Origin of the sequence: Leucobacter sp. CX169, assembly GCF_017161405.1 — a bacterium.
Lineage (GTDB): Bacteria > Actinomycetota > Actinomycetes > Actinomycetales > Microbacteriaceae > Cx-87.
In genome coordinates this window covers 1664909-1722579 of record NZ_CP071051.1, presented here as the reverse complement: position 1 = coordinate 1722579, position 57671 = coordinate 1664909, and the positions used below count along the sequence as shown (strand labels likewise).

At 67.6% G+C, this 57671-nt stretch carries 50 protein-coding genes and 2 tRNA genes (2 of these 52 running past the window's edge); 38 read left to right on the top strand and 14 right to left on the bottom strand.

The annotated features are described in order from the left end of the window. Both nudC and JW030_RS07820 read left to right on the top strand, forming a co-directional pair. On the top strand, positions 1-804 hold the 3' portion of the coding sequence (gene nudC / locus JW030_RS07825) for an NAD(+) diphosphatase (RefSeq protein ID WP_188046107.1). It extends 189 nt beyond the left edge of the window; the window shows 804 of its 993 coding nt (coding positions 190-993); its start codon lies off the left edge, out of view; it ends in the stop codon at positions 802-804. Beyond that, positions 794-2476 (top strand): ATP-dependent helicase, encoded by a 1683-nt coding sequence (locus JW030_RS07820; RefSeq protein WP_241095371.1) that lies wholly within the window; start codon positions 794-796, stop codon positions 2474-2476. The genes nudC and JW030_RS07820 overlap by 11 nt, the downstream gene beginning before the upstream one ends. Before the next feature lie 1012 nt (positions 2477-3488). Here JW030_RS07820 and JW030_RS07815 read toward each other — a convergent pair. Further along, positions 3489-4952, bottom strand: a complete 1464-nt coding sequence (locus JW030_RS07815; protein ID WP_188046108.1) for a zinc-dependent metalloprotease — start codon at positions 4950-4952, stop codon at positions 3489-3491. Positions 4953-5146: 194 nt separating this feature from the next. On the opposite strand from JW030_RS07815, the gene JW030_RS07810 reads away from it, so the two are divergent. Both JW030_RS07810 and JW030_RS07805 read left to right on the top strand, forming a co-directional pair. Next, positions 5147-6271, top strand: coding sequence for a PDZ domain-containing protein (locus JW030_RS07810; protein WP_188046109.1), 1125 nt, complete (start codon positions 5147-5149; stop codon positions 6269-6271). A 35-nt stretch (positions 6272-6306) separates the two neighbouring features. Next, positions 6307-9216, top strand: a complete 2910-nt coding sequence (locus JW030_RS07805; protein ID WP_188046110.1) for a UPF0182 family protein — start codon at positions 6307-6309, stop codon at positions 9214-9216. A gap of 211 nt (positions 9217-9427) precedes the next feature. On the opposite strand, the gene JW030_RS07800 is transcribed toward JW030_RS07805, so the two are convergent. Beyond that, positions 9428-9501 (bottom strand) — tRNA-Met (locus JW030_RS07800). A gap of 146 nt (positions 9502-9647) precedes the next feature. After that, positions 9648-9721, bottom strand: a tRNA-Met gene (locus JW030_RS07795). Between the two features lie 170 nt (positions 9722-9891). Here JW030_RS07795 and JW030_RS07790 point away from each other — a divergent pair. The 5 genes from JW030_RS07790 (at position 9892) to JW030_RS07770 (ending at position 17793) form a co-directional block, all read left to right on the top strand. After that, positions 9892-11862 (top strand): hypothetical protein, encoded by a 1971-nt coding sequence (locus tag JW030_RS07790; protein WP_188046111.1) that lies wholly within the window; start codon positions 9892-9894, stop codon positions 11860-11862. A 50-nt stretch (positions 11863-11912) separates the two neighbouring features. Next, the gene (locus JW030_RS07785; RefSeq protein ID WP_188046112.1) at positions 11913-12533 is read left to right on the top strand and encodes a DUF308 domain-containing protein; all 621 of its coding nucleotides are present in this window, start codon (positions 11913-11915) and stop codon (positions 12531-12533) included. Between the two features lie 105 nt (positions 12534-12638). After that, positions 12639-13808: an ATP-binding protein gene (locus JW030_RS07780; RefSeq protein WP_188046113.1), complete on the top strand. Its 1170-nt coding sequence runs from the start codon at positions 12639-12641 to the stop codon at positions 13806-13808. A gap of 117 nt (positions 13809-13925) precedes the next feature. After that, positions 13926-15344, top strand: coding sequence for a S1C family serine protease (locus JW030_RS07775; protein ID WP_241095370.1), 1419 nt, complete (start codon positions 13926-13928; stop codon positions 15342-15344). 25 nt (positions 15345-15369) lie between these two features. Continuing rightward, positions 15370-17793, top strand: a complete 2424-nt coding sequence (locus JW030_RS07770; protein ID WP_188046114.1) for a CDP-glycerol glycerophosphotransferase family protein — start codon at positions 15370-15372, stop codon at positions 17791-17793. Between the two features lie 34 nt (positions 17794-17827). Here the strand turns inward: JW030_RS07770 and JW030_RS07765 are convergent, their stop codons facing one another. After that, positions 17828-18865: a glycosyltransferase family 2 protein gene (locus JW030_RS07765; RefSeq protein ID WP_256434422.1), complete on the bottom strand. Its 1038-nt coding sequence runs from the start codon at positions 18863-18865 to the stop codon at positions 17828-17830. 97 nt (positions 18866-18962) lie between these two features. Here JW030_RS07765 and JW030_RS07760 point away from each other — a divergent pair, with 97 nt between their 5' ends. Continuing rightward, a complete protein-coding gene (locus JW030_RS07760; protein WP_188046115.1) occupies positions 18963-20198 on the top strand; it encodes a CDP-glycerol glycerophosphotransferase family protein in 1236 nt (411 codons plus the stop codon). 42 nt (positions 20199-20240) lie between these two features. Here the strand turns inward: JW030_RS07760 and JW030_RS07755 are convergent, their stop codons facing one another. Both JW030_RS07755 and JW030_RS07750 read right to left on the bottom strand, forming a co-directional pair. Then, positions 20241-20978 (bottom strand): ABC transporter ATP-binding protein, encoded by a 738-nt coding sequence (locus JW030_RS07755; protein ID WP_188046116.1) that lies wholly within the window; start codon positions 20976-20978, stop codon positions 20241-20243. 2 nt (positions 20979-20980) lie between these two features. Beyond that, entirely contained in the window at positions 20981-21778 is a 798-nt protein-coding gene (locus tag JW030_RS07750) for an ABC transporter permease (protein WP_188046117.1), read from the bottom strand. A 72-nt stretch (positions 21779-21850) separates the two neighbouring features. Between JW030_RS07750 and JW030_RS07745 the strand changes: the two genes are divergently transcribed. The 7 genes from JW030_RS07745 (at position 21851) to JW030_RS07715 (ending at position 29143) form a co-directional block, all read left to right on the top strand. Beyond that, on the top strand, positions 21851-23086 hold the full coding sequence (locus JW030_RS07745; RefSeq protein ID WP_241095369.1) for an ABC transporter ATP-binding protein: 1236 nt from the start codon (positions 21851-21853) through the stop codon (positions 23084-23086). After that, on the top strand, positions 23056-24633 hold the full coding sequence (locus JW030_RS07740) for a hypothetical protein (protein WP_188046118.1): 1578 nt from the start codon (positions 23056-23058) through the stop codon (positions 24631-24633). The genes JW030_RS07745 and JW030_RS07740 overlap by 31 nt, the downstream gene beginning before the upstream one ends. A gap of 61 nt (positions 24634-24694) precedes the next feature. After that, positions 24695-24970: a DUF3039 domain-containing protein gene (locus tag JW030_RS07735; RefSeq protein ID WP_188046119.1), complete on the top strand. Its 276-nt coding sequence runs from the start codon at positions 24695-24697 to the stop codon at positions 24968-24970. Between the two features lie 197 nt (positions 24971-25167). Next, the gene (locus tag JW030_RS07730; RefSeq protein ID WP_188046120.1) at positions 25168-26310 is read left to right on the top strand and encodes an ABC transporter substrate-binding protein; all 1143 of its coding nucleotides are present in this window, start codon (positions 25168-25170) and stop codon (positions 26308-26310) included. 54 nt (positions 26311-26364) lie between these two features. Beyond that, the gene (locus tag JW030_RS07725; protein WP_188046121.1) at positions 26365-27210 is read left to right on the top strand and encodes an ABC transporter permease subunit; all 846 of its coding nucleotides are present in this window, start codon (positions 26365-26367) and stop codon (positions 27208-27210) included. Further along, positions 27207-28046 (top strand): ABC transporter permease, encoded by an 840-nt coding sequence (locus JW030_RS07720; protein ID WP_188046122.1) that lies wholly within the window; start codon positions 27207-27209, stop codon positions 28044-28046. Before JW030_RS07725 ends, JW030_RS07720 begins: the two co-directional genes overlap by 4 nt. Continuing rightward, the gene (locus JW030_RS07715) at positions 28043-29143 is read left to right on the top strand and encodes an ABC transporter ATP-binding protein (protein ID WP_188046123.1); all 1101 of its coding nucleotides are present in this window, start codon (positions 28043-28045) and stop codon (positions 29141-29143) included. Before JW030_RS07720 ends, JW030_RS07715 begins: the two co-directional genes overlap by 4 nt. Before the next feature lie 18 nt (positions 29144-29161). Here JW030_RS07715 and JW030_RS07710 read toward each other — a convergent pair whose 3' ends face one another. The 4 genes from JW030_RS07710 to JW030_RS07695 all read right to left on the bottom strand — a co-directional run bounded on the left by JW030_RS07710 (position 29162) and on the right by JW030_RS07695 (position 36456). Beyond that, positions 29162-30502, bottom strand: coding sequence for a nicotinate phosphoribosyltransferase (locus tag JW030_RS07710; RefSeq protein ID WP_188046124.1), 1341 nt, complete (start codon positions 30500-30502; stop codon positions 29162-29164). Between the two features lie 138 nt (positions 30503-30640). After that, the gene (locus tag JW030_RS07705; RefSeq protein WP_188046125.1) at positions 30641-34057 is read right to left on the bottom strand and encodes an error-prone DNA polymerase; all 3417 of its coding nucleotides are present in this window, start codon (positions 34055-34057) and stop codon (positions 30641-30643) included. A gap of 90 nt (positions 34058-34147) precedes the next feature. Then, positions 34148-35794 (bottom strand): DNA polymerase Y family protein, encoded by a 1647-nt coding sequence (locus JW030_RS07700; RefSeq protein ID WP_188046126.1) that lies wholly within the window; start codon positions 35792-35794, stop codon positions 34148-34150. Then, positions 35791-36456, bottom strand: a complete 666-nt coding sequence (locus JW030_RS07695; protein WP_188046127.1) for a hypothetical protein — start codon at positions 36454-36456, stop codon at positions 35791-35793. Before JW030_RS07695 ends, JW030_RS07700 begins: the two co-directional genes overlap by 4 nt. A 76-nt stretch (positions 36457-36532) precedes the next feature. Here JW030_RS07695 and JW030_RS07690 point away from each other — a divergent pair, with 76 nt between their 5' ends. From JW030_RS07690 to JW030_RS07665, 6 genes are all read left to right on the top strand, one after another. Continuing rightward, positions 36533-36856 (top strand): DUF2469 domain-containing protein, encoded by a 324-nt coding sequence (locus tag JW030_RS07690; protein ID WP_188046128.1) that lies wholly within the window; start codon positions 36533-36535, stop codon positions 36854-36856. Between the two features lie 136 nt (positions 36857-36992). Continuing rightward, a complete protein-coding gene (locus JW030_RS07685; RefSeq protein ID WP_188046129.1) occupies positions 36993-37391 on the top strand; it encodes a YraN family protein in 399 nt (132 codons plus the stop codon). Next, complete coding sequence (locus JW030_RS07680) at positions 37388-38974, top strand: YifB family Mg chelatase-like AAA ATPase (protein ID WP_188046130.1); 1587 nt, start codon at positions 37388-37390, stop codon at positions 38972-38974. Before JW030_RS07685 ends, JW030_RS07680 begins: the two co-directional genes overlap by 4 nt. Continuing rightward, entirely contained in the window at positions 38971-40242 is a 1272-nt protein-coding gene (dprA, locus tag JW030_RS07675; protein WP_188046131.1) for a DNA-processing protein DprA, read from the top strand. The genes JW030_RS07680 and dprA overlap by 4 nt, the downstream gene beginning before the upstream one ends. A gap of 100 nt (positions 40243-40342) precedes the next feature. Next, positions 40343-41314, top strand: coding sequence for a Fic family protein (locus JW030_RS07670; RefSeq protein ID WP_241095368.1), 972 nt, complete (start codon positions 40343-40345; stop codon positions 41312-41314). 1208 nt (positions 41315-42522) lie between these two features. Continuing rightward, positions 42523-42834, top strand: a complete 312-nt coding sequence (locus JW030_RS07665) for a thiamine-binding protein (RefSeq protein WP_188046132.1) — start codon at positions 42523-42525, stop codon at positions 42832-42834. An 86-nt stretch (positions 42835-42920) separates the two neighbouring features. Here JW030_RS07665 and JW030_RS07660 read toward each other — a convergent pair whose 3' ends face one another. Then, positions 42921-43838, bottom strand: coding sequence for a S9 family peptidase (locus JW030_RS07660; RefSeq protein WP_241095367.1), 918 nt, complete (start codon positions 43836-43838; stop codon positions 42921-42923). Between the two features lie 134 nt (positions 43839-43972). Here JW030_RS07660 and JW030_RS07655 point away from each other — a divergent pair, with 134 nt between their 5' ends. Then, positions 43973-44563: an N-acetyltransferase gene (locus JW030_RS07655; RefSeq protein WP_188046133.1), complete on the top strand. Its 591-nt coding sequence runs from the start codon at positions 43973-43975 to the stop codon at positions 44561-44563. Further along, positions 44560-45348, top strand: coding sequence for a PaaX family transcriptional regulator (locus JW030_RS07650; protein WP_188046134.1), 789 nt, complete (start codon positions 44560-44562; stop codon positions 45346-45348). The genes JW030_RS07655 and JW030_RS07650 overlap by 4 nt, the downstream gene beginning before the upstream one ends. A gap of 48 nt (positions 45349-45396) precedes the next feature. Here JW030_RS07650 and JW030_RS07645 read toward each other — a convergent pair whose 3' ends face one another. After that, a complete protein-coding gene (locus JW030_RS07645; RefSeq protein WP_188046135.1) occupies positions 45397-46095 on the bottom strand; it encodes an SDR family oxidoreductase in 699 nt (232 codons plus the stop codon). Between the two features lie 73 nt (positions 46096-46168). On the opposite strand from JW030_RS07645, the gene JW030_RS07640 reads away from it, so the two are divergent. Continuing rightward, positions 46169-47098 carry a tyrosine recombinase XerC gene (locus tag JW030_RS07640; RefSeq protein WP_188046136.1) on the top strand — a complete coding sequence of 310 codons (930 nt, stop codon included), beginning with the start codon at positions 46169-46171 and terminating at the stop codon, positions 47096-47098. Positions 47099-47110: 12 nt separating this feature from the next. Here JW030_RS07640 and JW030_RS07635 read toward each other — a convergent pair whose 3' ends face one another. Beyond that, positions 47111-47602: a M23 family metallopeptidase gene (locus tag JW030_RS07635; protein ID WP_188046137.1), complete on the bottom strand. Its 492-nt coding sequence runs from the start codon at positions 47600-47602 to the stop codon at positions 47111-47113. 336 nt (positions 47603-47938) lie between these two features. On the opposite strand from JW030_RS07635, the gene rpsB reads away from it, so the two are divergent. From rpsB to JW030_RS07595, 8 genes are all read left to right on the top strand, one after another. Continuing rightward, positions 47939-48805, top strand: coding sequence for a 30S ribosomal protein S2 (gene rpsB / locus JW030_RS07630; protein WP_188046138.1), 867 nt, complete (start codon positions 47939-47941; stop codon positions 48803-48805). A gap of 39 nt (positions 48806-48844) precedes the next feature. Beyond that, complete coding sequence (gene tsf / locus JW030_RS07625; RefSeq protein WP_188046139.1) at positions 48845-49672, top strand: translation elongation factor Ts; 828 nt, start codon at positions 48845-48847, stop codon at positions 49670-49672. 131 nt (positions 49673-49803) lie between these two features. Beyond that, the gene (gene pyrH, locus JW030_RS07620) at positions 49804-50523 is read left to right on the top strand and encodes a UMP kinase (protein WP_188046140.1); all 720 of its coding nucleotides are present in this window, start codon (positions 49804-49806) and stop codon (positions 50521-50523) included. Positions 50524-50597: 74 nt separating this feature from the next. Then, the gene (frr, locus tag JW030_RS07615; RefSeq protein WP_188046141.1) at positions 50598-51152 is read left to right on the top strand and encodes a ribosome recycling factor; all 555 of its coding nucleotides are present in this window, start codon (positions 50598-50600) and stop codon (positions 51150-51152) included. Positions 51153-51157: 5 nt separating this feature from the next. Beyond that, the gene (locus JW030_RS07610) at positions 51158-52078 is read left to right on the top strand and encodes a phosphatidate cytidylyltransferase (protein ID WP_188046142.1); all 921 of its coding nucleotides are present in this window, start codon (positions 51158-51160) and stop codon (positions 52076-52078) included. Next, positions 52075-52659 carry a DivIVA domain-containing protein gene (locus JW030_RS07605; protein WP_188046143.1) on the top strand — a complete coding sequence of 195 codons (585 nt, stop codon included), beginning with the start codon at positions 52075-52077 and terminating at the stop codon, positions 52657-52659. The genes JW030_RS07610 and JW030_RS07605 overlap by 4 nt, the downstream gene beginning before the upstream one ends. A gap of 66 nt (positions 52660-52725) precedes the next feature. Beyond that, a complete protein-coding gene (locus tag JW030_RS07600) occupies positions 52726-53325 on the top strand; it encodes a transglycosylase SLT domain-containing protein (protein ID WP_241095366.1) in 600 nt (199 codons plus the stop codon). A 12-nt stretch (positions 53326-53337) separates the two neighbouring features. Continuing rightward, a complete protein-coding gene (locus tag JW030_RS07595) occupies positions 53338-53619 on the top strand; it encodes an ATP/GTP-binding protein (RefSeq protein ID WP_188046144.1) in 282 nt (93 codons plus the stop codon). A 38-nt stretch (positions 53620-53657) separates the two neighbouring features. Here the strand turns inward: JW030_RS07595 and JW030_RS07590 are convergent, their stop codons facing one another. Continuing rightward, positions 53658-54518 carry a ribonuclease H gene (locus tag JW030_RS07590; RefSeq protein WP_188046145.1) on the bottom strand — a complete coding sequence of 287 codons (861 nt, stop codon included), beginning with the start codon at positions 54516-54518 and terminating at the stop codon, positions 53658-53660. Positions 54519-54640: 122 nt separating this feature from the next. Here JW030_RS07590 and JW030_RS07585 point away from each other — a divergent pair, with 122 nt between their 5' ends. From JW030_RS07585 to JW030_RS07570, 4 genes are all read left to right on the top strand, one after another. Further along, positions 54641-55369 carry an alpha/beta hydrolase gene (locus JW030_RS07585; protein ID WP_188046146.1) on the top strand — a complete coding sequence of 243 codons (729 nt, stop codon included), beginning with the start codon at positions 54641-54643 and terminating at the stop codon, positions 55367-55369. A 203-nt stretch (positions 55370-55572) separates the two neighbouring features. Then, positions 55573-56661: a GGDEF domain-containing protein gene (locus JW030_RS07580; RefSeq protein ID WP_206348536.1), complete on the top strand. Its 1089-nt coding sequence runs from the start codon at positions 55573-55575 to the stop codon at positions 56659-56661. Between the two features lie 284 nt (positions 56662-56945). Continuing rightward, positions 56946-57623 (top strand): GGDEF domain-containing protein, encoded by a 678-nt coding sequence (locus JW030_RS07575; protein WP_188046148.1) that lies wholly within the window; start codon positions 56946-56948, stop codon positions 57621-57623. Further along, positions 57620-57671: the start of a sensor domain-containing diguanylate cyclase gene (locus tag JW030_RS07570; RefSeq protein WP_188046149.1), read on the top strand. It continues 929 nt past the right edge of the window; 52 of the gene's 981 nt are visible here — the first part of the coding sequence; the start codon lies at positions 57620-57622; the stop codon falls past the right edge of the window. The genes JW030_RS07575 and JW030_RS07570 overlap by 4 nt, the downstream gene beginning before the upstream one ends.

The window sequence follows — 57671 nt, the reverse complement described above, 5'->3', positions numbered from 1 at the left end:
AGCACGGCGCACTGGTATCTCGGACGGTTCGCAGGGGCGCCCATCTTCGCCACGGACGTCGACGGGACAGGCGGGACAGACGGCACAGGCGGCTCGGGTGGGACAGGCGACTCGGCTGGGACAGGCGGGACGGCCGACCGCGACGCGACGACCCGCGAGTGGGTCCCCGCGCGGGCCGCGGGGGTGGCGCTGTCTCCCGATGAGGCCGAACTCGTGGCCATGGCGGTCGCGCTGCAGCACTGGCACGCGTCGGCCGCTTTCTCTCCCCGCGACGGCTCGGAAACCCAGACCGCGCAGGGCGGCTGGGCTCGCGTCGAACCCGCGACGGGCGTCGAACACTTTCCGCGGACCGACCCGGCTGTGATCGTCCTGGTCGTGCATGAAAATCGCGCGCTGCTCGGCTCGAACGTGCTCTGGGAAGCGGGCCGCTTCTCGCTCCTCGCGGGGTTTGTCGAGGCCGGCGAGTCCGCGGAACAGGCTGCGCGCCGCGAGGTCGCCGAGGAGTCGGGCGTGCGCATCGACCGGCTGGACTATCTGGGTTCGCAGCCCTGGCCTTTCCCCCGCTCCCTGATGCTCGGCTACCTCGCGGGCTTGGCGGCGGGGCAGGATCCTGCCGCGCTCTCGCCAGACCCGACCGAGATCGCAGAGCTGCGTTGGTTCTCGCGCGACGAGCTGCGAAGCCCGGCGGACGGCCTGAAGCTGCCGCGCGAGGGCTCGATCGCGCGCTGGATTATCGACAGCTGGATCGCCCAGGGCGACGACGCGGAGGTCGGCCGTGCGGGGGGTGCCGAGCGTGGAGTCTGAGCTGCTCGACGCCCTCGACGAGGAACAGCGTGCAGTCGCGGTGACCCTGCGCGGACCGGTCGTCGTACTGGCGGGTGCCGGCACCGGAAAGACTCGCACCATCACCCACCGCATTGCCCACGGCGTCGCCTGTGGCGCGTACGCCCCCGAACGCGTGCTCGCCGTGACGTTCACGCGCAAGGCGGCGGGCGAACTGCAGACCCGGCTGCGTGCGCTCGGCGCGGGCGGCGTGCGGGCGCGGACGTTCCACGGCGCGGCGCTGTCGCAGCTCGGGTTCTTCTGGCCGCAGGTGGTCGGCGGCCTCGCCCCGCGCGTGCTCCCGAGCAAGAGCGCGACGCTCGCGCAAGCTGCCGAGGCGATGCGATTGCGGCTTGACCGCGAGGCGCTGCGCGATGTCGCCGCAGAGATCGAGTGGCGCAAGGTCTCGATGCTGAGCCTCGACAGCTACGCCGGCATGCTGGCCGAGCGACCGCTGCCCGATGCGGTCACACCGGAACAGATGCTCGAAATGCATCGCGCGTACGAGAAGTTCAAAGAGGAGCGGCGCGAGATCGACTTCGAGGACGTGCTGGTGCTCGTCACTGGCATGTTGGAGTCGGAGCCGCGCGTCTCACAGCAAGTGCGCGAGCAGTACCGATTCTTCACCGTGGACGAGTACCAGGACGTTTCGCCGCTCCAGCACGCCCTGTTGTCGGTGTGGCTCGGTGAACGCGACGAGGTCTGCGTGGTCGGCGACGCGAGCCAGACCATTTACTCGTTTGCCGGTGCCTCGAGCCGGTCGCTGCTGCGCTTTGCGAGCGAGCACCCGGGTGCGCACGAGTTTCGGCTGGAACGGAACTACCGCTCCACGGAACCGATCGTGCGCACTGCGAACCGCCTGATGCATGGCCAGCCGGGGGCGCTCACCCTCCGAGCCATGCGGCAGGAAGCGGCGTCCGATCCGAGCTTCGAGTGGTTTCCCGACGAGTCGAGTGAGGCGAACGCGGTTGCGGACGCCATCCGCGCCCGCATTCAGGGCGGCCTGCCGGCATCGGAGATTGCGGTGCTCTCGCGGACCAACGCTCAGTCCGCGCGCATCGAGCAGGCGCTGAACTCGCGTGGCATCAGTAGCCGAGTGCATGGGGCGAAGCGCTACTTCGACCGGGCGGACGTCAAGAGCGCGGTCATGGCGATCCGAGCGCAGTCGTTCGCGCCGGACGGGCGACCGCTCTTTCAGGTGGTCAGCGACGTCATCCGCGAGCTCGGGTGGACGGCGCAGCCTCCGACGGGGCCTGCGCAGCGCGAGCGCTGGGAGGCGCTGGGCGCGCTGCTGACGCTGGTCGATGACGCGCCAGAGGGCATCAGCGTTGCTGACTTCAGCACCGACCTCCTCGAGCGCCAGCGCGCGCATCACGAGCCGACACTCGAGGCCGTCACGCTCAGCGCGATCCACGCCGCGAAGGGTCTCGAGTGGTCGCTCGTGCACGTGATCGGGATGAGCGAGGGGATCCTGCCGATTTCTTACGCCGTCGGCGACGATGCGATTGACGAGGAGCGCCGTCTGGCCTACGTGGCGCTCACGCGCGCCCGCGACGAGCTGCGGCTCTCGGGCTCAGCCGCGGGCGGGCGGGCGCGACGCACCCCATCCCGCTTCCTGGCGGCCGCCGGCATCGGAGTACCCGCCGCGGCGTAGTCCGGTTCAAGCGCCTCGAGCATCGCACACGCGCACTCCGCACGGCGGGGCACCTGGCGGTGTTCGCCGCCGTGACGCGGCAGTCCCTGGTGCACGGGAAGCTCGAGCTGAGCGCCCAGCGTGTCCCAGCCGCCGGCAGAAGTCGGCGCCAACGGCACGCTCGACGGCGCGGCCGCGACGCGCCCCGCTTGGGCTTCCAATAGTGCGGCGACGTGGGCGGCGAGCGCGAGCGCGACACTGGTCGTCTCGCTCGGCGGTCGCGTTCCCGATACCTGGGCGGTGATGACTGCCCAGGCCGGATCCCGCGCGAGCTCCGCCTGATTGCAACAGTCCAGGCAGGGCGCGCCATTCGTCCCGAGAAGCGGGCCGAGGAGCACCGACCGGTCGCGCAGTCGAATGGAGAGTGTCGGGAGGCCGAGGCTCAACCACGGCCCGAGCTGCGCGCGGGGAGCGGCGTAGCGTTCCGGGAGCACGAGGAAGTCCGCGTCCGTCACCGCGTCGACGGTTGCCGCGATCGCACAGTGCGGCCCAGTCGAGCCGAGGGCAGCGGCGAACACGCGAGCCCACGCGGAATCAACCGAGCCTTCGCCCGCCGCGATGCAGACACGCAGCGGAGGTGTGGGCCGCGTCCATGAGCCCGGCGGCGGCGGCCCCAGCGCGTCCGCGATACGTGCGAGCAGCGCGGTGCGTCGTGCGTGGGTCAACCCGCATCGTTTCGTGACCTCAGCGAGGCGGTCTTCGGAAACGCCGGCAGTGAGCACGGAAAGGAATCGTTGCTCGGCGGGCGAGAGCCCGTCCAGGCGCGCGATGGGACGGGCCACCCCGATCCGCAACCGGTCTGGCGACTCCCAGACGAGGGGGAGGTCGGCGGAAAGTGCGAGCGGCATGGGGGTGTTCATTGCCCCAGTGTGCGACCTTCGCGACCCGCGGAGGAGTTATCCACAGAAAGACGGCCGTGTGCGCTCGACGAGACCCCTGTGAGGGAGGCTCCGCCGAGCGCCGCACCGAACCCCTAGGGGCGCGGGGTGTCCGGCTCGCCCGGGAGCTCCGGATCCTCGGTCTCACCAGTGGTCTCCGGAGCGTCCGCGATGATGCCGCCGTCGACGCCCTCGACGGGCCGGGGCGCATCGCCGAGCAGCTCGGCGAGCGCGCGATCGAACTCGTCTTCCTTGGGCTCGGCGGGTGATCCGGCGAGCCCGAGGCGGGCAAACAACAGCGCCGGGTCAGTGATCTCCTCGGCGGTGGGCAGGAGGTCGGGGTGCGCCCAAAGCGAGTCCCGCGCCTCGGCGCCGCCCAGGTTCTCGAGTCCGCGCCACATCGCGGCTGCCTCGCGGAGGCGCCGCGGGCGAAGCTCGAGGCCGACCAAGGTCGAGAAGGCGTGCTCTGCGGGCCCCCCGGCGGCGCGCCGACGGCGCACCATCTCGGCGATGGCGGTCGAGCCGGGAAGGCGCGAAGTGGCGTTCTCGGTGACGACGTCGACCCAGCCCTCGACGAGCGCGAGCATCGTCTCGAGGCGCGAGTGCGCCGCCTCCTGCTGCGGGGACTTCGGCGGGATCAGCGAGCCATTGGAGAGCATCTCCTGGATCTGCTCGGGGTGCTGCGGGTCGAGATCTGCGGCGAGCTCGCCAATGCGCTCGGTGTCGATGCGGATGCCGCGCGCGTAGTCGGTGATGGCCGTGATGAGGTGCAGCCGCAGCCACTTCGCGTGACGGAAGAGGCGGGCGTGGGCGAGTTCGCGGACCGCGAGCGCGAGCCGCACCTCCTCGGCGTCCTGGTCGAGGCCCTCGGCGAACGCGGCGACGTTGACGGGCAAGAGCGCTCCGCCCTCGCGACCCGAGCCGTGCAAGAGTGGGACACCGACGTCGCCCGCGGAGACGACTTCGGTCGCGAGCTTGCCGATGACCGTGCCGAGCTGCATCGCGAAGAGCGCACCACCGACGTTGCGCAACATCGCCTCGGCGCCCTGCATCGCCGCGCGCATCTCCTCGGGCAGCTGCGTCGACATCGCTTCGGTGAGCGCGTTGCTGATGGAGTTGGCGACCGGCTCGGCGAGTTCGGTCCAGGTGTCGATTGACTGCTGCACCCACTCGATGCGCGAGAGCGCGCGGGGGGCGTCGGGGGAGGCGCCCATGTCGGTCACCTCGTCGAGCCACAGTGAGGCGACGGGGAAGGCGCGCAGCACGTCGTTCGTATCCGCGGGGGATGAGGGCGCGGCGCTCACCGTATCGATGGCGGTGCGGCGGGCGACCGACCAATCGATGCCGTCGCCGCTCTGCTGCATGGCCCGCTGCAAGGTAGAGAAGAGACCCTGTAGCGCAGCGGAGTCGCCGGGGAGGCCAGCTGCGCGGGCGAGCTGGGCCGGATCGATCCCGGAGGGCCCGCCACCTGAGAGAAGCTCGCGCAGCATTTTCTGCAGCTCCTCGGCCGCGTCCTCAGGTCCGTCTTCGGGCCGCTCGTCGCGATTGTCGTTCGTCATCTGTGCTTGCCTCCCGCATCGCCACCGAAGCTCGAAGGGCTGAGGCCATCGCTGGTGGTAGAAATTACGCTACCCCGACCTCCTCCAGAATCCGCTGGTAGATTGACCGCCCGAGCACGATTTGGTTGCGCCCAGTGCGAACAGCGAGGCTCCTGCCCGGTCCGGACGCCCCGACGAACCCAGAGAAAGCACCGATGCCGCAGCAACTGCCCGCCATTCAGCCGCCCACGAGCCCCCGCGCATCGCGGGGCATGATCTGGGTAGCGATCCTGTCGATCCTGCTGATACTCGGGTGGACGGTCCCGTCCCAGATGGTGATTGAGCGACCCGGGCCGGTCGTCGACACGCTCGGCGAAATTGAGCTCGACGGCGAGGCCACCCCGGTGATCTCGATCGACGGTGTGCAGACCCACCCGACCGACGGCCAACTCAACCTCCTGACGGTTTCGATCAACGGCAGCCCCGAGAACCAGCTGGGCTGGCTGTCGCTGCTGCCGGTGCTGTTCGACCCGTCCCAGACTGCCAAGCCCATCTCCGAGGTATTCCCCGAGGGCGTGACGTCCGAGGACCGGAACGAGCAGAACAAGCTGATGATGGAGAAGTCCCAAGCGGACGCGACCGCTTCCGCGCTTCGCGCGCTGGGGATCGACTTCACTGCGCGCGTCGTGGTTCAGGACGTCGTGGCGGACCTGCCCGCCGACGGGTTGCTGCAGCCGGGAGACGAGATCCTCAGCGTGGCCGGCGCCCCCATCACCGGGGCCGGGGGGCTGCGCGCCGCGCTCGCCGACGCGGGGGTGGGGACCCCGGTGACCCTCGGGATCCTGCGGGATGGCCAGCAGATGGACGTGACCGCCACGCCCGAGCAGCCGAAGGGCGCGACCGCGCCGATCCTGGGGATCACCGTCAGCGCGGAATACGAATTCCCGGTCGACGTCACGATGCATCTCGACCGGATCGGCGGCCCGAGTGCCGGCCTGATGTTCGCCCTGGGTATCGGGGATGAGCTGACAGAGGAGAGCCTCACCGGCGGACACATCATTAGCGGCACCGGCACCATCGACGACACTGGCCGGGTAGGCGCAATCGGCGGGCTACCGCAAAAGATGTGGGGCGCCTCGCGCGTCGGTACCGAACTCTTCCTCATGCCGCTCGGGAACTGCGCGCAGGTGCCGGCGACGGTGCCCGGCGACATGATCGTGGCCCCGGTCGCTACCCTCGACGAGGCGTTGCAGGCGATCGATGACCTGAACGCCGGCCGTGTGCCCGCAGGTTTGGAGCGCTGCCCCATCGAATCATCAGGGGATGCACGGCTAGGGTAGTAAAACCCCGTTCAAAGACTCAGAAGAGGGCTTCAGTGACCGAAACGACCACCGCCGATTCGACCCCTGTACGGCGTAGACCATCGCCGCTCGCGATCACCATCGTGTTGGTGGTCCTGCTGGTGGGTGGCTTCTTGGCCATCGCTAGCCTCATGAGCGATGTGTTCTGGTACCAGCAGGTCGGCTACCTCGAGGTATTCGCGACGCAATGGATCGCCGCTGTGGTGATGTTCGCCATCGGGTTCCTCGCGATGGCCGTCCCCGTCTTCCTGGCGATCGACATTGCGTACCGCACCCGCCCGGTGTACGCGCGCCTCACGGCCCAGCTTGACCGCTACCAGGAGATGATCGAGCCGCTGCGTCGGGTCGTCAAGTACCTGCTGCCCGCGGCCTTTGGCTTCTTCGCCGGTATCGCGGCCGCGGCCCAGTGGCCCCAGGTGCTGTTGTGGCTGAACCGCGAGGGGACCGGCAAGGTGGACGCCGAGTTCGGTCTCGACCTGTCGTTCTTCCTGTTTGACCTCCCCGTGCTCCAGAGCATCGTGGCGTTCGCGTCTGCGATCCTGCTGATCTCGCTGATTGCGTCGGTCGGCACGAGCTACCTGTACGGCGGTATTTCCTTCAATGGTCGCGACGTCCGCGTCTCCAAGTCCACCAGGATCCAGACCGCCGTCATCGCGGCGCTGTACCTCCTGTTGCAGGCCGGGAGCCTCTGGCTTGACCAGTACCGCACCGTAACGAACCAGGATGGCATCCTCACGGGTGCCGCCTTCACCGAGGTGCACGCGGTCATCCCCGGTAAGGAAATCCTCGCCGGCATCGCGGCGATCGTCGCGATCCTCTTCATTATTACCGCGTTCACCGGCAAGTGGCGCCTGCCCGTCGCCGGCACCGCGCTGCTCATCGTGGCAAGCCTCGTGATCGGCGTCGGGTACCCCTGGGCCGTGCAGCGCTTCCAGGTCGACCCCGACGAGAAGAGCCTCGAGTCCGAGTACATCTCGCGCAATATCGACGCGACGCGCGACGCCTACGGCCTCGCCGACGTCGAGGTTGAGCGCTACGACGCGGTCACCGACGCCACGCCCGGCGCGCTGCGCAACGACGCGGTGGCGACCGCGAACATCCGTATCCTCGACCCCGCGATCGTCTCGCCGACCTTCTCGCAGCTCGAGCAGATTCGCCAGTACTACAAGTTCCCGAGCTCGCTCAACGTCGATCGCTACGAGATCGACGGCAAGATTGAGGACACGGTCTCCGCCGTCCGCGACATTAACATCACGGATCAGACCGGCTGGTACAACCGCACGCTCGTCTACACGCACGGCTACGGCCTCGTCGCCGCCTATGGCAACCAGCGCGCAGTTGACGGTCAGCCGGTGTTCTTGGAAAGCGGGATCCCCACGAGCGGGAAGCTTGGCGAGTTTGAGCCGCGCGTCTACTTCGGCGAGAACTCGCCCGAGTACTCGATCGTCGGCGGCGAGACGAAGAAGCCCATCGAGATCGATTACCCGGCCGATGACACGGGTGACGAGTCGAAGCAGAACATGACGACGTTCACCGGCAACGGCGGACCGGTACTCGAGGGGCTCTTCCACAAGCTCGTGTACGCGCTGAAGTTCCAGTCGATGGAGATCCTGCTCTCGGGCGCCGTGAGCGAGGGCTCCCAGATCCTGTACGACCGCGATCCTGTCGATCGTGTGCAGAAGGTTGCGCCGTATCTGACGATCGACAAGACCCCCTACGCCTCGGTGGTGGACGGGCGCATCGTCTGGATCGTCGACGGGTACACGACGTCGTCCGAGTACCCGTACTCGAAGGTCACCGACATGAACGATTCAATCGTCGACTCGGACAACCCGCGCACCTCGCTGGCCCGCAACGACATCAACTACATCCGCAACTCCGTGAAGGCGACGGTCGATGCCTACGACGGCTCGATCTCGCTGTACGCCTGGGACACCACTGATCCGGTGCTGACGGCCTGGCAGAACGTCTTCCCGACCACGTTGAAGCCGATCTCGGACATGAGCGCCCAGCTCATGAGCCACGTCCGCTACCCGGGTGACCTGTTCAAGGTGCAGCGCGAGATTCTCGGTGAGTACCACGTCACCGATGCCGGCTCGTTCTATTCCCGCGAGGACGCTTGGCGCACGCCGAGCGATCCCGTGTCGGGCAAGACCGCTGGCGAGGCGGCGCTTGCGCAGCCCCCGTACTACCTGACGCTGGCGGCCGGGCTGAAAGCAGACCCGACCTTCTCGATCTACTCGACGTACATTCCGAAGGACGCGAGTGCGGAGTCGCGGGACATCCTCACCGGCTACCTTGCCGCGGACTCGAACGCGGGGAATGTGGCCGGAAAGGTCTCGAAGGATTACGGCACCCTGAAGCTGTTGACGCTGCCGAAGGGCAACACGGTGCCCGGCCCCGGCCAGGTGCAGAACAGCTTCACGACCGACCCGACCGTGTCGAAGGAGCTCAACCTCCTGAGTCAGGGCAGCACCGAGGTCATCAGTGGCAACCTGCTGACCCTGCCAGTCGGTGGCGGACTGCTCTACGTGCAGCCCGTATACGTGAAGGCGAAGACGGGCACGAGCTTCCCGATCCTGCAGAAGGTGCTCGTGTCGTTCGGCGAGAAGATCGCCTTCGAGGACACGCTGGACCTCGCGCTCGACGCGCTGTTCGGCGGCGACTCGGGTGCTGCGGCGGGCGACACGATCGTGCCGGTGACACCGGACGAGCCGACCGATGGCGGGGAGACCCCGGCGACGCCGGACGATACTGCTGCTGGCGGCTCGACCGACTCGCCGGCGCTGCAGGAGGCGCTCGCGCTCATGAAGACCGCCCTGTCGGACCGTGACGCCGCGATGAAGGCGGGGGACTGGACGGCCTTTGGCGAGGCGGACGCTCGCCTCAGAGCAGCCATCACGGCGGCGCTCGCGGCGCAGTAGCGGCCGCGCGGCTCGAACCACAGGCAGGCCCTCACCGACTCGGTGGGGGCCTGCCTGCGTCTGTGGGGGTCCGAGAGTGTCCGTGTCGCTCTGCCGTTCACAGGCTGCGTGGCCGCCCTGGGCGTGGCCGCCTCATCGGTGGTCGCCCGCACGCAAAACAGTACGGCCCCTGTCACTGACAGGGGCCGTACTGTTTTGCCGCGACATCTCGTTGCGGGGGCAGGATTTGAACCTACGACCTCCGGGTTATGAGCCCGGCGAGCTACCGAACTGCTCCACCCCGCGGCACAAGAGAGAGTCTACGGGGCTCTCGGCCGCAAATCCATTTGGCCGCCTGGGTGGGCGTGTTCCTGGTGTCTGCCAGACGCAAACGCAAAAAAGTACGGCCCCTGTCTGTGGCAGGGGCCGTACTGTGTGACCGCGATATCTCGTTGCGGGGGCAGGATTTGAACCTACGACCTCCGGGTTATGAGCCCGGCGAGCTACCGAACTGCTCCACCCCGCGGCACAAGAGAAAATCTACCACGCGATCCCTTCGGCGGTCGAATCGAGGGGTCATTTGCGCGGGAACCGGGCGTGTCGATCCGGATGGCGGCTGTGGATAACGGGGACGGCGACCGCGGAAACGGCGCAATCTTTCGAGTCTGACGGACCTTCCGTCGAGGAAGGATCGACATGACTGCAATCACCCGCTCGCGCCCGCTGCTCTCTGCCGCGGCAATGGTCTGCGCTGTGCTCGCCCTGTGCGGGGCGCTGCTGGTCTCGCCCCTGCCCGGGCTCCAGGGCAACTCGGCTGCCTCGGCGCAGCTTCTCGAGGGTCCCGGCTTTCGGATCCCGCACGACTTCCGGCTCTCGATGGTCGGGGCGTACCGCGCACCCGACGGTTCGCTCGCGTACTGCCTCGAGTGGGGTCAGGAGCCGCCCACGCTTGCGAGTGATCCCGCGCACCAGAGCACAGTGGTCACTCAGTATGCGGGCTGGAGCCCCGAAGAGGTGGCGCGGGTGAACTGGCTCATCGGCGCGCACGGCCAACGGGTCACCAATGAGCAGGCCGCCGCAGTCGGAGTGGCGATCTGGCTGCGTCACCCGGGAGAGGGTGACCCATTTCGGGTGGATCATCGATTCTTCATCGCGGCTATCCCCGACGCCACGGTGCGTGGCCGTGTGGTAGCCGAGGCCCAGCGCATGAGCAGGCTGATGGATGACTACCGATATGTGGCGCCGGCGCCCGCGGGCTCGGTGCAGGTGGTCCCTGACCCTGCGGACGCGATGCGGGGAGAGATCGCCGTCTCGGGCGTCCCGCTCGGCGCAAGCGGCACGATGACGGTGACGGGGGCGCAGTTCGGTGGCGCGGCCAGCCCCGGGGCCAGTCCCAGTCCCGTGACCACGGCCGCCATTGTCGGCGATGTGCGCCTTCCCTATCGTCTGACACCGAGCGACGCGGAAATCGGTTCAGCCGAGGTGACCGTGTCGGCCGAGCTCACGCTCCCCGGAGGTTCCGCCGGGCCGGCGCTGCGGGTCTGGCAGAGCGCCCCTGCGCTGCAAGATGTCGCCGCGGTCGGCCCCGTCGAATCGGATTTCCGGTGGCAGTTGCGCGCGAGCGAGGCGCACTCGCTCGTCTTTTCGCCGCGCTTTTCGACCCAGGTTCCCAGCAGGATCCTGGCCGAGGGTGAGCCGCTCGCCGACACAGTGAGCCTGTCGCTCGCACCCGGCAGTGCGCCCTGGCGTCGATTCACCGACGGGTCCACGCTGCCGATGACGCTGGTGTGTCATGCCTATGGCCCGTTCGAGGCGCCGCCGAAAGAGTCGGCGGATGTTCCGGCAGATGCCCCGCTGGCTACCGCACCGGTGCGTGTGCAGGTGGGCGGGTCCTCGGGCGACCCGCTGGCCGAGGTCGCCTCGTTCGAGTATGCGTTGACGCCCAGTGGTGGCGGCTACTACGTGTCGGTCTGCGGTATCGACGCGAGTGACCAGGACGACGCGCGCAGCGCAACGGGCCTCCCCGCCGGATATCGCTACGCCGACGCCTTCGGGCTCCACTCGGAGACGCAATTCGCTCCGGTGGGGGTGCGCTTCGACACCACCCTCTCGGACGCGCAGGTGCACCCTGGCGCTTCGGTCGTGGACGTCATTGTCGGCGAGCCGACTGATGGGCCGTGGGCCGAATGGGAACGCGCGCGCGTGGCGGTCCCGCTTGTGGGGACGGTGTATTGGAGCGAGACGCGTCCGGTCCGGGCGGCCGAGGCCCCCGGCGGCGCCGCGGCGGTGATGGCGCTCCGCGCGGAGCTGACGGGTCCGGGGGAACGCGCCGAGGTCGTGATTGATCTCCCGGACCGAGCCGGCTGGTACACCGTGCGCTGGTGCACGGATCCGGCAGGAACCGCCGTCGAGGGTGAGCGTCCGCTCGTGCGAGCCTGGTGCGACGACTACGGCATTCCGTCCGAGACGGTCCACGCGGCTCCGCCTGTCCCGCGTGTGAGCCTCGGACTCGCGGTGACGGGCGCAGGGGGAGGGGCCGTGCCGGGCTGGGCGGGGTGGCTGGCGACGCTGGGCGGTGTCCTTGTGCTGTCCGCTGGACTCTCGCTGCCGGCACGGCGGAGGTTCGCCCGTCGCGGCTCGGCGCGCGCCTCAAGCCCGGAGCAGTAGAGTGTGGGGCACCAAGCTGACACGAAGGGGCCATTACATTGAGTCTGCAGATGAGTTCCTCACGTCCGCTCGGCGCCGACCTCGGTCGGCTCTGGGGGCTGCTGCTCATGCGCGGCCTACTGATGATCGTGTTTGGCGTGCTCGCTGTCGGGTTTACGCGCACCGCCGTCGAGGCCCTCATTACCATGCTGGGGCTCTTTCTTATCTTTGACGGCGTCGTGACGGTGATCACTACAGCGATCGAGCGGCGCAAGCTGCAGCGCAGTGGCTGGTTCACTGGCCAGGGCGTGTTCGCCATCATCGTCGGCGCCGTGGCGCTGTTGCTGCCAGGCCTGGTCACCTGGACGGTGTTGAGCCTGTTCGTCATTTGGGGAGCGGTCGTCGTCGGGCTGTTTGCGGGCATCGCCATGTTCCGATTCGCGCTATCCATCAAGCGGGCCGGCGGCGGCTTCGGGGTGCTGGGCGTCGTCGGGGCCGTCATTGCCGGGCTTGCCGCGGCGCTGGCAGTGGCGACTGCGCTGAATCCCTCCGCGGTGGCGCTGGCGCTCCTGTGGCTGATCGGGATCGGCTCGATCCTGCTGGGTATCGGGGTCGTCGTGTGGGCCATTGGGCTGCGCCGCGTGAGTCGCGAGACGATTACGCTCCTCCCGCCGCAGCGCGAACAAGGCTGAGCGGGGCGCTGTCCGAGCCGGCAGATATAAAGCCTATAAATCCCTGTGAACCTATAAAGGGTATAAATAGATCGGTTATGCTGGTGTCACGACGTGAGGAGTGACATGGACAGCCCGTTCCGCCCAGGGTTTGGAAAGAACCCGCCGTATCTCGCCGGGCGTGAGGCTGCCCTCAATCAGCTCGAGGACGGGCTCGAACTCGGCCAGTGGCCACAGGAACGCGGCATGCTGCTGACGGGCCTGCGCGGCGTGGGCAAGACGGTGCTGCTGAATCACGCAGAGGACCTCGCCCGCTCGCGGGGTTGGGTCGTCATCTCTGAAACGGCCACGCAGGACTTCTTTGACCGGATCACCGGCGTGCATCTCCCCAAGATCCTGAATGCACTCGACCCTAAGAACTCATTCCGGGTGACCTCGCTCGGGCTCGCAGGGCTCGGCAGTATCGGTATTGAGTACACAGACGGTCGCACCGAGGCTCCGTCGTTCCGGGCCATGTGCGAACAGGTCTGTGCGCTGCTTGAAGGCACCGGTGGGCTCCTATTCACCCTGGATGAGGTGAACAAGGCGGCGCTGAGCACGATCGAGCGCTTCGCCGCGGAGTACCAGCATCTGGTGCGCGCCGATTGCGAAGTGGCGTTCATCGGGGCCGGGGTGCAGGGCGAGGTGCGGGGGCTCCTGTCCTCGAGCTCGGCGACTTTCTTGCGCCGGTGCGCACCCGTGTCGCTCGGGCTGCTGACGCCGCAAGAAACACTCGAGGCGTTTCGCACGCCCATTCGAGACGCGGGTCGTCAGGTCAGCCCCGAGGTCCTGGACTATATGGTGCGCGCCTCGCAGGGCTATCCGTTCCTCGTGCAGCAGATTGGCGACATTGCCTGGCGCCGCCATCCCGCCGCGCCCGCGGTGCTGATCGAAGACGTCGAACATGCGTATCGCCGTGCCCGACGCTCGATGGGAAGCTTCATTCTTGAGCCGTCGCTTTCAGGGCTGTCGGCAACGGACCGTGGCTTTCTTGCCGCGATGGTGCACGACGACCAGGCCAGCCGGATGCAGGACGTCCGGCGCCGCATGGGAAATGTCGCTTCGGGGTACGCGGCGATGTATCGGCAGCGCCTGATCGAGGCTGGGGTGATTGCCCCGGCGGGCTATGGCAAGGTCACCATCACGCTCCCGTATCTGCGGGAGTTCTTGCGGGAACACGTCGTGGCTGACGCGGCGAGTGACGGCACCCGTGAGCACGAGGGCTTTCCTTCCCCGCCTGAGCTCGGGCTGGACTAGCGGCACCGCTCGGGCGCTCCGGGCATTCGTCAAGGTCTGCAGCGGGTGTCCAGGTACAGCAAATGTGATTCATAGATTCAACGGGCAGACTCATCTGTAACGAGAAAGGGCATACACGTGACTTCACCTTCTGATCCCACGAACATCGATCCGGCACAGGGCGGCGCCCCGGAGCCGGTCGTTCCCGTGCCGCCGGCATACGCGCCGCCCGCGGCCCAGCCTGCGTACGCCCAGCAGGCTCCACAGATTGCGGACCAGCAGCACACGCTTCCGCAGCACACCCTGCCGCAGCAGGCGACGCCTGAGACCAACGCCTTCGGCCTCGGCGCCCCAGTCGCTCCCGCGGAGAAATCGGGTGGCCGCGGCGCGGGCATGCTCGTGGCGGGCCTCGCGATCGGCGCCCTGCTCGGCGGAATCGTGGGTGGCGGCACGGCCGCGCTCATCGCGTCGAACCAGACTCCGGCTCCTGTGAGCAGCGGAAGCGGCACGGTCAAGATCGCCAACCCGGGCAGCGTGACCGAGATCACCGCGGTCGCGGCGAAGGCCATGCCGTCGGTGGTCACGCTCGAGGTGAACTCGGCGAGCGCCTCGGGCACCGGATCTGGCGTCATCATTTCCGAGGACGGCTACATTCTGTCGAATGCGCACGTCGTGACGGTCGATGGCAGCGCCACCGACCAGTCCGTCCGCGTGCAGCTCAGCGACGGACGCCTGCTGCAGGCCGAGGTCGTGGGCGTTGACCCCTACGCCGACCTCGCCGTCGTCAAGGTCGACGCGACCGACCTGCCCGCAATTGAATGGGCAGATTCGGACAAGATCAACATCGGCGATCTTGCCGTCGCGATCGGCGCGCCGCTGAACCTGGCGGATACCGTCACCAGCGGCGTCGTGAGCGCGCTCAACCGCGGCATCTCGGTCGGCAGCCCGCTGGTTCCGCAGAACCCGGGGCAGGCCCCCGAGGAGACGCCGGAAAACCCGTGGGACTTCCGCTTCGACGTGCCGAACCCGAACGAGCAGCCCCAGTCGACGGGCGGCGGCCAGGTGACCCTCGGGGTCATCCAGACCGATGCCTCGATCAACCCGGGTAACTCGGGTGGCGCATTGCTGAACAGCAAGGGCGAGCTCATCGGCATCAACGTCGCGATCGCTTCCCCCTCGTCGAGCTCCGGCGTTGCGGGCAGCGACGGCCTCGGCTTCGCGATTCCGTCGAACCTCGCCAAGCGCGTCTCCGACGCGATCATCGCGGGTGAGGTTCCCTCGCACGGCCTGCTCGGCACGACCGTGATGGACGCTGAGAACGACCCGAACGCGACTGTTGCAGGTGCGCTCCTCGGTGAGATCGTTCCGGGCGGCGCTGCCGAGAAGGCGGGCCTTCGCTCCGGCGACGTGGTCACCTCGGTCGATGGCCGTGCGATCGACGACGGCACCTCGCTGTCGGCGCTCGTGCGCTCGCACGCCGGGGGCAGCAAGATCACGCTCGGCTACGTCCGGGACGGCGTTCCTGCCGAGACGACCGTGACCCTCGGTACGCTGTAGGTCTCACTCGTTCTAAGGAGGCCGCGTGGCCGACGCCGCATTCAGCTTCGCTCAGGGAAACCTGGCGAAGCTGTGTGCGTTGCCGAAGTACGTGCTGTCCATCCCGGTGTCCTGGTTGGTGCCGCGCGCCGCGGACCGCTGGGTGTTTGGCAGCGGTGCGGGCGTCGGCGAGGGCGCGCTCGCGCTCGCGGACGAGCTTCGACGGGAAGACCCGGACGCGCGCATTCGCTGGCTCGTCGCGAACGAGGCGGAGGCGGGGCGCGCCCGGGCCGCCGGCTTCGAGCCGGTGTTCCGGGTCGGCTGGCGCGGGTTTTGGGAGACGCTCCGCGCGCGCACGGTCGTCGTGACGCACGGCTTGGGCGACGCAAACCGATTCGGTCTCTTTGGGGCCCGCGTCGTGCAGCTCTGGCACGGCGCGCCGCTCAAGCGTCTGCACCTCGACTCAGCCGTCACGACCCAGGTGCGAGGGCCCCGGCCGCTGCGCGCACTGCTGCGGCGCATGTACCGCGTGGGTTCCGATCGGATCACGCTGTTTGTCGTCGGCTCGGAAACTGCGGCGGCGCGCATCGTCTCGGCATTCAGGATCTCTCCCGAGCGCGTGCGCGTGCTCGGCGACCCGCGGGACGACGCGCTCGCGATGCAGGCGCAGGATCCTGCCCGGGCGCGCGCGGCTCGTGATGCGGTGCGCGCCTTGCTCGGGCTGCCCGCTGAGCGGTCCGTGACCGCGGACGCGGCCACCGCGCGGGAACGGCTCGTGCTCTACGCGCCAACCTGGCGCGATGGCGACCCCGACCCGGCCGTGCCGAGCGCCACCGAGGCCGCGGCGATCCACGCCTGGGCTGGACGCGCGAACGCGCGCCTCATGCTTCGTTCGCACCCGCTCGGCGCGGGGGCCTATGCCGCGGTGCTCGGCGAGCGCGTGCACGAGTTTGGCTCCGACCTGGCGCGCGACGTCACCCCGCACTTGGGCGCATTCGATGCGGTGATCACCGACTATTCCTCGATCGCGATCGACTTCGCCTTGCTCGAGCGCCCGATCGTCTGGTTCGCGCCGGACCTCGAGCAGTATGAGGCGACACGGGGGCTCTACGAGCCCCTCGAGCTCACGAGCGGCGGCGCCGTCGCCCGGACGTGGGCAGAGACGCTCGCGCGACTCGATGCGGCCCTTCCCGCGGGAGATGCGCACGAGGAGAGCGTGGCGCAGGCGAGCGCGCTCGCGCACCGGTTCCATGCCTTCCCGCAGGGAGGTGCGGCCGCGCGGGTGCTTGCGGCGCTGCGGCAGCCTGGTTCCAACGTCGTATCGCTGGCGGCGGCTCCCTCCACACCCACGGTGTTCTTCGAGAGCTTCTACGGCCGTCAGGTCAGCTGCAACCCGCTCGCGATCGATGGGGAGATCGCGCGTCGTCACCCCGGCGCGCGGCGCTTCTGGAGCGTCACGAGCCCCGATCAGGCGGTCCCCGAGGGTGCGACCGCGGTCGTCGAGGGATCACCCCAGTGGCATCGCGCGCGCGGCGAGGCGAGTCTCTTGGTCGTCAATGATTGGCTGCGTCACGGGTTCTCACGCCGCCGCGGCCAAACCGTCCTGCAGACCTGGCACGGCACCATGCTGAAACACCTGGCACTTGGCCGTCCCGGAGTGTCGCTGCGCACGAATCTCGCGATCCGTCGGGAAAGTCGCCGATGGAGCATCATGCTCTCGCAGAACCCCCATTCCAGCAGCCAGTTCCGAAGTAGCTACGCCTTTCGCGGGACGATCCTTGAAACCGGGTACCCGCGGGACGACCGGCTTGCCCGCTCGCTCCTGAGCGAGGCGCCGGGGGCAGACGCGTACACCGAGTTGCGGCGAGACCCCGCCGTAGTCCGTGCGGCGCGCGAGGCGCTCGGCGTGGATCCTGCCGCGCGGGTGCTCGCCTATGCGCCGACGTGGCGTGATGCGGGCACCGCTCTCGTTGACGTCCTCGACGTCGCACGGCTGGCCGAGGAACTCGGCCCCGACTGGGTCGTCGTGGCGCGAGGGCACACCCGCACGCACGCCTTCGGCAGCTACGCGGGCGTCGTGGACGCGTCGCGGCATCCTGACGTGAACGACGTGATCCTGGCGGCAGACCTGCTCGTCACCGACTATTCGTCGATCATGTTTGACGCGAGCGTCGCCCGGGTACCACTCGTGTTCCTCGTGCCCGACCTCGCGGCGTACCGCGACACCGAACGCGGTTTCACCTTTGACTTCACGGGGACCGCCCCGGGTCCGCTCGTCACCCAGCGCTCCGACGTGGTGCGCCTGGCCACGGAGCTCGCGGCCGATGGTGATCAGGCGCAGTGGGTGCGGGAATCGGCTCCGCGAGCATCGCTCTGGCGCGAGAAATTCAACCCGCACGACGACGGGCACGCCGCGGAACGAGTGGTGCGCGAGCTGGAACGTCGCGGGATCCTGCCGGCCGCACACTAGCCCGTCCGACGCTCGCGCGAACGCCGGGCAAACGCTACGCGCGCGAGCGGTCCACGGTCTTCCCGCCGCCCTTGAGGAGGCCGACGAGGAAGCCGCTGCCCCAGCAGACGTGCATCATGACGAGGCAGAGCGCGCTGAGCAGCCGGTCGCGCGGGCTCTGCTGGCCGGGCATCTTCGCGACGGCGTACGCGATGCCCGCGGTGTAGGTGAGGGGGGCGAGATACAGCAGGCTGAGCCAGGCCGAGAGCGGTCCGTCAACCACGCCCGTGAGCTGCAGCACGGCGAGCAGCACGCAGACGGCGAGGGCCAGCACGAGCGTTCCCGGGACGAAGAAGCGCCACGGGTTCGCCCCGCCGTGCTTCCGCACGAGGACGGCCCGCCAGGTTCCGGTCGCGAAGAACTGCTGGGCGAGATGGCTGAGCTTCGAGCGCGGCCAGTACGTGACTTTCAGTGCCGGATCGAACCAGATCAGCCCGCCGCCGCGCCGAATGCGGAGGTTAAGTTCCCAGTCCTCGCCGCGCCGAATGATGGGATCGTAGCCGCCAGCGGCCTCGACCGCCTCACGTCGAAAGATGCCCAGGTAGGCCGACTCGGCTGGCCCGGGGGTGCCGTCGCCGTGGTACGCGCCGCCGCCGAGGCCGAACGGGCTGTTGTACCCCCGGGCGATCGCGCGTTGCAGGGGGGTGCGCCCGGCGGCCTGCATGATGCCACCGACGTTCGCGGCGCCCTCGCGGAGCAGGGTTTCGACGCCAAGCCGCGTGTAGTCCGGGGTCAGCTCCGAGTGTGCGTCGACGCGCACGATGATGGGGGAGTGGCTCGCCGCGATCGCGAGGTTCAGTCCGATGGGGATGTCGCGCCGGGGGTTGTGCACGATCCGCACTCGAGAATCCTCCGCCGCGAGGTGCTCGGCGATCTCAGTGCTGCGGTCGCGCGACGGGCCGAGTGCCAGCACGATCTCCTTCTCGCCCGGGTAGTCCTGGGCAAGAATGGTGCGCACGGCGGCCTCGAGGTGGCCCTCCTCGTTCAAGACGGGCATCACGAAGCTGACTGCGGGGAGTTCACTGGAGGTCACTGAACGATCCTCCCATGCCCGGGCGGGACCAGCCTGGACCGGCGCGGTGGGCCGACGCCGACCGCCGATCAGGAGCCCACCGGTAGACTTGGCTCTCGTGGGAATCCTGAACGATGGTCGACGTGCTCGCAATCTAGTGAAGAAGGTCTTGCGGGGACGCCGCGCGCGCGCGGACGTGCTCGAGGCGCTTGAGGCGCGCGGCCCACTGCCTGAGCAGCACTTCCGGATCGCCGTCTACTTCTCCGACGGCGAGGTCAACCTCTACCAAATGCGTCAGTGGTACGCGCCGCTGCGCGAGCTGTCGAAGCGGTATCCGGTGCTCTTGCTCGCCCGGTCGGCGGGAGGCGCCCGCGCGCTGCTCAACGAGAGCGGCCTGGACGTTGCGTTCGTGCCGCGCGTCGTCGACCTCGAGACGATCGTCACTGAGCAGCCGCTGCAGATCGTGCTCTACGTGAACCAGAACACCCGCAACTTCCAGATGATGCGCTACGGGCGCCGCTGGCACGTCTTCGTCAACCATGGCGAAAGCGACAAGATGTACATGACGTCGAACCAGTTCAAGACCTACGACTACGCGTTTGTCGCCGGCGACGCTGCGAAGGCTCGGCTCTCGCGGGCGCTCTGGGACTACGACGTCGAGAAGCGCACGATCGAGATCGGCCGTCCACAGGCCGACCACTTCGGCGGCGACGCGCCCTACCCGAGCGATGACCGCATGGTCGTGCTGTACTCGCCGACCTGGGAGGGCGACCGCCCGACGGCAACCTACGGCTCGGTCGCGAGCCACGGCGAGCAGCTCGTGAATGCGCTGCTCGCGAGTGGACGCCACCGGGTGATCTACCGCCCGCACCCGCGCAGCGGCGTGGTCGACGCCGAGTTCGGCGCCGCCAACGAGCGGATCATCGCGGCCATCGGCGCGGCGAATGAGGCCGACCCGTCCGCCCACCACATCTTCGACCAATCGCCGAGCATCGGCTGGCAGCTGGCCCTGTCTGACGTCGCGATCTGCGACATTTCCGCGATGATCTACGACCGGCTCGCGACGGGTCGCCCGCTCATGGTCACGCGCCCCGCAAACCCCGAGGCCGAAGTTGACGAGCAGGGGTACCTCAGTGAATGCGAGTGGTTGACCGTGGACGACGCGAGCAACGCGGTCGCGGTCCTCGACCGAGTCCACGGTGACCCGGACGCGCGGGATCACGTGGCGCAGTGGTCGACACGCTACTTCGGCGACACTACGCCGGGCGCGCCGACGAAGCGATTCCACGCCGCGATCGACACGCTCATGGATCGCTGGGAGGCCTGGAACCGCGGCGAGGGCGTCATCCGCTAGTCGCTGACGGCTGGGACAGGATCCTGCCGAACGCCCTCCTGGCTAGGCCGGGTGGTCTTCGTTGTACGCCGCCAGCACGTCGGTGATCGGGCCGTCGAGCGCGAGCTTGCCGCCGTCGAGGTAGAGTCCCCGTGTGCAAAAGCGCTTGAGGTCGCGCTCGTTGTGTGACACCAGGAACAGGGTCTTGCCCTCGCCGAGGAGTCGCTCGATGCGCTGGTAGCACTTCTCGCGGAACGCGCGGTCGCCGACCGCGAGCACCTCGTCGACGAGGAGGACGGGCTCGTCCAGTTGTGAGATCACCGAGAATGCGACGCGCACCTTCATGCCGCTCGAGAGGTGCTTGTACGGGGTGTCGAGCACGTCGCCCGCGCCCGCGAAGCTGACGATGTCGTCGAAGCGGGCGAGGATCTCCGCCTTACTCAGGCCGTGCAGGCCCGAGGTGAGAAACACGTTGTCGCGGACCGTCAGATCCCCGACGAAACCGCCCGTGATCTCGATGAGCGGGGCAACCCCGCCGTGTACCGACACGGACCCCTCATCGGGCAGGAGCACGCCGGCGACCAGCTTGAGCAGCGTCGACTTACCCTGGCCGTTGCGGCCGACCACGCCGATGGCCTCGCCCGGACTGACCGAGAACGAGACGTTGCGCAGGGCCCAGAACTCGCCCGGGCGCGAGCGGCGCCGCTTCCCAGCGAACAGGTCCTTGAAGCTCCGACGCGAACCGCGGTTGCGTCGAAAGCGCACGCCGAGGCCGTCGGCCACGATGATGGGATCGGCCACGGTCACAGCTCCTTCAGTACTCCGCCGACGGAGCGGCGGAAAACGATGATGCCCAGCACCAGCATGACGGCGGTGATACCCGCCGAGGACGCGACGAGGCCCCAGTCGAGCTGGTCGGGGAAGAACCCAGCGCGGAACAGGGAGAAGATGCCCGAGAGCGGGTTGATCCAGGCGAGCGGCTGCGCGAACGTCGGCAGGTCGGCGGCGCCGTAGATGATGGGGGAGGCGTAGAACAATACGCGCAAGATCAGGCGCGACGCGCGCTCGAAGTCTCGGAAGAACACGACGAGCGGAGCGACCAGAAGGCCGATTCCCAGGATCAGGAGCCCGAGCAGGACGATGCCGAGCGGGAAGAGCACGATCCGCCAGTTGACCGTGGCGCCGGAGAACACCGCGAAGGCCACCAGCACCGGCAGGCTGAGGAGGAACTCGATGCCCTTCGAAAGGACGATGCGGGCGACCCAAATCCACCGCGGCAGCGCGACGGAGCGCACGAGCTTCACATCGCGCAGAAAGGCCTTCGTGGAGTCAAGAACCGCGCCGTTGAACCAGACCCACGGCAGCATGGCGCACAGGAGGAAGACGATGTAGGGCTCTTCTCCGACTGACCGGGAGAACACCTGCGTGAAGATGAACCAGTAGATCAGGCTCATCAGCAGGGGGTCAAGGATCGACCAGACCCACCCGAGGGCGGACGTTGCGTATCGGACCTTGAGGTCACGCAATGTGAGAAGTCGCAGCGATGACCACGAGGTCGCGCGGCGGACGCGTGGTGCGGGGGATTGGCTCACGTCTGCCATTCTGCCGGTAATGCATGCCGGACGGGCAATCGACGCACTTTCGGATGGCTCAAATTTGGTAGGTTAGAGAGCGTGCCGCCCGAATCAAATGCCCCTGACGCCGAACACGTCGTCGGCGAGCCGGAACGCGCGTCCGTGGTGCCCGTGGCCTCCACTCCCCGCACCGTGACCAGGCGATCCGGGGCTGCCCCGCGCGTGCGCCCGAGCCGCGCAAACGGCGGACCGGTGCTCCCCGTCATCGCCGAAACCTCGCCCGACGACGAGACCGAGACTGCGCCCGAAGACGATGGCGTGACATCCCCAGAGCCCGAAACACAGAATGAGGTCCAGGTCGTGCAGCCCGCGCAAGAGTCGCTGACCGTTTCCGAGGAGAGCGCCCCCGCGCAGGATCCTGTTTCGGCCCCCACAGCCTCGCCCGCACCCGAACCGCTGCCCGTCATCGAGACTCGCGCCGAGGCGCGCTCACCGCGGACCGGCCGGATCCAGGTCCCCGTTCCCTCCGTCGTTCGGGCGCGTGAGCGCGGTCGCATTGCCGAATCGCGGCCCGTGGTGCTGCGCACCGAGGGCCTGACGAAGAGCTACGGTTCGGTGCTCGCGGCGAGCGAGGTATCGATTGCGGTGCACGAGAACTCATTCACCGGCATCGTCGGGCCCAACGGCGCCGGTAAGACGACCCTGCTCTCGATGATCACGGGCCTGTTGCGCCCGAGCTCGGGCCGCGTCACGGTGCGCGAGGTCGATGTCTGGACCGACGGTCCCGCGGCCAAGCGCCTCATCGGTGTCCTGCCCGACCGCCTGCGCCTGTTCGACCGGCTCACGGGCGCCCAGATGCTGTACTACGCAGGCGTGCTGCACGGCGTCGAAGAATCCGTAGTGAACGACCGCGCGTCCGAGCTCGCTGAGGCCTTTGGCCTGGGTTCCGCGCTCGATCGCCTGGTGTCGGACTATTCGGCCGGCATGCAGAAGAAGATCGCCCTGGCCTCGGCCATGATCCACTCGCCCGAGGTGCTGGTGCTCGACGAGCCGTTTGAGGCGATCGACCCCGTGTCTGCCGCGAACGTCACCGAGATTCTTGAGAAGTTCGTATCGGGCGGTGGCAGCGTCATCATGTCGAGCCACAGCCTCGATCTCATTCAGCGCGTGTGTGACCATGTCGCGGTCATCACCGACGGTGAGGTCATCGCGCAGGGAACGGTCGACGCGGTTCGCGATGGGGTGAGCCTCGAAGAGCGCTTCACGCACCTCACGCAGGCGTCAGAAGCCGGAAAGGGCTTGGAGTGGTTGCACCGATCCTCAGACTCCGACTAGCGCTGCTGGCGAACACGTTTCGCCACCCCTCCCGCAATCTCGCACTGATCTTCCTGGGGATCGTGCTGGGGGGCGCGGCCGCAGTCGCGATCGCCTGGGCTCCTAGCGCGCTCTCGAACGGGAATGCCGTGCTTCGCGCCGATCTCGACACGGTGACCTCGACGTTCGTGTTGGGTCTGGCGTGCGTGCTGCCGCTCTTTCTCAACCGCTCGCACCTCGAGCCCCGGCAGTTCGCGGGGTTGCCCGCATCGCCTCGTTCGATCGCGTTCGGTCTGCTCATCAGTACGGTCTTGACCTGGCCGTTCCTGTTCGTGTGCACGTGGCTGATCGCACTAACGGTGTTCCGCCCCGATTGGTGGTCGCAGTCCTGGGCAATGGTGCTCGGAATGCTCGGCACGCTCGTCCTCGCGGCGCTGCTCGGACGCACCGCTTCCGGCGCCTCGAAGCTGATCTTCTCGTCGGAGCGCGCGGCGGACGTGCGTGGCGTCTTGGGTGCCATCATCGCGGTCGCGACGCTTCCGCTGCTGTTCTTCGTTGTGAGCAGCGCGATCGGAGACGGGCTTGAGCGCTCGGCCGCCGACACCGCTGCGGTGGCGGGCTGGACCCCCTTCGGCGCCGCGTTGCGCGGTCTCGACCTCGCGGTGGCGGGGGAGCTCGGCGGCGCGCTCGGGCGCTTCGCCGTGACGCTGGTCTCGATCCTCGTGCTGCTGGCGCTCTGGGTGCTCGTGGTGCGCGTCTCGATGCAGCGCATCGACCGCCCCGTGGCCGTCGGGCTCGCGCGCAGCGGGCTCGGGTGGTTCGAACGATTCTCTGCCCGCCCCTCGTCGCTCATCGGCGCGCGTACGGTGACTTACTGGCTCCGTGACCCTCGTTACCGGGTGGCGCTGTTCGCAATACCGTTCGCGCCGTTGGCAATGGTGATTGCCATGATGGTCGCTGGCGCCCCGCACCAGGCGCTCGCCCTGATCCCGCTTCCGGTGATCTGCCTGCTGCTTGCCTGGAGCATCCACAACGACGTCGCGACGGACGCCACGGCGATCTGGATCCACGTGGCCAGCGGCATCAAGGGCCGAGACGATCGATTTGGCCGGGTGGTCCCCGTGCTGCTGCTCGGGATCCCGGTCGTACTCATCGGCTCGAGTGTCACGGTCGCCGTGTTTGGTGACTGGCGCCCGCTGCCCGCCGTGATCGGCATGTCGACGGCGGTCCTGTTGATCGGCTGCGGTGTGTCGAGTGTGACGTCGGCGTTGTCGCCGTATCCGACGACTCGTCCCGGCGACAGCCCCTTTGTGCAGCCCCAGTGGTCCGGGTCAGGCTCCGCGCTCACGCAGACGATTTCGATGGGGGCATCGGTCGTGCTCGCGCTGCCGCCGGTCTGGGTCGCCCTCTCGGCGATCACCGAACCGACCTTCCCCGCCCAGATTGGGGCGTTGGTGTTCGGCGTGGTGTATGGCGCGTTCTTCTTGCTCGTCGGAGTGTTTGTCGGCGGGCGGGTCTTTGACCGCAACGCCCCCGAGCTGCTTGCCGTCGCGCAGATGTTTGACTGACCCGTAGAACTCTCGTCGAGCGTGCAGGCGCCTTGCGCGAGCGACGTCGTAGAATGGCGTCATGGGTATCTTTACGCGCAACGATCCGGGCTCGCCCGCAGGCGGAACTGACGTCCTCGACCGCGAACTTGAGGAGCTCCTGAACCAGGAACACCTGGAGGACGGGGACCACGAGCGGTTCTCGCACTACGTGCCCAAGGACAAGATCCTCGAGTCTGCCCTCACGGGGAAGCCCGTGCGTGCGCTCTGCGGCAAGAAGTGGACCCCGGGTCGCGACCCGGAGAAGTTCCCGGTGTGCCCGGACTGCCAGAAGGTCTACGAAAAGATGAAGAAGTAGGGCGGTTCGCCCCACCGCGAGTGCGAGCCGAGGCGCCAGCGCCAGTTCGGCATCTCATTCGCCCCGTTCATTCACGCGCAGGCTGTCTGCCGTTTACTGAGAAAACCTAGTGTTGGAGCGGACCGGCTCCCGCCAGAAGCGGTGGCCGCAGGCGCCCTGTTGGGCGGTCCGAACACTCCCCACGGAAGGTTTCCTCAGTGACTGTACGTCCTATCTTGCGTACCGCCGTATTTGCCACCACTGCCCTCGTCCTGGGCGGAACGCTGGTGGCCTGTTCATCGTCGTCCGGAGACGCTGCCGGCAGCGTGTCGGCAACACAAGACGCATCGACCGCGAAGAGCGCCGCCGACTTCGGTGGCATGGAGGCCCTGGTACAGGCCGCTCAAGAAGAGGGCCAGCTGAACGTCATCGCCCTCCCCGAGGACTGGGCAAATTACGGTGCGATCATCTCCGGATTCGAGGAGAAGTACGACATTACGGTGAACTCCGCCTCGCCCGACGCCTCGAGCGCGGAGGAGATTCAGGCCGCGGACAACCTGCAGGGTCAGGACACTGCCCCCGACGTGTTCGACCTCGGGACCGCGGTCGCACTCGAAAATACCGCGAAGTTTGCCCCCTACCAGGTGGAGACGTGGGACGACATCCCGGCGGCAAACAAGCACCCCGAGGGCCTCTGGGTCAACAACTATTCCGGCATCATGTCGCTCGGCTACGACTCGGACAAGCTCCCCGAGCCCACGGCGCTCGCCGATCTGCTCGGCGCAGACTACCGTGGATCGGTCGCGCTGAACGGAGACCCGACGCAGGCCGGCGCAGCCTTTGCCGCGGTGGGTTGGCTTGCGGCCCTGAACGGCGGCGGCGTCGATGATTTCGGGCCTGGCATCGACTTCGTCGGCGACCTGCGTGCGGCGGGTAACTTCCTGCCGCTCGATCCGACCCCGGCAACCATCGCCTCGGGCGAAACGCCGGCCGTCCTGGACTGGTCGTTCAACAACGTCGCCGTGGCACAGGACGTGCCGAGCTGGAAGACGGTCGTGCTGCCCGGTGCCGCTTACGTCTCCTTCTATAACGAGGCGATCAATGCGGACGCGCCGAACCCGGCCGCGGCGCGCCTCTGGCAGGAATGGATCTTCTCGGACGAGGCCCAGGCCCTGTTCCTCGAAGGCAACGCGGTGCCAGTGCGCATTGACGCGCTGACCGAGTTGGGCGCCGTTGACGAGAAGCTCATCGACGCGGCGACCTTCGGCACGAGCGGTGCCGACTGGGTCTCGCCCGACGAGGCGCAGACTGCGGCCGCAAACGCGGTGCTCGCCGAGCGCTGGGCCGCAGCGATCAAGTAGCGAACGCGTGGGGTGCCGGTTCGTCGGCGCCCCACGTTTCGCCGTGATCCCGCGATGAAACGACTGCTCCCGGCGCTGGGGCTCACCCCCTTCGTCCTGTACATTTTCCTCTTCCTGTGCGTCCCCACCGTGCTCGCCGTCGGAAGCGGCTTCGTCGGCACCGACGGATTCACCCTCGCGAACCTCTCGGTGCTGCTGTCCCCGAGTGCGCTCGACGCGTTCGGGGCGAGCGTGTGGGTGAGTGCGCTCACGGCACTCATCGGCGCGTGCGTCGGCGCGATCCTGTGCTGGGCGATCGCCGCCCTCCCCGAGCGCGGGCTGCTACGCAAGAGCGTGGACGCGGCGAGCTCAGTGCTCGCTCAGTTCGGCGGCATCATGCTTGCCTTCGCGTTCGTCGCGACGGTCGGGATCCAGGGAATCGTCACCGTGACGCTCCGCGAGCGTGCGGGGATCGATCTCTTCGCCGACGGCGTGTGGCTGTACGAGCTTCCCGGCCTGATCCTGCCGTATCTGTACTTTCAAATTCCCCTGATGGTGATTACCTTCGGCCCGGCATTCTCGGCGCTGCGCCCCGGATGGGCCGAGGCAGTGGCTACGCTGGGCGGCTCGCGCGTGAGCTATTGGACACGGGTCGGCGGACCGCTGCTCGCGCCCAGCTTCTTCGGGTCCCTGCTGTTGCTCTTCGCGAATGCCTTCTCCTCGTATGCCACGGCGGCGGCGCTGATCAGCCAGGGGTCACAGATCGTCCCGCTGCAGATTCGGGCCGCACTGATCGGTGAGACCGGGGGCAGCAATGCCGGCTCCGCCGGCGTACTGGCGCTGGGCATGATCCTGGTGATGGCCGTCGTGATGTGCGCCTACGGATGGCTCATGCGTCGCGCCGGGCGGTGGCAACGATGAGGGCGCCGGTCCCGGGCCGCCCGTCGCGCGGCGTCGCCCACGCGGTAATCGGGGGAGTCGGCGTCGTGTTTCTCATTCCGCTGCTCTCGATGCTCGAGTTCACGTTCCGCCAGATGGGCGGTGGGTACGGCCTCGAGCACTGGGGTGCGCTGTTCGCCCCGGAGAATGCGCGCAGTACCCGGGCGCTGGTGCAGGGAATCGGGAACTCGCTTGTGTTGGCGGCGCTCACTGTCGGGATCGTGCTCGCCCTCTTCTTCCCGACGATCGTGCTCGTGCATCTGCGCTTTCCGCGCCTGGAGCGCGCGCTCGACCTACTCACCGTGCTTCCCATCGCGATTCCCGCTATCGTGCTCGTCGTCGGATTCGCGCCCCTCTTTCGCGTGCTCGGCAACTGGGGCGCGACGGGAACCTGGACGTTGAGTCTGGCCTACGGCGTGCTCGTGCTGCCGTTTGTCTATCGGGCGATCAACGCCGAGCTCACCGGGATGGACGCGCGGGTGCTCGCGGAGGCCGCCCAGTCGCTGGGGGCGGGCTGGGGCACGGTCCTGGTTCGAGTGATCGCGCCAGGTCTGCGCGGAAGCCTCCTGGCGGCCTCGCTCCTCACGATCGCCATCGTGCTGGGCGAGTTCACGGTGTCATCGCTGCTGAACCGAACCACGCTCCAGACCGCGCTCTTACAGGTTTCAAAGTCCGATCCGTTCGTCGCGGTCGCCGTCTCGCTGCTGGCGCTCGTGGGCGCGTTCCTCCTGCTGCTCACGGTAAGTGGCCTGGATCGGCGCGGGCGCGCTCCGTCGGCACCCCCTCGTTCCGTCTCGAAGAAGGACCCAACCCCATGACTACTCGTCCGACGCCATCTCCCGCCGAGCCGATCGGCGGCGGCCTATCCGTGCGGCTCGAAGGCGTCACCAAGGCCTACGGAGCCACGGCCGTGCTGCGAGACTTCGATCTTGCGCTCGCCCCGGGTGAGCTCGTCTGTCTGCTGGGCCCATCCGGGTGCGGGAAGACGACGGCGCTTCGCTGCGTCGCGGGGTTGGAACCGGTGACCAGTGGACGCGTGCGCATCGGAGAGGTCGATGTCACCGACGTGCCGGCGAGCCGTCGCGACATCGGCATGGTCTTTCAGCAGTACTCCCTGTTTCCGCATTTGAGCGTGGCGCGCAACGTCGAGTTCGGCCTCGGGATGCGTCGGGTTCCGCGCGTCGAGCGCGGTGCCCGAGTCGGCGAGATGCTCGATGTTGTGGGACTCGGACACCTCGCGGCGAGGTACCCGCACGAGCTATCCGGCGGCCAACAGCAACGGGTCGCGCTCGCCCGTGCGCTCGTGACTCGGCCGCGCGCCCTATTGCTCGACGAGCCGTTGTCGGCGCTGGACGCCAAAGTGCGGGTGTTGTTGCGGGACCAGATTCGCTCGATCCAGACGGAACTCGGCATCACGACGATCTTCGTGACCCACGACCAGGAGGAGGCGCTCGCGATCTCGGACCGGGTGGCGGTCATGAACCGGGGGAGCATCGCTCAGTTGGGGAGCCCCGAGGAGCTGTACCGGCGGCCAAGCTCGGCGTTTGTTGCCGACTTTGTCGGGCTGTCGAACCGGGTCTCCGGTGTGCTCGACGGTTCGGTGGTCACGGTGCTCGGCGGGGCGCTGCCCGCGCTGCCGGACCCCGGAGGCGCCTCGAGCGGTGTCGACCGTCAGGTCACCGCCTACGTTCGCCCGGAAAATGTCGTGCTGGGCCCGACGCGGGGCGGGGCGGGGGCCGCGGAATCGGTTGTCCTGACGTCCGGCTTTCTCGGGGCGATTCGGCGCACCGTCGTGGAGCTTCCTGACGGGAGCACGCTCGCCTCGCAGCACAGTGCGTCGACGACGTTCCGGCCGGGTGACCGGGTGGGGATCACGCTCATCCCCGAGCCGGTCACGGTCGGTCCGCGTGGTTGACGCGGCCGACGCTCGGCGCTAGCGAATCTCTGTTGGGATCGCCGGGTCACCGCGCGTCAAGCTCATCGCGACGCGCGGTAGCTCGGCGACGCTCTTCGCGTGGCGTTCGCGTGCGGCCTCCATGCCGGCCGCGCCCAGGTGCTGCGTCAGCGGCTCGCCCGCGGCGACCAGTGGCACGAGGATCTCGCGCGCCGAAGCCCCGAGGTCGGTGCCCTCCGGCGCGCCCGCGGGGCCGTCCCCGACGAGGACGACCTCGGCCACCGCGCGCCCACGCGCGCTGAATCGGCGTTTGACGCTCTTGCGTCCACCGACAGATGCCTTGTCCTGGGACTTCTTCGCGACCGATACCCATTCCCCGGCGTCGTCCTTGTGGGCGACGAGCTTGTAGACCATGCCCATCGTGGGTGTTCCCGAGCCGACGACGACCGAGGTGCCGACGCCGAACGAGTCGACGGGGGAGTGCGCGAGGGCCGCGACCGTGTACTCGTCGAGGTCGTTCGTCACCGTGATCTTCGTCTGTAGCGCGCCGAGTTCGTCGAGGAGGTCGCGCACCTCAGCGACGACGACGGGCAGGTCGCCCGAGTCGATGCGGACCGCACCGAGGCCGGGGCCGGCGAGCTCGACGGCGTTGCGCACGCCCTGTTCAATGTCGTACGTGTCCACGAGAAGGGTGGTGCCGACGCCCAGCGCGTCGATCTGTGCCTGGAATGCCTCCCGCTCGCTGTCATGCAGCAGAGTGAACGAGTGCGCGGCGGTGCCCATGGTCGGCACGCCAAAGCGGCGGCCGGCCTCGAGGTTCGACGTGGCGCTGAAGCCGGCGATGTACGCGGCGCGTGCGGCAGTGACGGCGCTGTGCTCGTTGGTGCGGCGCGAGCCCATCTCGGCGAGCGGCTTGCCGTTCGCGGCGTGGGTCATGCGCGAGGCCGCGGTTGCGACAGCCGAGTCGGCGTTGAGCACGCTGAGTGCGAGCGTCTCGAGCAGCACGCCCTCGGCGAAGCTCGACTGCACCACGAGCAGGGGCGAGTTCGGGAAGAACACCTCGCCCTCGGGGTAGCCCCAGATGTCGCCGCTGAAGCGATAGTCCGCGAGCCAGTCGAGGGTCTCGGGGCGGAGGAACCCCTGACTGCGCAGCCACTCGAGCTCGGCGTCGCCGAAGCGGAAGTCCTGGATCGCTTCGAGTAAGCGGCCGGTGCCAGCGACGACGCCGTAGCGCCGCGCGCCGGGGAGGCGGCGAGCGAAGAGTTCGAACACGCTCTCGCGGTGGGCCGTACCCGCCTGCAGGGCCGCGTCGACCATCGTCAACTCGTAGTGATCGGTGAAGAAGGCGGTCGATGCGTGCCGGGCTACGGTGTCGTTCACACGCGCCAGCCTACTCGTTTGCGGCAGCGGGGGTCAGGTGCGGCTCGGCGAAGAGTTCTCCGATTCCCATCGCACTTCGCCTGCTTCGAGCTCCTTCGTGGGGTGCAGGCCCCTGCTGCGCGCGACGGCGCGCGGCCGTCACTGGAAGTCTCGGGACCGGGTCTTGCCGGGCGCCGCGAGCGCCTCGAAATGGTCGGCGACGATGTTCACCACACCCTGGGGCGAGCGCTCGAGGTGGCCCCGCACGACGAGCGCCGGGGACGTGCGGGCGACTCGGCGGTAGCGGGTCCACACCCCGACGCTCGCGATCACGTTCACCATGCCCGCCTCGTCCTCGAGGCTGAGGAAGGTGATGCCGCCGGCGGTTCCCGGGCGCTGTCGGTGGGTCACGAGGCCCGCCACTTCGATGCGGCGCCCGCTCTCTGCGTGCGGCAGCCGGTCCGAGCGCAGCACCCCGCGCCGGTCGAGCGAGCGCCTGAGGAAGCTCACGGGGTGCGCGCCCGGGGCGACGCCGGTGGACCACAAATCAATCTCAGTCTGCTCCGCGGGACTGAGTACCGGAAGGAGGGGTGGCTGCACGCTCGCCGCGGTGCCGGGCAGGTAGCGCTCCCGGTTGTCGGCTGCCGGACCGGCGCCCCAGAGGGCTTCGCGGCGCCCGAGACCCAGTCCCGCGCACGCGTCGGCCGACGCGAGCATCTCGATGCGGGAGCGGTCGAGGTCGGCCCGGCGGGCGAGGTCGGCCAGGTCGAGAAACGGCCCGCCGCGCCGGCGTGCCTCGACGATCCGGGCGGCCACCGCCTGTTCGATTCCCCGAATCTCGGCGAGCCCCAGCCGTACGGCGAAGCCACCGTCGCGCCGGTGCTCCGCGGTCGTGTCGGGCGCCGTGCGGTCGAACGCGCCGACGGGATCCTGTGCGGGGTGCGTGCACGTGTGCAGACCGGTGGGTGCGCCGGCGCCCGTGCTCGTCCCGAGCGGCTCGAGGGCGGCGTGCACGTCCGAGTGCTGCACGTCGGGGCGCAACACGCGTACGCCGTGTCTGCGGGCGTCGTCGGTGAGCGTGCGCGCCGAGTAGAAGCCCATCGGCTGTGCGCGCAAGAGCCCCGCGAGAAACGCCGCGGGGTAGTGCAGCTTGCACCAGGAACTCAGGTAGACGAGCAGGGCGAAGCTGATCGAGTGGCTCTCGGCGAAGCCGAAGCTCGCGAACGCCTCGATCGTGCAGTACAACTGCTCGGCGGCATCGGGCGCGATCCCGTTGTCGGCCATGCCCGCGAGCAGCTTCTCCTTGAGCTCGGAGATGCGCTCTTGGCCTCGCTTGGAGCCCATCGCACGCCGCAGCAGGTCGGCGTCCTCCGCCGAGCAGTTGCCCACGGCCATTGCCATCTGCATGAGTTGTTCTTGGAAGATGGGGATGCCGAGGGTGCGTTTGAGTACCGGTTCGAGCGCGGGGTGCGCGTAGGTGACGGTCTCCTCGCCCGCGCGCCGGCGCAGGTACGGGTGCACGGCGCCGCCCTGTACGGGGCCGGGCCTGATCAGCGCGATCTCGATGACCAGGTCGGTGAACGTTCGCGGCAGCAGGCGCGGCAGGGTGTTCATCTGCGCGCGGCTCTCGACCTGGAACACTCCGATCGAGTCGGCGCGGCAGAGCATGTCGTAGACGCCCCGCTCTTCCTTCGGGATCGAGTCGAAGTCCCACGTTTCGCCGGTGGCGCCGGCGACGAGGTCGAAGGTGAACTGCAGCGCCGACAGCATGCCGAGGCCGAGCAGGTCGAACTTCACGAGCCCCATCCAGGCGCAGTCGTCCTTGTCCCACTGCAACACCGTGCGCTTCTCCATGCGCGCGTGCTCGATGGGGCACACCTCGCCGACGGGGCGGTCGGTGAGCACCATGCCGCCCGAGTGGATGCCGAGGTGTCGCGGGGCCCGCAAAAGGCGGGTCGCGAGCGCGGTCACGGCCGGCGGGATGGGCGAGGACGGGTCCTTCTCGATGCTGCCCCAGCGCTCGATGCCGCGGGTCCAGGCTGCCTGCTGCCCGGCGCTGTACCCGAGCGCCTTCGCCGCGTCGCGCACCGCGGCCTTGGGGCGGTACGTGATGACGTTCGCGACCTGGGCGGCGTTTCTGCGGCCGTAGGTCTCGTAGACGTACTGGATGATCTCTTCGCGCCGACCGGAATCGAAGTCGACGTCGATGTCGGGCTCTTCCTCGCGCATGCTCGACAGGAAGCGCTCGAAGGGCAGCTGGTAGAAGATCGAGTCGACCGAGGTGATGCCGAGCACGTAGCAGACGGCGGAATTCGCGGCCGAGCCCCGGCCCTGGCACAGGATCCCGAGCTGCCTGGCGCGCTGCACGATGTCGTGCACGATGAGGAAGTAGCCCGGGAAGTCCTTCTGTTCGATGACCTCAAGTTCGCGTTGGATGCGGGCGTGCGTCGCTTCGTCCGCTCGCGGGTAGCGCCGCCGGACCCCCTGTGCGACGAGCTCGCGCAGCCAGCTCATCGGACTGTGGCCGTCGGGCACGGGGAGCTTTGGCAGCCGCGGGCGCGCGGCGCGCAGCGGGAAGGCGAGATCCTGTGCAAGGGGGACGGTGCGCGCGACGGCGCCGGGGTAACGGGCGAACCGCCGGGCCATGGCGGCCCCCGAGCGCAGGTGCGCGCTGCCGGTCGCGGGGAGGTAGGGGTCGAGCTCGTCGAGGCTGCGCCTGGCCCGTACGGCGGCGACCGCCTCGGCGATCGATTGGCCGTCGCGCCGGGCGTAGTGCACGGCGTTCGTGGCGAGGGTGGGCAGGCCGGTATCGGCCGCGAGCTCGGCGAGCCGGTCGTTACGGACGTCGTCGCCGGGGTGGCCGTGGTCGGTCAGCTCGACAAAGACGTTGTCCCGCCCGAAGAGGTGCATCAGGCGGTCGAGTTCGCGGCGCGCGGCGGCTGGGCCCTCTCGCTCGAGGGCACCGCGCACCGCGCCCTTGCGGCACCCCGTCAGGATCACCCATTCGCCGTTCGCCTGCGCGGCGAGCTGCTCGAGGTCGTAGACGGGGCGGCCCTTCTCGCCGCCCGCGAGCTGTGCCTCGGTGATCGCGGTCGCGAGGCGGTGGTACCCGGAGGTGCCGCGGGCGAGCGCGAGCAGGTGGCTGCCCATGGGGTCGGCAACGCCCTGCTGCGGGCCATCGAGCCCGAGGGAGAGCTCGGCGCCGTAGACGGTGAGAAGCTCGGGGTGCGCCGCTGCCGCTTCGGCGAAGCGCACCGATCCGTAGAAGCCGTCGTGGTCGGTGACCGCGAGCCCCGAGAGGCCGAGCCGCGCCGCCTCGGCCACGAGATCCTGTGGCTCGCTGGCACCGTCGAGGAAGCTGTAGGAGGAATGGGCGTGCAGCTCGGCGTATGGGGTGACTGGGGTGGTCTGCGGGATTGTCGGTGGGGTCGGAGCGTTGCCCGCGGCGGCCAGCATTGCGGGAGCGGGCAGTTCCTCGCCGGCCGGTTCGGGTACGGGCAGGGGCGTGGGTTTCGCGCGCCCCGAGAGGGTGCGCTCGAACTCGCTCCAGGGGAGTGGCGGGTTGTTCCAGCCCATGGGGGCCTCCGGTGCTGCGGGGTGTGGTGTGGTGTGGTGAGTGTGGCGCCGTGGCAGGTGGTGCCGCGTAGGCGGCTGAGCGGGCCGGCCCTAGTGATACTTCCCCTCAGCGAACCAGCCCTGCTCGGTGTGGGCGAGCAGCCAGGCGTTGCCGTCCGCGAGCACGACCTGCATGCGGTGCAGCTCGCCGCTCGGGGCCTCGCCCTCGTCCCACCAGTGTTGGCGAAGGGGCCAGGGTGCCGACCAAGCCTGCACCGCGGTGGGGCGTTCGTGCGGGGAGACCCGGAACCAGCCCGGAGTGGCGGCGAGCAGGTCCTCGTCGTCGATCGTGATGGGTTGGCCGTCCGCCCCGAGCAGCTCGACCTGTTCTCGTTCGCCGAGCACAATGCTGGGGTACGGGGCGGGAAGGTGCCCGGGCCAGGGGCCGGACACCGCTGACGCGCGGGTGCGCTTCGGCGTCGCGCCAGTCTCTTGCGTGCCCCACGGGACGAGCCGCTGCCGGGTGCGTGCCTCGCGCCCGCCCGCGATGCGCGGCGAGACTACCTCCTCGTGGCCGAGGAGGGTTTGCATGCGGGTGAGGTGGTGATGGATGCGTTCGTCGGGGCCGGTGTTCCAGAGCCCCGGTTCGTGGCGCTCGGCGCGATCGGTGCGCTGCGGCGAGATGCGCACCTGGGCGATGCCTGCCCCACCCCGCTCAAGGGCGCTGTACAGTGCGGTGGTTTGCCATCGAATGCGGTTGATGACGTCGCTCGCGGTGAACTGGCGCGGGTGGGCCCAGCTGCGTTCGTGGACCGCGCCGGTGTCGTCCACCAGCGTGATGGTGAGCTCGGTGCAGACGAGGCGTTCCTCCGCGAGTTGGCGGACGAAGCGCTCGGCCTGCGCGCTGCTGGTGAAGGCGAGCTGGTCGACGAGGGCGATCGGAGGTTCGGCGTCGAGCGAGACCTCAAGCTCTCGCGCACGCTTCCGGGGGCGCACCTCTTCGGCAGCCCCACCTGCCCCGTCGGTGGCGCTCGCCAGCCGGTGCGCGGCGGCGCCCGCCGGACCAAATCGCTCGGCGACGACCGCGGCGGGTAGGGCCGCGAGGCCGCCGAGGGTGCGGATGCCGAGGCCGTGCAGCACGTCCGAGAGCTCGGCGCCGGTCGCTCGCGCCACGGGCAGCGGGGAGAGAAACGCCGGCGCGGATCCTGCGGGAACGACGCGGAGTGCCGGATCGGCGCCGGACGACGCGGTCTCTGCGGGGGAGCCGCCGCCGGGGATGGTCTCGCCCCGGGCCGCCTGTTCGGCCGCAAAGCGTCCGTCGGCGATGCCGATGCACGCCTCGGTGAGGCCGCGCTCGCGCAGTACGGCCAGCAGCGCCGCCCCGGCGGCGGCCTCGCCCCCGTAATAGCGGGCGGGCCCACGGGCCCGAATCGCGCACAGCCCCGGCCTGATCGGTTCGACCGCCGGCACCGTTTCCTCGATCGCCGAGAGCACCGGCTCGAACGCCCGGGTGTCGATCTCGGGGTCGTAGGGGTGCAGCTCAATGCCCGGACAGCGTTGCTGGGCCTCGCGCTCGCGCAGGCCCGCGCGCACGCCCTCGGCGCGGGCCGCGGCCGATGCGGCGACGATGCGGCGGCCCGCGACGAGCGCGGTCGGAGTGTCGCCTGCGAGGCCCAGGCTCTGCCGGTGGGCGAGGATCGGCCAGTCAGGGATCCAGACGACCATGGTGCGCGGCGGGACGGCCGAGTGCGCGTTCATCGGGACGCGCCCAGCGGGGGGACCGCGCGCAGCGGGGCGACGGGGGCGCCCGCGACCAGGCGGCCACCCGAGAAGCGGACGGTGTGCCGCCCCGGGCCGCGCCGATCGTCGGAGCTGATCGTGAGTTCGCGGTCCCCGAGTAGGCCGTGGCCCGCGCCGAGGCCGGACCAGACGGAGCGCTCGACGCGGAGCGTGCTCTCGCTGCGCGGCCAATCGCCGAGGACGAGCAGCACTGCGCCATTTTCGCGCAGCTTCGCCGAGAGTCGCTCCGCCTCGCGCGGTTCAACCCGGGTGGTCGGGCGCAGGATGATCCCGGTGAAGACCTCGCTGAGCGTGCCGGCGATGCCGACGGCGTGCTCGCCGGGGTGGGGGATGCTGATCCAGCGGTCGAGGGCGATGCCGATCGTCGCGGCGGCCTCGGCGCCGAGACCCGGCAGACCCACGGCGCCGCACCACGACCCGGCGGCAGACACCTCCGAGAGCAGGGCCAGGGCGAGCTGGGTCGAGCCGTGTACGGCGTAACTCGAACCGCTGCGGAGCGCCCCGCCGGGCAGTAAATCGCGCGCCGCATCAGCAGTGGGCAGGGCGCGATCGTCGAGACGCAGCGACTGCATCTCGGTGATGCGCTGCTGCAGCTGCTGCACGGTCGCGGAATGGTTCATGCTGCAATATTCGAACATATGTTCGAATAAGTCAATCCGGGTTTCAGGCGGCGCGTCCGGGGCTAGGATGGGGGTGATGAACGATGATGAGTTGGACGATTACGAGCGCGAAGCTGAGCTGTCGCTGTTCCGCGAGTACCGGGACATCGTCGGGCAGTTCCGCTATGTCGTCGAGACCGAACGGCGCTTCTACCTCGCGAATGAGGTCGACCTCAAGCGCCAGGACGCCGGCAGTGATTTCTACTTCGAGCTGAGCATGACGGACGTGTGGGTGTGGGATGTGTACCGCGCCGACCGCTTCGTAAAGTCAGTACGCGTGCTGACGTTCAAGGACGTCAACGTTGAAGAGCTCTCGGCCCGCGAGTTCTCGCTGCCGCAGGAGCTCGCGCTCGACGAATAGGCCACCGGCCCTCGTTATCGAACGCACGGACGGCATTTCCCGTCCACAGCGACTCGCCCGAGCGAGTTCTCCACCGATCCTGATTTCCCGCCCCACCGCGCCCCGCTGCATCGCAGGCTGAGTGCGGAGGTGCGAGATGGCACAGCACAGTATTGGCAGCCCTGCGGTACCGCAGGCGGTGCCCCGATCCCGAGCGTTGGGGGATCACGGCGAGGAACTCGCGGCGAGCTACCTCGAAGAGCGCGGATACCAGATCCTGGCGCGCAACTGGCGGATCGCCCGTGGTGAGCTCGACCTGGTCGCGCTCGACGGTGACACGATCGTCGCGGTTGAGGTGAAGACCCGCAGCGGCACCGGCTACGGCCACCCCCTTGAAGCGATCACCTTGCAGAAGGCGCAGCGGTTGCGCCGGCTATTGCTGAGCTGGGTGCGCGCGGAATACCCCGCCGCGCACGCCCTCAGGATCGACGCGATCGGCATCACGGTCAGGCCGGGAGAGCGCCCGCGCATCGACCATCTCGAGGGCATCTCGTGACTGCCGCGGTCTGCCGGGCCGCAACGATTGCCCTGAACGGCCTTGAGGGTGCCGCGGTGCAGGTCGAGGCGGCCGTGTCGCAGCAGCTCCCCGGCATGGCGATCATCGGCCTGCCCGACGCGGCGCTCGCGGAGGCGAAGCTGCGGGTGCGGCTGGCGACGGCACAGGCCGATCTGCCGCTGACAAACCGCTTCTTGACCGTCAACCTCGCGCCCGCGGCGCTCCCCAAACAGGGCTCCGGTTTCGACCTCGCGATCGCACTCGCATCGCTCGCCGCCTCGGCTCAGCTCCCGGGCAGCGATGACGTACGCGAACGACTTGCCTCGACCGCGCACCTCGGCGAGCTGGGGCTCGACGGCGGTCTGCGGCGCCCTGACGGGCTCCTCGGAACGGTCGTGGCGGCACAGCGGCTCGGGTTTACCCGGGTGATGGTCCCGGCGAGCTGTGCGGCAGAGGCAGGCCTCGTTGCGGGCATGACGGTCGTGGCCCCCGAGACCCTCGCACAGGCGGTCGACTGGTACCGCGGGGTGCCGATGCAGACACACCCTGCGGCGAGCGCCGACGCGCGTTTCCTCGGCGCTCAGAGCGACACACCCGCGCAGGATCCGGGCGATGCGCTCGACATGGTGGACGTGGTGGGCCAGCCCGAAGCGGTGGAGGCGATGCTCGTCGCCGCCGCCGGGCGCCATCACCTGTCGCTCGTCGGCCCGCCCGGGGCGGGGAAGACGCTGCTGGCGACCCGGCTCCCGTCGATTCTGCCGGACCTCTCGGACGCGGCCTCGATCGAGGCCAGCAGCATTGCGTCGCTGGGCAGCGGTGCCGCGCTGACCCGGCTCGTGCGGCGTCCACCCTTCGAGAGCCCGCATCACACCGCCTCGGCAGCCGCGATCATCGGCGGCGGCACCGGGAACGTGATCCGGCCGGGGGCGGTCACCCGCGCCTGCCATGGAGTGTTGTTTCTCGATGAAGCGGCGGAGTTCGCGCCCAAAGTCTTGGACGCGCTGCGGCAACCGCTTGAGTCGGGCGTGATCGAGATACACCGGGCGCGCATGCGGGCGACCCTGCCCGCGAGTGTGCAACTCATCCTGGCGGCGAACCCCTGTCCGTGCGGCAAGCTCGGCTCCGCCGAAACCTCGCTCGAGTGCGAGTGCCCGCCGCTGCAGCGTCGCCGCTACCTCGCGCGCATCTCCGGCCCCCTTGCGGACCGCATCGATTTGCGGCTCACGGTGCGACGGGTCTCGAGTCTGCTCCTCCAGGACGCGCAGCCCGCCCGCCCGAGCAGCGCCGAGCTGCGCGTCCGGGTGGTCGAGGCCCGAGGCCGCGCGGCACGGCGGCTCGCCGGCACCCCGTGGGCGGTGAACGCCGACGTGCCCGGACGATGGCTGCGCGGGCCCGAGCTCCGGTTGGCGCGCACCGAAACCATCGTGCTCGACCGGGCCCTCGCCAGGGGAGGGATCACGCTACGCGGGTATGACCGGGCGCTCAAAGTTGCGTGGACGATCGCGGACCTCGACGGCATGGAGCGGCCCGGCCGACACGAGGTGGCGCGCGCGCTGATGCTGCGGAATGGGGTGGCGGCATGATCCCCCTCGCCGCCACCGCTGAGACCCGGCGCCTACTCGAAGGGGTACACCCAGCCGGGGCCGCAGGAATGGCCGCGCAGCACGGGGCCGATGAGCTGCTCGCCCGAGCTGCCTGGTCCAGGATCGCCGAGCCCGGTGATCGTGTGGCAGGGGTATTGGTCGCGATGCTCGGCGCGCCTGCGTTGCTCGCCCATCTGGTGGCCGGCTCTACTCCGGCTGAGATCGTGGCAGACGCCTGGCGAGACCCGACGGAAGCTCGGCGCGCGGCGCTCGATCCGCGCTCCGTTCGGGCCGCAGTCGAACGGTGGCGCCCGAGGCTCAGCCACAGCGCGACCCTCCGCGACCTAGAGCAGGCCGCCGCTGCGGGGCTTCGTCTGCTCGTCCCAGGCGACCCGAACTGGCCCAGCCGTGTCGACGACCTCGGGGATCACGCGCCTCTCGCGCTCTGGGTGCGCGGTGCCCCTGGGGTGCTGCACGCGCACGGCCTTGCCGTGGTGGGAGCACGAGCCTCGAGCGGATACGGCGAAAACGTCACCGCCGAGATCGTCGGAGGCGTCTGCGACGCCGGGGCGGTGATATTCTCGGGCGCCGCGTATGGCATTGATGCCGTCGCTCATCGCGCCGCGCTCGCCGCAGGGGCAACCACCATCGCCGTGCTCGCGGGCGGCGCAGACCGCGCCTATCCGGCTGCGCATGCCACCCTGATCGACCGTATCGCCGAGCAGGGCGCCGTTTGCTCCGAGATTATCCCGGGCGGCGCACCCACTCGCTGGAGATTTCTGCAACGAAACAGGATCATCGCAGCGCTCGCCGCCGCCACGCTGGTCACCGAGGCGGGGACGCGATCGGGATCGTTGAACACCGCAGGGCACACCGCCGAGATTGGTCGCCCGCTGGGCGCCGTCCCTGGCCCAGTGAGCTCGGGCACGTCGGCCGGATGTCACCGGCTGATCCGTGAGTACGCCGCGGTACTCGTTACCAATGCCGCTGACGCGTGCGAATTGCTCGCCCTCGACGCGGGGTCGTTACTGGGCGAGGAGTCAGCGCAGGATCGACCGCCGCCGCTGCACCGCCGGCTCGTAGACGCGTTGCCCCTGCGCGGGGCGCGCGAGCTTTCGGACGCGGCGCGTCGGGCAGGGATGTCTCTCGACGATGCCCGTGCCACCGCCGCGGAGCTTGAGCTCCTCGGAGTCGTCGAACGGCGAGCGGTCGACCGAGGGGAGCGGGCCGGCGAAGAGGGTTGGGCGCTCGTGGCAGGCGTGCGCTGAGCGATACTCGGCTGGCGCGTGAACGACGGTGTGAATGACAACCCGGGGCAATCATCTTCATACCAAAGGTTATGTTCCTAACCTTTGTTACTGCAGATCCATGCCTCAGGATAGCAATGCAGTCTCCGCAGCAGGCCGACCACTGTGGCTGGCGCTCACTTACGAGTCTCGCCCGTGGGAACGCTCGGGCAACGAGGTCGCCTCGCGTCGGGCGAAACGCCAGGCCCGTGGCGAGTACCGGGCCTCGGTGCCACCATTCATTGCTGGTGCGGCCGTCGATCTCGCGCCCGAGGTCCGCGCGCTGGCCGATGACGCGAGTGGGGAACTTGCCCGTTTCGACGCGACGATTGGGATTATCGCGGCGCCGTTCACCTCGATCCTGCTCCGAACCGAATCTGCATCGAGTTCTGAGATCGAAAATCTCACCTCAAGTGCCAAGCAGGTGGCGCTCGCAGAGATTGGCGCGTCGCAGTCCGAGAACGCGCGGCTCGTCTTCGCAAGCGCTGCGCTGGAACTCGCCGACGACCTGAGCGTCGCGTCTATCATTGCCATGCATGATGCACTCCTGGCCGAGAGCGCGCCAGACTTTGTCGGCTCATTCCGGGGCGAGCAGGTCTGGATTGGTGGGGGCGGCATCTCGCCTCACGAGGCATTGTTCGTGCCTCCGCACCATGAGCGAGTACCTGACCTGATGAGGGATCTGATTGAGTTCGCGAGCAGGACGGACGTGCCCGTCCTCGTGCACAGCGCCATCGTGCACGCACAGTTCGAGACAATTCACCCGTTCCCCGATGGCAACGGCCGTATCGGCCGGGCGTTCATTCACAGCATGCTCCGCCACGGCGGCATCACACGCAACGTGACCGTTCCCGTTTCGGCCGGGCTGCTGCAGGATACGAGCCGCTACTTCGGCGCGCTGACCTCGTATCGATCCGGCCACCTGAACGCCATTGTCGAGGCCGTCTCCGAAGCTGCGCTTGCCGCAATCAGTAACGGCAGCACGCTCGTCGCCCAGGCGGACCCCTGGAAGGTAGAGATTCGCGCTCGACGGGGCTCGGCTCCGGCTCGCTAGCAAGAGCTCCTCATCAGGCAGCCAGTGGTCACTGCAAAGATCGTCGCTGCCGAGCTCGCGGTTTCAGAAGTTGCGGCTCAGGCAGCGATAGACCGGCTCGTCGATGCCGTTGTTTTGCAACAAACCAACAGTTCGAAGCGAATCGCATCTGGCACGCACCCTTGGTGCTCGCCGCGCTCGACGACTTCGGTCGGCGCGCGCGGCGCGGACGATAATGCACTGCGGCGCGGACACGTCGACTCAACAGTCCGCCTGCGGCCTGGCGCGGCGAGGTTGAGCGGTCGGGCCGGCTGGTGACGATGGTGACTCGGTCGCGGAGGTCCGTGCCGGTGTCAAACAGCTCACGCGAGTTCGGAATCTCTCTACAGGGCCAGAGGTCTCCCTTGGTCTCGACTCCGATGGGTGCCGCAATGCTCGGCAGTTCAGTGCTCATGCGTCGTTGTAGGCACTCGCCCGAGCCGCCCCGATCACTGCGTGGCCGCCTCAGTGACGTTGTCCCGTTCTTTTCGCCAGAAGGCGTGATAGGGGTAGTCGCCATCAGCCTCGTTTGCCGTCCGCACGGCGAGCGGGGCGGGGGGCGAGCGCAATCACGCCCGCCGTTTCGTATCGCTCTCCGAGGGTGAGGACAAGCCTGGTGCGGTAGTGCGCGATCCAGAGCACTACGAGATCATGGTCGCTGCGTACCTGAACTGTTTCACACTCGCCCCGCTCGTGTCGGGTGATCATCCATCCGCTCTGCCCGTCTGCCTCGGTGTCGAAGTCTGGGTCGCCGCCCCAGCCCCAACTTCCGCGCCGGGAACCAGGTCGTCAAACTCACCTGCAACTCTGTGGGGGCTCACCCGGGGATCGAAGTCCATTGGGTCCCGCCGCGCTGGTGCAATCACTGCGGACAGCGCGATAGTCGGGAGGGCCAGCGACCCTCGATCGATCAGGCCGAGGTGTAACGGCAGCATCTGCAAGTAACGTCGGCGCTCGTCTGCTGAGCGGAACGGAGGAAGCGGAATTGAATCAACTACTGGGCTGTCCCAGAGCGCGGTTTCGTTGAGGAAGCTCCGTGTGTAATCCTCCCCTTTCCGGGCGGCCCCGCCCCTACGGCTCGCGACCGCTCAGTCCATCATGCCGACTGAGGTGACCGGTGTTGTAGCGTGTGAGGAAGGGCCGCCCCCGCGGGGTGCGCGCGGCCGAACTACTCTTGCAGAGGAAGTCTCATGATTCTTGCGTTTTCAGTCGCACCAGTGGGCGGCGCGGACGCCGATGGATCGGTCTCCATCGCCGTTGCCGAGGCAGTAAAGGTCGTCCGCGAGTCTGGCCTGCCGCACCGGACCTCGAGCATGTTCACCGAGATCGAAGGGTCTTGGGATGAGGTATTTGACGTCGTGAAGCGCGCGACCGAGGCCGTATTGCCCTTTGGGTCGCGCGTCTCGCTTGTGATGAAGGCGGACATTCGGCCCGGCTTCACGGACGAGCTCGATGCAAAGCTCGACCGACTCGAGCGGGCAATCGAGGGTTCCGGTACGTAGCCTTCAACGCTCGCCATCGAACTGCGCGGGGTCTGGAAGATACGAGCGGCGGCTCCCCGACTTTGTACGGCCCTGGCAGGGAACGTTCAGTCGATAGCGCCGAGGAAATCGGTGTAGCCGTCGATCACGCCGGGAGCGAGGAGACCTCGTGGCCAAGCGATGCCGACCACGGCGCCGATGACCTCGTTGCTATCGACGATTGGTCGCGCCATGGAATGGACTGCGTCGACGTGTTGTACGAGCAGCGATGCGCCGAAGATATCTCGGTAGGCCCGTTCTGTCTCAGCGACGTCCACGTTGCGGTCGTGGTCTCCGGCAAGGAGAAGGATGGGGATCTCGCGTTTCGCCGCCGCGCGGAGGTCCGCAGCGGCGTCGGCGTTCATGTTGCGGGCGACGAATGCCCACCGCTCGGCCGTCATTGGTGGGTCCTCCGTCGAAACCAAGCGGTACTCGGCGTAGCTGGCGCCGCCGTCGAGGAGCGCCCTCACTCGGTCACTCTCGGCGATCTTGTGGTTCCGTTGGGTCCGTGAAGCAGTCTCGAAATCCAGTTCGGCCAGGAGGTTGTAGCGGCCCTGCGCAAGCCAGTTGATCGCGGTCCCGACGGCGACCACTCCGTCGATGTCGGTCCGCGCGGCTACGACCTTTGGTAGAACCCAACCTGCTTGGCTCGCGCCCCACAACACGATGTGATCGGTGGGGATGTCCTCCTGCGCTAGGGCCCAATCGATGGCGATCCCGACTTCAGCGGCGCGGTCGTCCATCGATTGGTTGAGCCAGTTGCCCGTTGATCCGCCCACGCCTGGCTTGCTCCACGACAGTGTCGCAAACCCTGCGTCGGCTGCGCCTTCGAACCAGGGCAGGTACAAGCCGTCCTGTGTTGCGTCCACGGCGGCATCCCCATGCACCATGACCACGATCCCGCGCGCGGAGCCGTCCCGTGGGAGGGTGAGCACCCCGTTCAACTGCCCACTCTCGGCCGGAATTTGCACGGCGGTCTGTCGCACACGAAAGTCGTTTCCGACAGCCACTACGCCAACCGCACCGAGCATCACTGCTACGAGAATGCTCGCACCGAGAACAGGCTTTCGTGTAAATATCTTTCTGCGCACGAACGTACTGTATCTGATAGAAATGACCTATGGAGAGTGTCACTATCGAGCTAGGGTTTGATGAGTCTGAGCGAGCGCAAGTTGGCACCCTGTATTGGGAAGCATTTCGCCAGAAGCTTGGCCTGGCCTTCAGCAGTGCAGAGGTGGGACTCCGTGTTCTTCGGGCGGCGCTGCGTTCCGACCGGGTGCTGGTGGGCCGTTCTGAGGATGCGGTCGTGGGCGTGTGCGGTTTCTACGCAAACGGGATAGGTGCCGCGGATCTCACCTGGAGATCTCTACGCGGGATCCAGTCGGTCGGGCAGGCCCTTCGATCGGTGCTCGTACTCAGCGTGCTCGGGCGCAGCGAAAAGAAGGGAACTCTCGTTCTGGACGGAATCTGCGTGGATGCGAACCAACGAGGCGCCGGAATCGGCACTGCCCTCCTCGACGCCGCCGAACGCTATGCGCGGCAGGAAGGCTTAAGTTCCGTGCGCCTGTCCGTCATCGACCGTAACCCCCGCGCAGAGGCGCTCTACCAGCGCCGTGGCTTCCGGCCCGTCGACGCAGGGTCGATGGGCGTTCTGGGATACGTGTACGGTTTTGATCGCTACACCGTTATGGAAAAGAAGTTGACGCCGTGAGCGGTCAGATCGCACCCCGCACACTGATTGAAGCCTTTCTGCCGATGCACGGCGAGGTGAGTCTCGCTCTGATCTACGACACTGCCAATCAGGTCGGCATCGACGACCAGCCCGTCAGACTGGCGCTCCGGCGGCTCATCGCCGCCGGTGATATCGAGCAGTACGGCCGAGGACGCGCTGGAAGGATTTCGCTTACCGACTCTGGAAACCACAGGCTGAGCAGCGACCGCATTGCCGTTCTGCTCGCATTCGCCCAAGACGCTGGTCAGGCGCCATGGGACGGATCCTGGCGGATCCTCGGGATGAGTGCACCTGAGGCTGAACGTGCCGTCCGCGACGCATTTCGTCGCGAGGTCCTGAGCCTCGGAGCCGCGTCGTTCTCGACTGGCCTGTACGTCACTCCGCACGAACTCACCTCGCTTCTCTCGCCCAGCATCAGCCCGTACCTGGTCACCGCTACCGCCGAGGCAATCACGATGCGGGGGGTTACTGATCCCCACGAGATCGTGGAAGCGCTGTGGCCCGCCGCACCCGTCACGGACGCATATGCTTCGCTCGCCCAGGCGATCGACGATGATGATTCAGACGCCGCCCCGCTCGTCCGGCAGCTTCGCCTCGCTGACGCGCTTGAAACGGCGCTGAGGGGCGACCCGCTTATCCCCAGTGAGCTGCGTTCTGGGCAGTGGAAGCCCGCTGATATACGGCGCCGATGGGTGGACAGCTGGGGCGAAGCCGGAAGCCACGAGTCCACGGGCCTCATTTACGCAGGTTGGCTGCCGGAGTGATTGGTCTGCGCTCACTGCTACCGAGTCCGCGAGCGCCAGAGCGGCCGCTTAGAATCGCTCGTCCAGGATCGCGGGCATCACAATCTCCCGAATGAATGAGGCCGGCGAGAGTGCCAGGATCATCCGGACCACGTCAAGTACGTCGTGCACGGGGACCAGTATGCCTTCGCCAGCCAAGGCCGCGCGTTCCTTCGGGACATCGAGTGAGTCGGCGGTATTGAGGTACCCGAGTTGTATCGTCGTGACCGCGAGTCGTTCGGCGCGATAGTTCTCCCGCAAGGCGTCGGCGAGTCCGTTCAACGCGGCCTTTGTCGAGCCAAAGGCGACCTCGGGTCGCCCGCTTCTGGGGAGGCCTGAAGTTGAGCCAGTGAGTATTACCCGGGGCTGGTCGCTGCTGAGCAACCGCGGAAGCAGTCGGTTCAGCAACAGGATCGGCCCGGTAATGTTCGTGGCGATGAGTGACTCTGTCGTGTTGTCCTGCTGCGAGACAAAGTCGTAGGCAGGAGTAAAGGCGTCCGGTTCCCACGCCCCGAGGTTGTAGATCACGAGATCCAGTCCGCCAGGGGCATGCAGTGCGACGGTTTCTGCGGCCTGGCGTGGGTCGTCGAAATTTGCCTCGATCCAGTTCATGTCGCTGTCCGCGGGGCGCACCCGCGAGACCCCAGTGACCTGGTGGCCGTCGCCGATAAGCCCCTCAACAAATGCTCGACCGAGACCCTTGCTTGCGCCCACAACCAGTACCTTCACGGGGAGTAGTATCCCATCCGGCGCTTCGCCGTGCCTCGAGCTGGAGAAGGTTCCCACCTGACAGAATGGTGGCATGCGACTAGCCGAGGCGATCACGGGATTCCTCGAAACCGTCGAGTTCGAATACGGGTACTCGGCGCACACTCTGCGCGCCTACCGGACCGACCTCCGCAGCCTCGTCGACTACTTGGCCGAGCGTGACGTTACGGACAGTGCGGATCTCTCCATCGACGTGCTCCGTGATTGGCTGTGGGCCCGGCAGCAGGCTGGCCTGTCGTCGAGCACCATCGGGCGGGGCGTCGCGACGCTCAAATCATTTGGTGGCTGGCTCGAGAACCGCCGTGTCGTTCCCGGCAACCCTGCCTCCCGTCTGCGGGCGCCCAAGGCGGCGCAGTCGCTGCCTCGCGTGTTGAGTGACGAGCAGATGGGCAGGATCCTGGACCGTGCCGCTGTGCTCGCCGAATCAGGTGACCCGATCGAGGTGCGCAACCACGCGATCCTCGAGCTGCTGTACGCCTCGGCGTTGCGTGTCTCGGAGCTCAGTGAGCTGCCACTGCATCAGCTTGATCTGGGGGAGCGGACGGTGCGCGTGCTCGGCAAGGGTGGCAAGGAACGACTGGTTCCGTTCGGTGCCCCCGCGGCGCGAGCTTTGCAACGCTATGTCGATCATGCGCGCCCAGCGTTGAGGGCACGCGCGAACGCCGCAGCAACCCCAGCCCAGCCCGCCGCCGAAGTGTTTCTGGGGAGCCGGGGCCAGGCGATCTCAACCCGCACCGTTTACGATCTCGTGCGTCGCGAGCTCGACCAGGAGCCCGGCAGCGGTCCGCGCGGCCCGCATGCGTTTCGGCACACCGCCGCCACGCACTTGCTCGACGGCGGCGCGGACCTCCGTGTCGTCCAGGAGGTCCTCGGCCACGCGAGCCTCGCGAGCACCCAGGTGTACACGCACGTTTCGACGGAGCGGCTCGCGCAGAGCTACCGCCAGGCGCACCCGAGGGCGTAGCGAAACACCGGCTCACCACGGCAGCAGCTTCGGCCGGCCTGCGAAGAAGCGCAGCGGGTTCACGTACTCGCCGTCGACCCGCACCCCGAGGTGCAGGCAGCGCGTGCCGCAGTGTCCGCCGGTGGCAACGGTGCCGACCTCGACGCCCCGGCTGACGAGAGCGCCCTCGAGCAGCTCGGTGGTGACCGGCTCGAGCGATAGGAGGGTGCGCTCGTCAACCCTGATGCTCAGTAGCGGGCGGTCCACCACATTCCCCGCGAAGGTCACGACCCCGCTGGCGGGCGCAAGGACCGGTGTTCCGGTGAGGGCTGCTACGTCGAGGCCGCGATGCCCGGCCGCATAGGGATTGGGCGGAGCGCGGAACTGTTCCGCGACGCGGAGTGGTGGCCCCAGTGGCGGAGCCCAGAGGGTCCCACCGGGAATAATTCCGCCGACGGCGGCAAACATCGCCCCGATGGAGAGCAGACGACGAGCCCACCTCGTCGTTCGGATCGTCGCGCTCATACCCAAGACTCTGCGCCGAGAGACACCGCAGCGGGGCGGATCCTGCGAATCGGTGGAGAAATCGGCGTTTGCGTGCCCTGTGACCGGAGAAGCACGCGCGGCGACACCCCTCGCGCCGCTGCGACGTCGGCGCCCTCGGGGGTGATACGATGGGGGAAGCACTCCTCACGGGGTGACTACGCGTGCCCGAAAGCGCTTTTCTGCCACCGGTCCACCTGCATTGTTTCAGTGCGAGTGGCGGCGGGGGAGCCGGGCACCAGGATTAGCCGCACTCGCGGCTGAGACATAACCGCAAATACCGCATCATTTGTGATGCGCAGAATAGGAGAAACGACCATGGCCGTCGTTACCATCCGCCAGCTGCTCGACAGCGGCGTCCACTTCGGACACCAGACCCGTCGTTGGAACCCGAAGATGAAGCGCTTCATTTTCACCGAGCGCTCGGGCATCTACATCATCGATCTGCAGCAGTCGCTTGCATACATCGATCGCGCGTACGACTTCGTCAAGACCACGATCTCTCGTGGCGGCTCGATCCTGTTCGTGGGCACCAAGAAGCAGGCGCAGGAAGCCATCGCAGAGCAGGCCGACCGCGTCGGCCAGCCCTACGTCAACCAGCGCTGGCTCGGTGGCCTGCTCACCAACTTCCAGACCGTCACCAAGCGCCTTGAGCGCATGAAGGAGCTGGAGCAGCTCGACTTCGAGGGCACCACGAGTGGCTTCACCAAGAAGGAGCTCCTCCTCAAGAAGCGCGAGCTCGACAAGCTGCACAAGTCGCTCGGCGGCATCCGCAACATGACGAAGACCCCCTCGGCTCTCTGGGTCGTCGACACCAAGAAGGAGCACCTCGCAATTGACGAGGCGCGCAAGCTCGGTATCCCCGTCATCGCGATCCTCGACACGAACTGTGATCCCGACGAGGTCACCTACCCGATCCCGGGCAACGATGACGCCATCCGCTCGGTCGCATTGCTGACCCGCGTGATCGCCGACGCTGCTGCTGAGGGCCTCATGGAGCGCCACCAGAAGCCGGAAGAGGGCGCTGCTGCTGAGCCCCTCGCCGAGTGGGAGGTCGAGATCCTGACCTCGAGCACCGACGAGGCACCCGCCGCAGAAGAGACCCCCGCGGTCGAGGCTGCTGCTGAGGAAGCCCCCGCTGTCGAGGCCACCGAGGCCGAGGCTGCGGCTCCCGCAGCTGAGTAAGCACCGGATCACTCACACCTCTACGTAAAAGGAGTCAACATGGCAACGGTCAGCATGGCTGCCGTCAAGGAGCTGCGCGAGCGTCTCGGCGCTGGCATGGTCGATAGCAAGAACGCACTCGTTGAAGCTGAAGGCGACATCGAGAAGGCGATTGAGATTCTTCGTCTCAAGGGCATGAAGGGCGTCGCCAAGCGCGAGGGCCGTGCCACGAGCGAGGGCCTCATCGCTGTCAAGGAGTCGGAAGGCTCCGCCACGATGATCGAGCTCGCGTGCGAGACCGACTTCGTCGCGAAGAACGAGAAGTTCATCGCACTGGGTCAGCGCGTGCTCGACGCAGTCGTCGCCGCCGGCGCGAAGACGCTCGAGGAGGCAGTTGCTGCTCCGCTCGAGGGCAAGACCGTCGCGGAGATCATCACCGACGAGGCAGCAATTATCGGCGAGAAGGTTGAACTTCGTCGTATTGCAGTCGTCGAGGGTGAGCACATCGCGGTCTACCTGCACCAGACCTCGAAGGATCTCCCGCCGCAGGTTGGCGTCGTCGTTGGCTTTGCCGGCGGCAGCGCGGACACCGGTACCGGGATCGCCCAGCACATCTCGTTCGCTGATCCGCTGTACGTGGACCGCGACGGTGTGCCCGAGGCTGATGTCGCCAAGGAGCGTGACCTCGTCACCGAGATCGCGCAGAACGAGGGCAAGCCTGCTGCTGCTCTGCCGAAGATCATTGAGGGCCGCCTGAGCGGGTTCTTCAAGACCGTCGTGCTGCTCGAGCAGGATTACGCTCGCGACAGCAAGCAGTCGGTGCGCAAGGTCCTCGAGGCCGAGGGCATGACCATCTCGGGCTTCGCCCGTTTCAAGGTCGGCGCCTAGCCAGACAACACACGAGACCCGGGCCCCTGTGGCCCGGGTCTCGTGCTGTGCCCGGGCCCCGTGGCCCAGGCACCACACAGCAATATCGGCGTAGTCCCGCTACGCTACATGTGAACGAAGGAGACCCTCTGATGACCGAAACCCCCACGAAGAAGCGCCGCGTACTGCTCAAGCTCTCGGGGGAGGCGTTCGGCGGAGGCACCCTCGGGGTCAACCCCGACATCATCAGCCACGTGGCGCGTGAGATCGCTGCAGCCATGGACACCGCCGAGGTCGCGGTCGTCGTCGGCGGCGGCAACTTCTTCCGCGGAGCAGAGCTCTCGCAGCGCGGCATGGACCGTGCCCGGGCCGACTACATGGGCATGCTCGGCACCGTCATGAACGCGCTCGCGTTGCAGGACTTCCTCGAGCAGGCCGGCGTATCGAGCCGCGTCCAGTCCGCGATCACGATGACGCAGGTCGCCGAGACGTACATTCCGCTGCGTGCCATTCGGCACCTCGAAAAGGGCCGCGTCGTCATCTTCGGCGCCGGCGCCGGTTTGCCCTACTTCTCGACCGACACGGTCGCTGCCCAGCGCGCGCTCGAGATTCATGCTGACGAGGTACTCGTCGCGAAGAACGGCGTGGACGGCGTCTACACCGCCGACCCGAACGTCGACCCGACGGCGACCCGGATCGATCGCATTACCTACAACGAGGCGTTGCAGCGCGGCCTGCGTGTCGTCGACTCGACCGCGTTCAGCCTCTGCATGGACAACGGCATGCCGATGCGTGTGTTTGGCATGTCACCCGACGGCTCGGTAACGCGCGCGGTGCGCGGCGAAGAGCTCGGCACCCTCGTCCACAGCTAGTCCGGTTCGCCGGCCCACTACTTTCACCGCTCCCGATATGCTGGAACGGTACCCGTACGACGAAGGAGAACCCCGTGATTGATGAGGTCTTTACCAACGCAAAGGACCGAATGAGCAAGGCGCTCGATTCGGCCAAGGAGAGCTTCTCTCAGGTCCGTACCGGTCGCGCGACCCCCTCGATCCTGCAGAACGTGCTGGTCGACTACTACGGCACGCCGACCCCACTGCCGCAGCTCGCTTCGGTTGCCAACCAGGACGCGCGCAGCCTGATCGTCACCCCGTACGACAAGGGTGCGATTCGCGACATTGAGCAGGCCATCCGCGACATGCCGAACCTGGGCGCGAACCCCTCGAATGACGGCACCGTTGTGCGCGTGACGCTTCCCGACCTGACCGAGGAGCGCCGCAAGGAGTTCGTCAAGGTCGTCAAGGCTAAGGCCGAAGATGCGCGCGTCGTGATTCGCAACATGCGCCGCAAGGCGAAGGATGAGCTTGACGCGCTCAAGGCGGAGGTCGGCGAGGACGATATTGTCCGCGCTGAGAAGGAGCTTGAAACGCTGACGAAGCAGTTCATCGACCAGGTCGATGACGCGCTGAAGCGCAAAGAGGCAGAGCTCCTCGAGGTCTAGGCGTCATGTCGGGGGAAGAACGACACGACGACTTGCGGGCACACCTCGAGTCGCAGCGCGCGAAGCTTGAGGCCACGAGCGCTCGCATTGAGGAGCGCGCCGGCCGAAACCTGTTCCTGGCGATCGGCACGGGCGTGCTCCTTGGCGGCGTGTTCGTGGGGAGCCTCCTGCTGAACCAGGCGATCTTCGTTGCCCTGGTGGCTGTGATCGTGGCGATTGCGTTGCTCGAGCTTGCCTCTGCGTTTCGCGGATCAGGGCGCCGAGTTCCGCGTTTTGGCGCGATGATCGGTGGCGTAGTCGTGATCGCTGGCGCGTACTGGCAGGGTGCCCAAGGCATGCTGCTGGGGCTCGTTTTGGCGTCGTTGTTGCTCACCGCCTGGCGACTCATCGAGGGCCTCGTGCCCCGGTGGGAGGTACCCCCGAAGACACTCTTGCGCGACATCTTCTCGGGACTCTTCTCGCTCGTGTATGTAGCGTTCCTCGCGGGCTTCACGGTGCTGCTCGTGCGCGAGTCGGGTGGCGAATGGTGGGTGTTCACACTCGTGCTCGTCGTGGTGTCGGTCGATATTGGCGCATACGCTGCGGGGATCACGCTCGGCAAGCACAAGATGACGCCTCGTATCAGCCCGAACAAAACGTGGGAAGGCTTTGCGGGGGCGGCAGTGGCCGCGTGTGTTACCGCGACGCTGATGACCACGCTCGTCCTGGGGCAGCCGTGGTGGCTCGGCGTCATTATGGGGGTGCTGCTCTTGCTGAGCGCAACGGGCGGCGACCTCACGGAGTCGCTGATCAAGCGCAACTTGGGAGTGAAAGACATGAGTTCATGGATTCCTGGTCACGGTGGTTTCCTTGACCGCCTTGACTCGATCCTGCCGTCTGCCGCAGTGGTGTTCGGTGTCGCGTTGACCGCCGGAGTGATCGCGTGAGCGCTCGTAACGCCAGGGCTGGGACAACCGAGACCAGTACGGCGTTTCCGATCGCGCCGCGCGGTGAGCTGGGCTACCGTCGCGCCGACGTCGACACGTTTCTCGGACGCGCCCGCGCGACCTACGAGGGCGCAGGGGGCGACGATCCAGTGACCGCTTCCGAGCTGCGCCGGACATCGTTCCCTTTGGTGAAGTCCGGGTATTCGGCACGCTTTGTCGACGCCGCGATTGACCGTCTCGAAGAGATCTTCTTCGAGCGAGAACGGCGCGCGTTCGTGCAGGAGCACGGTATGGGGGAGTGGGAGACCGAGGTGCGAGCGATTGTCGCGGACGTTCGCGGCCGTATTACTCGCCCGCGCGGGAAGCGTTTTCGCCGCCGCGGCCTGTTCGCGACCGGGTACAAGCGGTCTCAGGTAGACGCGTTCGTTGACCGGATCACCGGACTGCTCGACGGCAGCGCTCCGCTGTCGACGGGCGAGGTGCGCGAGGTCATGTTCCACTCGGAATGGCGTGGGTACGACGAAGACCAGGTCGATGCGCTGCTCGATTCGGTCGTCGAGCTGGTGCTCGCCAGCCGCTAGCGTCACCTGCCGAGACCCACATTCGGAGTGTCCTTCAAGGGCACGTGAGATAGAATCGTTGGTATTGTGTTCCTCTCATCATCGCCCGCAGGCACCCCGACCGCGCTCCGACGCCGCTCAAAGGTGCTGTCCATGCTGGCCGCCGGGGCCGCAGCAACTTTGTTGGGCGCGGCAGTAATCGCGCCCGTGACGCTTTCGGGAACCGCCGCGCAGGCGGCCCCAGAGCCGAGTGCCGAGATCTTCCAGCAGTTCGTCGCGTCGGACATTCCCGACACTTCGATCCCCGCTGAGTCGTTCGAGATCGAGCGACTGCCTGACCCCGAGCCGCCGCCGAAGCCTGCGGCCGCGGCGCAGCCTCAAGCGGCTTCGCGCCCGCTGTACACCGGTGGGGGCGCACCGGCTGAGTGGATGGCAGCTGCAGGTATCGCGCAGAGCGACTGGGGCTATGTTGATTACATTGCCAGCAAGGAAAGCGGCTGGAACCCGAACGCGACGAACTCGAGTTCAGGTGCCTGCGGCGTCATCCAGGCGTTGCCCTGCAGCAAGGTTCCCGGCAACGGATACGACCCGGTTGACAACCTGCGTTGGGCCAACGGCTACGCGACGGGTCGCTACGGCAGCTGGGCGCAGGCCTACGATTTCTGGCTCGCGAACCACTGGTGGTAGCAGGATCCTGCCATGGCGCGTAAGCACCGGCGAGCCGAAGCGGGGCCGCTGAGCGACGTCGGTCGACTCGCGAACGGGGGCGCCCAGCGCGTCACTCGCCGCGGCTCCGAATGGTTTGTCCGCGAGATCTCATCGAGTCGCGCCGAGAAAGCCTATCGCTGCCCGGGATGTGGGCAGGAAGTTCCGGTTGGCCAGGCTCACCTGGTCGTCTGGAGCGCCGAGCATTTCTTCGGCGACGAAGCGGCGGTCCGCGACCGGCGTCACTGGCACCTGCACTGCTGGCGCCTCGCCTAGCCCCTTATCGCCGTCGCGCTTGTCCTGCTTCGCCGCGACTAGCCGCGACTGAACTGGCGAAAGCGCACGCGCCAATCGCCGCCCGAGCGAACCCAGAGTGAGCTCACCAGGTCAACGCCTTGCGACGTGCTGGCGCGCGAGATCAGTTGAGCGAGGCCTGGGGCGAGCTCTTGGGCCGAAACCGGTTCGAGTGACTCCGACAGTTCCACTGGCGCCGTCTGCGGGGCGCCGAGGGTCACAAAGTCGTCATGGCGGAGCGCCTTCGCCTCGAAACGGAGCTGAGCCCGCTCGAGGCCAAGCAGCAGTTCAACCAGCGATGGATCGGGCTCTGCCTCGGCGGACTCGTCCAAGCCGTCAAAGAGTGAGGGTTGCGCGGGTAACGCTGGCGCCACAAGGGCCGCCGCCTGGGTCGCAGAAGCAAGCGTTGGCGTGGATCCGGCGAAGCCGGGCCCCTCGTCGGGGGCGGTGCGGCTCTGGAAGGCAGTTGCCGCGGCGCGAGCGCGCGAGTCTGCGGCCTCATTCAGCGGGTGTCCTGCGTGTCCTTTCACCCATTCGAAGGTGACGTTGCGGCCGCGCAACTCCTCGTCGAGCTCCTTGAGGAGCTCGAGGTTGAGCACGGGCTTGCCGTCGGCTTTCCGCCACCCCTTCCGCTTCCAGCCCGGCATCCACTTGGTCACCGAGTTGATCACGTACTGGCTATCACACAGCACGTGGAGCGGGGTGGACGCCACATGGGCGGTCGCCCGCAAGAGGTCGAGCACCGCCATGAGCTCGCCCTGGTTGTTCGTCGCCCGCGGCCAACCGCCCGCCCGCCACTGTGCGTCATCGATCACCCATGCCCAGCCTGCTGGCCCGGGGTTTCCGAGTGCGGATCCATCTGCTGCGGCGGTAATCGTCATGGGTTCCATCCTGCCAGAGGCGAACCAGGGCGCCGGGCAGGAGCTCCTCGTCGGCTGCCGGATAGGCTGGAGATCGCGCGCAATTTGCCTGCGCTTTCGCGAGAATGATGTGAGGTTTAGCCATGAGGATCAAGAGTTCGACGGTGTTGCGCGCCACTCGGGAAGAAATCGAGCTCCACACGTCCGACGGCCTCACGCTGGTCGGAGAACTTGCGTTGCCCGAGGGGCGCCCGCCGCGAGCGACCCTCGTGCTCCTGCATCCGCTCCCCACCGCAGGCGGCTATATGGACTCGCACGTGTTCCTCAAAGCGTCACGCAGGCTGCCGGAGCTCGCCGACCTCGCGGTCCTGCGATTTAACACTCGGGGTACGCGGTCGCCTCGGGGCGTCAGTGAGGGCGAGTTTGGCGAGGGGATCGCCGAGCGGGCGGATGTGGCTGCTGCGACGGCATTCGTTGCCGAGCGTGGCCTGCCGAACCCTTGGCTCGTCGGCTGGTCGTTCGGCACCGAGCTGGCGCTGAAGTACGGACTTGAGCACCCGATCGAGGGTGCGATCCTGCTCTCGCCTCCGCTGCACCGGACGACTGCAGAGGAACTCGCGGCGTGGCGTGATGCGTCACCTGCGCTGGTCGCGCTCATTCCGGAACTCGACGACTACCTCCGCCCCGACGAGGCCGCGGTGCGTTTCCAAGAGGTTCCCCGCGCGCGACTCATCAATGTCGAGGGCGGGAAGCATCTATGGGTAGGGGAGACGCAAGTTCGGCGAGTGTTGAGTGAGATTCTCTCCACTGTTGCACCAGCGGCGCTTCCCATGGCCGATGAAATCGATGAGTCGAGAGTGCTGCAGCCGTAGGGGCGAGCGGTATCCTCATCGTATTTGACTGCATTGTCCATGCAATGCGTTATCTGTGAGTCTTTTCCTATCGTTGGCGCGCTTGAGGCAATAGACTTCCGGGAACAGCATGGGTGCCCGGGGGAGGTGCTTGTAGGCCAGTCGACAGCGATGTTCGGCTCGGTTTCGCAGTCCTATTTGGCGCCCAGATGGAGGGGGGAGTGGTGAGCATTTCTCGGGATCGAGAAGCAGGTGGCCTCACTGCCTCCGCAGAGTTGCCTCCCGTGGCGACAGAGTTCACTGGGCTTGCCCAGGTCGGACGCGCCACCGGACGAGCTCACCTGCCCGGGGTCTCCCGGATGCTGCGTCGGATAGACCGCCGACATACGCCGTACTCCTTCGTGAGTGCCGCCGCGGGCTTCCTGTTGTTCTTGACGCTGATCGTTGACCTGATCTTTAGCAACAACACCGGGAACCCAATCGAGCTCGACGTGTTGCTCCTCGTCGCAAGCGCTGCCTGCACCGTTGTTCCGCTCGTGATGGGCCGCCGCTACCCGCCGTGGGCGGGCCTCATACCTGTCAGTGTGCTTGCGCTCTCGGCGCTGTATTTCATTGGCTTCTCAGACATCGACCAGCGCGTGGTCAGCAGCATGCAGGAGCTGCCGATCGTCGCGCTCTATCTGGGCTGGTTCTACCGGGGCTGGCTTGCACGCATCATCATCATTGTGTTCTCCATCTGCGTGTTCATCGCGATCTTGCTGAGCTCGAGCTTTGGTGAATCAGGGCACTTCTCACTCCCGATTGGTGTCGCCTCGGTTGCCATCATGGCGTTCTGCTTCGAGGCAGGTTCGTATCTGCAACGTGAGCTTGAGCGGCACGCCGTGCACGACCACCTCACGGGGGTGTTGAATCGGCGGGGGTTTAGCGAGCGGTTCGCCCTCGAACAGGATCGAAGCCGCCGCATGGGCGCCAAGCTGACCCTTGCGGTGATCGACTTCGATCATTTCAAGCGTGTCAACGATGAGCAAGGCCACGCCGTAGGCGATGAACTCTTGCGCTCATCGGTGCGTGCCTGGTCAATGAGGCTCTTCGACAGCGATGCCCTCGGCCGCCTTGGAGGTGACGAGTTCGTCATGCTCCTGCCCCAACGCTCGCTTCGTGACTCGCGGGCTCTCCTCGAGCTTCTGCGTCGGGCATCAACACACTCGTGGTCCTGGGGCCTCAGCGAGGTTGGCCCCGACGACACGCTCGAATGTGTGCTGTCTCGGGCCGATGCTGAGTTGTACGAACGCAAGGCGAAGGTCCACCAATGATTGCAGAGATGTTCGCTGCCTTTCGAGCCAGACAAACTTCGTACTCAGTGGTGTGCTCGGCGAACGCACTGTTGTTCTTGCTCACCGCAGGCCTGCATTTCGCATGGGCGCCTCCGGATACAAGCGATCAGCTCTTCGCGGCAGGGGTGGCCCTAGTCTCGGCTGTGTTTGTCATCGTGCCCTTGGTGATGGGCGGACGCTACCCTCGCAGCTTGGGGGTGCTGGGCACGTGCTTTGCGCTGTTCGGAATCACGCTTATCGCTGGCTGGGCGCAGTCTTCGCAAATGGTGTTGAACGCAGTGCTGCTGCTCCCCGTCATCGCGATCACGTGCGGCTGGTTCTTCCCGAGCAAACTTGCCCGGCCAGTCATGCTTGCGGCGGTGGGAGTCCTGATCCTCGTGCTGGGCGCGCGGAGCTACGTCGTTGACTGGCCAGCGTTGACGCTCACCACTCTCATATACGTTGCGCTGATCACGGGGTTTCTCTTCGAGGCCGGCGTGTATCTGCACCGGCAGACTGATCACCAGGCGAGCCATGACCCCCTCACGGGGGCGCTCAACAGATTCGGTTTCTGGCGGGACGGCGGGACTGAACTGCGGCGCGCAGGGCGATCCGGGGCGGCAGTCTCAGTCGTGGTGATCGATTTCGACGCGTTCAAGAAGCTCAACGATTCACGCGGACACCTTGCAGGCGACATTGTGCTTCGTCAGGCAACTTCCTCTTGGCGGCAGGGGATTCGACCGTACGACCTCATCGTTCGACTGGGCGGCGATGAATTTGCGTTGCTGCTTCCCGGCGCAGATATCGAGTATGCACAGAGCATTGTGGAGCGACTGCGCGCAGGGTCCGACTTCGCGTGGTCGTGGGGGATCGCACAGTGGACGGCGGGAGAGTCCCTCGAATCTCTCCTCGAACGTGCAGACGAGCAGCTTCTGAGTTCGCGAGCATCGAGGCAGGCGTGACCCGCGCGGATGAACCGCTGTCTCAGGTTCGCCAAGCCGCCCCCATTC

Coding starts and splice junctions, on each gene's coding strand:
- JW030_RS07715 (WP_188046123.1), top strand. CDS start 28,043: ATGACTACTCGTCCGACGCCATCTCCCGCCGAGCCGATCGGCGGCGGC.
- JW030_RS07695 (WP_188046127.1), bottom strand. CDS start 36,456: ATGAACCATTCCGCGACCGTGCAGCAGCTGCAGCAGCGCATCACCGAG.
- JW030_RS07590 (WP_188046145.1), bottom strand. CDS start 54,518: ATGACGATTACCGCCGCAGCAGATGGATCCGCACTCGGAAACCCCGGG.
- JW030_RS07665 (WP_188046132.1), top strand. CDS start 42,523: ATGATTCTTGCGTTTTCAGTCGCACCAGTGGGCGGCGCGGACGCCGAT.
- pyrH (WP_188046140.1), top strand. CDS start 49,804: ATGACCGAAACCCCCACGAAGAAGCGCCGCGTACTGCTCAAGCTCTCG.
- JW030_RS07780 (WP_188046113.1), top strand. CDS start 12,639: ATGGACAGCCCGTTCCGCCCAGGGTTTGGAAAGAACCCGCCGTATCTC.
- JW030_RS07610 (WP_188046142.1), top strand. CDS start 51,158: ATGTCGGGGGAAGAACGACACGACGACTTGCGGGCACACCTCGAGTCG.
- JW030_RS07700 (WP_188046126.1), bottom strand. CDS start 35,794: ATGAACGCGCACTCGGCCGTCCCGCCGCGCACCATGGTCGTCTGGATC.
- JW030_RS07725 (WP_188046121.1), top strand. CDS start 26,365: ATGAAACGACTGCTCCCGGCGCTGGGGCTCACCCCCTTCGTCCTGTAC.
- dprA (WP_188046131.1), top strand. CDS start 38,971: ATGATCCCCCTCGCCGCCACCGCTGAGACCCGGCGCCTACTCGAAGGG.
- JW030_RS07810 (WP_188046109.1), top strand. CDS start 5,147: ATGCCGCAGCAACTGCCCGCCATTCAGCCGCCCACGAGCCCCCGCGCA.
- JW030_RS07685 (WP_188046129.1), top strand. CDS start 36,993: ATGGCACAGCACAGTATTGGCAGCCCTGCGGTACCGCAGGCGGTGCCC.
- JW030_RS07595 (WP_188046144.1), top strand. CDS start 53,338: ATGGCGCGTAAGCACCGGCGAGCCGAAGCGGGGCCGCTGAGCGACGTC.
- JW030_RS07750 (WP_188046117.1), bottom strand. CDS start 21,778: ATGGCAGACGTGAGCCAATCCCCCGCACCACGCGTCCGCCGCGCGACC.
- rpsB (WP_188046138.1), top strand. CDS start 47,939: ATGGCCGTCGTTACCATCCGCCAGCTGCTCGACAGCGGCGTCCACTTC.
- JW030_RS07790 (WP_188046111.1), top strand. CDS start 9,892: ATGACTGCAATCACCCGCTCGCGCCCGCTGCTCTCTGCCGCGGCAATG.
- JW030_RS07635 (WP_188046137.1), bottom strand. CDS start 47,602: ATGAGCGCGACGATCCGAACGACGAGGTGGGCTCGTCGTCTGCTCTCC.
- JW030_RS07705 (WP_188046125.1), bottom strand. CDS start 34,057: ATGGGCTGGAACAACCCGCCACTCCCCTGGAGCGAGTTCGAGCGCACC.
- JW030_RS07815 (WP_188046108.1), bottom strand. CDS start 4,952: ATGACGAACGACAATCGCGACGAGCGGCCCGAAGACGGACCTGAGGAC.
- JW030_RS07655 (WP_188046133.1), top strand. CDS start 43,973: ATGGAGAGTGTCACTATCGAGCTAGGGTTTGATGAGTCTGAGCGAGCG.
- JW030_RS07670 (WP_241095368.1), top strand. CDS start 40,343: ATGCCTCAGGATAGCAATGCAGTCTCCGCAGCAGGCCGACCACTGTGG.
- JW030_RS07690 (WP_188046128.1), top strand. CDS start 36,533: ATGAACGATGATGAGTTGGACGATTACGAGCGCGAAGCTGAGCTGTCG.
- JW030_RS07720 (WP_188046122.1), top strand. CDS start 27,207: ATGAGGGCGCCGGTCCCGGGCCGCCCGTCGCGCGGCGTCGCCCACGCG.
- JW030_RS07735 (WP_188046119.1), top strand. CDS start 24,695: ATGGGTATCTTTACGCGCAACGATCCGGGCTCGCCCGCAGGCGGAACT.
- tsf (WP_188046139.1), top strand. CDS start 48,845: ATGGCAACGGTCAGCATGGCTGCCGTCAAGGAGCTGCGCGAGCGTCTC.
- JW030_RS07785 (WP_188046112.1), top strand. CDS start 11,913: ATGAGTTCCTCACGTCCGCTCGGCGCCGACCTCGGTCGGCTCTGGGGG.
- JW030_RS07585 (WP_188046146.1), top strand. CDS start 54,641: ATGAGGATCAAGAGTTCGACGGTGTTGCGCGCCACTCGGGAAGAAATC.
- JW030_RS07575 (WP_188046148.1), top strand. CDS start 56,946: ATGGTGTTGAACGCAGTGCTGCTGCTCCCCGTCATCGCGATCACGTGC.
- JW030_RS07640 (WP_188046136.1), top strand. CDS start 46,169: ATGCGACTAGCCGAGGCGATCACGGGATTCCTCGAAACCGTCGAGTTC.